Origin of the sequence: Isoptericola sp. NPDC060185 (assembly GCF_042728595.1) — a bacterium.
Lineage (GTDB): Bacteria > Actinomycetota > Actinomycetes > Actinomycetales > Cellulomonadaceae > Isoptericola.
Genome location: NZ_JBHWYY010000002.1, coordinates 110,347 through 165,106, shown reverse-complemented (window position 1 = coordinate 165,106; position 54,760 = coordinate 110,347). Strand labels below are relative to the sequence as shown.

Below are 54,760 nucleotides of genomic sequence, written 5' to 3'. Positions count from 1 at the left end.
GCTCACCGAGCGCCTCGCCTCGGCCGGCCGGGGCGAGGCGTTCCTGCTGCAGGGCGGCGACTGCGCAGAGACGTTCGCCGACGCGAACGCGACCCGGATCCGCAACAAGATCCGCACCATCCTGCAGATGGCGGTGGTGCTCACGCACGGCGCGAGCACCCCGGTGGTGAAGATGGGCCGCCTGGCGGGTCAGTACGCCAAGCCGCGCTCGTCGGACCTCGAGACCCGCGACGGCGTCACGCTGCCCGCGTACCGCGGCGACATGGTCAACGGGCACGAGTTCACCCCCGCGTCGCGCACGCCCGACCCGGTGCGCCTGGAGCAGGCGTACCGGATCTCGTCGGCGACGGCGAACGTCGTGCGCGCGTTCACGCAGGGCGGCCATGCCGACCTGCGGCGCGTGCACGAGTGGAACCGCGGGTTCATGCGCAACCCGGCGTACTCGCGCTACGAGCGCACGGCCGCCGAGATCGACCGGGCGATCCGCTTCATGGAGGCCTGCGGCGCCGACTTCGACGCCCTGCGCTCGGTGGAGTTCTACCTCAGCCACGAGGCGCTCATCCTCGACTACGAGCGGGCGCTCACCCGCGTCGACTCCCGCACTGGCGAGGCCTACGCGACGTCGGCCCACTTCCTGTGGATCGGCGAGCGCACGCGCCAGCTGGACGGGGCGCACGTCGAGTTCCTCTCGCGGGTCGCCAACCCCGTCGGGGTCAAGCTCGGCCCGACGACGACGGCCGACGACGCGCTCGCCCTCGCGGCCCGGCTCAACCCGGACAACACCGCGGGGCGCCTGACGTTCGTCACCCGCATGGGCGCCGGCAAGGTCCGTGACGTGCTGCCCGAGGTGGTCGAGAAGGTGACCGCCGCGGGCGTGGCCGTCACCTGGGTGACCGACCCGATGCACGGCAACACGATCACGTCGGAGAGCGGATACAAGACGCGCCGGTTCTCGGACGTCCTCGACGAGGTGACCGGCTTCTTCGAGGTGCACCGCGCCCTCGGCACCGTGCCCGGCGGCCTGCACATGGAGCTCACCGGCGACGACGTCACCGAGGTGCTGGGCGGCAGCGAGGAGATCGACGACGCCGGGCTCGCGCTGCGGTACGAGACGCTCGTCGACCCGCGTCTGAACCACCAGCAGTCGCTCGAGATGGCGTTCCGCGTCGCGGAGATGCTCACCAGCTGGTGACCCATCGCCCGACGAGCTGCCGCCTGCTGGCCCGTCGCGTCGGGCCGCCTACCAGACCGTCAGCGTGACGGTGCTGCCCTTCGGGGCCGTGCCGGTGGTGTCCTGGAAGCGGACGGTGTCGAGCAGGCCGCCCAGGTAGGCGTTCTCCTTGACCTTGAAGCCGGCCTTCTCCAGCGCCTTGCGGGCCGGGTCGGTGTGCTTGCCGACGACGTTCGGCACCTCGACCAGCGGCGGCCCCTGGGAGATCGTGAGGGTGACCGTGTCCGTGCGGTGCGCCGCGGCGCCCTGCTCCGGGTCCTGGGCCAGGACGTGGCCCTTCGGGACGTCCTCGGAGTACGTCGGGTCGGCGAGCTTCACCACGAGCCCGAGGCTCTCGAGGTCGGCGACCGCGGCGTCCTTCTCCTTGCCCACCTCCTGCGGCACCTGCACGGGGGCGGGGCCGTCGGAGACGGTGAGCGTCATGACGGTGTCGTGCCGCTGGCGGGTGCCCTCGCCCGCCGAGAGGTCGAGGACGGTGCCGCGGTCCGCCTCGTCGTCGTAGGCCCGGGTCGGCGACCCGACGGTGAAGCCGGCGCGCTCCAGCGCCGCCGTCGCCTTCTCGCGGTCCGCGCCGACGAGGTCGTGGGGCACCGTGAGCATGCGCACGCCCCGCGAGAGGACCAGCTCCACGGAGCCGTCGAGGCGAACCCGCTCGCCCGGCGCCGGGACGGTGGTCACGACCGCGCCGACGGGGATCTCGTCGTCGAACGCGCGGCTGGTGGTGACGTCGAGCCCGGCCCGTTCGAGGGCGGCGTGCGCGTCGTCCGCCGACGCCCCGGCCATGCCGGAGGGGACCGAGGTCCACGCGCCGGGGCCGTCGGCGAACCACCACCAGGTGCCGAGCCCGCCCCCGCCGAGCAGGAGCACGACGGCGAGCGACCACGCGATCGCGCGCCGGCGCCTCGAAGGCCGTCCGTAGGCCTCGGTGGGCTGCTCGACCGGCCGGTCGTCGGTTCGCGACGGCGCGGTCGCGGACACCTCCTGGAAGAACGCGGTGGGGATCTCGTCGACGGCGTCGGTGGCCCCGGGGCCCGCCGCGTCCGCGTCCTCGGCGCCGTCCGTGGCGTCGTCGGGGGCGGCCGGTGCGTCGTCGGCGGGTGCGTCGGCGCGACGGTCGAGCAGCTCGGGGTCGAGCGACGCCCGCAGCGCCTCGACCGCCTCGAGCGCGGCCCCGGCGTCGGCTGGCCGGCGCTGCGGGTCGCGGGAGGTGAACGACGCGACGAGGGCGTCGAGGCCCTCAGGGAGCCAGTCGACGCGCTCCGACGGCGCCGGGTGGTCCTCGTGCACGTGGTGGAAGGCGACCTGGATCGGCGTCTCGCCGGGGTAGGGGAGCGTGCCGGTCGCGAGCTCGTAGGCGAGCACCCCCACGGCGTAGACGTCGGTGCGGGCGTCGCAGCGCCCGCTGGTGATGACCTCCGGCGCGAGGTACGCCACGGTGCCGAGGACGGTGCCTGTGGTGGTGGTCGTGACCTCGGTGACGGCGCGCGCCAGGCCGAAGTCCGCGACCTTGACCCGCCCTGCGGCGGAGGTGCCGGCCCGGCCGTCGGTCACGCCGTCGGCGTCGCCCACGACGAGGACGTTCTCGGGCTTCACGTCGCGGTGGACGACGCCCCTGCGGTGGGCCGCGGCCAGGGCCGCCAGCACCTGCGCGACGACGTCGAGGGTGCGGCCCAGGGTGAGCGCGCCGGCGTCGTGCAGCTCGCGCCGCAGGTTCGTGCCCGGCACGTACTCCATGGCCAGGTAGCTCGTGTCCCCGTCGACGCCCTGGTCGTAGACGGCCACGACGCCCGGGTGGGTGAGGCGGGCGGCCGCGCGGGCCTCGCGGCGAAAGCGGGACACGAACGCGGCGCCGTCCACGCCGTCGGCCAGGTGTGGGTGCATCACCTTGATCGCGACCTCGCGGTCGAGGCGGCGGTCGGTGGCGCGGTAGACCGTGGCCATGCCCCCGCGCGCGACGCGCGCGACGATCTCGTACCGCCCGTCGACCAGGCGGCCGAGCATCGGGTCGGTCGTCGCGATGGCCACGCCACGAGTGTAGGGGCGGCCCGATCGGCGGGCCCGTAGGCTGGCCGGGTGAACGACACCGCATCCCCCGCGCCCGGCCCCGCAGGCGCCACCGACGACCGCACCGCCCTCGAGCCGCTCGTGGACGAGTGGCTGACCCTCCCCGACGTCGCCGAGGTGCTCGGCATCCCGGTGAGCAAGGTGCGGGGGCTGGTCGCCGAGCGGACGCTGGTCGGGATCAAGCGTGGCGAGCGGAACACCTTCCAGGTGCCCGCCGTCTTCCTCGTCACGGACGGCGAGAAGCCGCACGTGCTGCCGACGCTGCGCGGCACCGTCCTGGTGCTCTCGGACGTGGGGCTCGACGACGCGGCCATCCTGCGCTGGCTGTTCGAGACCGAGCCGTCGATCGGGAACGCGCCGATCGCGGAGCTCCTGGCCGGGCGCCGGGCCGAGGTGCGCCGGGTCGCGCAGGCGCTGCTGTGACGCGTCGCTGACCCGCCGGACCGCGCGGCCGGCTCAGGCCGCGCGGTCGACCGCGGCGCGCGCCAGGTCCAGCAGGACCGTGCGCCCCGGCTCCGCGAGGTCCGCCGCGGCGAGGCCCGCGAGCGCGCCGTCCGCGAGCGCGCCGATGAGCGTCTCGACCCCGTCGAGCGCGCCGGAGCCCGCGATCACCCCGCGCAGCCGCTCGACCGTCGCGCCGTCGAGGTCGGGGTCACCCAGCCGGGCGACGACGAGGTCGCGGTCGGCGGGGCTCGCGGCGGTCATGGTGCGGGCCACGAGGACGGTGCGCTTGCCCTCGCGCAGGTCGTCGCCCGCGGGCTTGCCCGTGACCGACGGGTCGCCGAAGACGCCGAGCACGTCGTCGCGCAGCTGGAACGCCTCCCCGAGAGGCAGGCCGGCCGCGGAGACCGCGTCGAGGCGGGCAGGGGCGGCGCCCGCCAGCACGGCGCCCAGCACGAGCGGGCGCTCCACCGAGTAGCGCGCCGACTTGGCGCGCAGGACGGTGCGCGCGCGCTCCTCGTCCGCCGCCGGGTCGAGCCCCCACGGCTCGGCCTGCACCAGCACGTCGAGGTACTGGCCGACGACCACCTCGGTCTGCATGGCGTCGAACAGGGCCCGCGCGTCGCCCGCCCGGTCAGGGAGGGTCTCGACCGCCGCGGCCATCTCGCGCTGGCACGCCACCAGGCACAGGTCGCCCAGCAGGATGGCGGCGGACGTGCCGAAGCGCTCGGCCGACCCGGCCCAGCCCGCCCCGGAATGGCGAGCCTCGAAGGCGCGGTGGGCGGTGGGCTCGCCGCGGCGCGTGTCGGACGCGTCCATCACGTCGTCGTGCAGCAGGGCCGCGGCCTGGAACAGCTCGAGGGCCGCGCCGGCGCGGACCACGGCATCGCGCCCGGGGCCCTCGGACGGCCCGCCGTGGGCCCGGAACGACCAGTAGCAGAACGCCGCCCGCAGCCGCTTGCCCCCGCGCAGGAGGACCGCCGCCTGATCCGTGAGCGCGGTCGCCGCGGCCCCGATCGAGGCGGCCTCCCGCTCCAGGTCGGCGAGGTGCCGCTCGACCTCGGCGTCGACGTCGGGGCGGAGGTTCTCGAGGTCGACCAGGGACGGTGCGGTGGGCATGCGGCCAGCCTATGTGTCCGGACGAGGGCCCGGGCCCGGGTCAGCCGGTGAGGACCGAGCCGCTCACGGTGACCAGGCGGCGCTCGCCGTCGTCGAGCACGCCGAGCGTGACGGACTCCACGACCGGGCCCGCGTCCTTGGCGCCCTTCTTCGACTTCGGCGTGGTCTCGCGGCCGAACGTCGTCTGGGCCGTGAGCCCGGTGAGCGTCCCCGTCTCGGACTGGGTGAAGCCGGCCTTGTGCAGCCGCTTCGCGAGCTGGTCGATGACCTCCTGCGTGCTGCGGGTCGTGCTCAGGTTGAGGGTCACGTCCGTGAGCCTCCCCGCCCCGGGCGTGGCCGAGCTGGCGAGGACGGTGGCGTCCTGGGGCGCGCCGAGCAGCTTCTCGGGGAAGCCGGGCGCGTAGCCGCCGACGGCGGTGTCCGGGTCGAACGTGGGCAGCGCAGCGGGGGCGTCCGGGTCGGCGCTCGCGGTCGCGTCGCCGTCGCCGCGCAGCCCGACGCCGGAGCCGTGCTCACCGGTCGCCGAGACCTCGTCGTCGGGGGCGCCGCCACCGAGCAGCCCGCACCCGGACAACGTCAGCAGCGCGGCGACGGCCATGGCGGCGCCGCCGGCACGGGCACCTCGGACGGTGCGAGAGGGGCGCGGCGGACGGGGGAGCGTGGGCACGGCGCCCACCGTAGCGGCCCGGGGAGAGCATCGGGCGAGCCCGTCGGCCCGGTGGTCGGCAGGACGCCGCCCCACGGGCGACGGGTCCGAGCCTGCCCCCAGGAGCGGTGCGTCCACAGCCGGCGGCGGGCGGCCCTCACGTGCCCGCCGCTTCCGATGGGATCGGGCCATGGAAGCCGCCTACGCCACGCCCCGCTCCGGGGAGCCCGACTCGCCGTTCGACCTGCCCGTCGTGCTCCGTTCGTCCCGCGACATGCTCGCCGCCGTGCCGTACCTGCTGGGGTTCCGGCCCCGGGAGTGCTGCGTCGTCGTCTGCGTCACCGGGGAGGGGAGGATCGGCCTCGTCGCCCGGACGTCGCTCGCCGAAGCCGACGGCGGTGGTGCGGGAGGCCTCGACGGACCGGAGCCCGACGCCCGCACGGTGGCACGGGCGGCGGCGCGGGTCGGGGCCGTCCTCGTCCTCGTCGTCCTGTGCACCGCGCGGCCGGAGTCCGCCGTCCTGCCCCGCGCGGCGGAGGTGCTCGCCGCCCTCGACGAGGTGCTGGACCCGGCGGCCGACATCGAGACCTGGCTGGTCGGTGCCGACGGGTACCGCGGCCTCGGCTGCGCGGACCCGGCGTGCTGCCCGCCCGACGGGCGTCCGCTGGGTGAGCTCGAGCACGGCGAGGTCGGGGCCGCGTTCGTCGTCGCGGGGCGCGCGATCGCCGCCTCGGAGCAGGAGGCGCACCGCATCGCCCGGGCGTCCGTCGCCGTGCGGGACCGGGTCGCGAAGGCGGCCGCCCGTACCGAGCGTGGACGCCCCGCGCTGCAGGGTGGCGAGCCCCCGGGCGCCGCGACGGCGCGGTGGCGCGCGGAGGCCCTCGGCGTGTGGCGCGACCTCGTGCGCCAGGCCGCCGCGGACCAGCAGGTCGCGACCCCGGGCGGCGAGATCGCCCTGCCGCCCGCACGCCTCGGCCGCCTGGCAGCGGCGCTCGCGGACGTCCCGGTGCGCGACGCCGTGCTGCTGTCCCTCGTGCCGGGGGCCTCCGACGCGGCAGAGCTGACCGCCGCGCGCGGTGCCCCCGGCCCAGGGGCGGGCGCCGAGAGCGAGACCGCGGTCGAGGTGGCCACGGCTCGGGCGATCGCCCGCGTGGTGGACCCGCGGGTCGGGGTCCCGCCCGACGCAGCGGTGGCGGACGCCGCGCGGCTCGTCCTCGAGCAGGTGGTCGGCGCGGCGCCGCGCCGCTGGCACGCCGCCCCGCTCGCCCTGCTGGCGTTCCTCGCGTGGTGGCGCGGCGACGGATGGCTGGCCGCGAGGCGGGTCCGCGAGGCGCTGCGTCAGGATCCGTCGCACCGCCTGGCCGCGCTCCTGGCCGGGGTGCTGCGTGCGGCGGTGCCTCCGGGGTGGGTCACGGCCTCGGGCCCGGCGGCACCGGCGGTCCCCGCGGGCGCCCCCGGGCGTGCGACAGGACGACCGGGCGGCTCCCGGGCCGGCTCGTGACCGGCTCCGGGCCGGCTCCTGGTTGCCCACGGGCAGGGTCCCGGTCGGTGTCCCTGGCAGGCCGGTGACCGGGCGCGGCGTCGGGTAGCGTGCCCCCATGGCGATCGTCGTCGGACTCCTGAGCACGGCCGAAGGGCAGGCGGCACTCGCCGCAGCGCAGCGCGAGGCGCGGGAGCGGTCCGCCCCCCTCACGGTCGTCGTGGCCCAGGGCGACGCGAGCCCCGAGAGGCAGGCGGTCGAGGACGACCTGACCGCGTCCGGGGTGCCCTACTCGATGGTCGCCGGCACCGGGGACCTCGCGGAGGACCTCGTGCGCACGGCGCACGAGGCGGGGGCGGAGCTGATCGTCGTGGGGCTGCGGCGCCGCAGCCCCGTCGGCAAGCTCATCCTCGGCTCGGGGGCGCAGCGGATCCTGCTCGAGGCCCCCTGTCCGGTGCTCGCGGTGAAGCCGTGACCATGGGTCGCCGCGCCACGCCGAACGGTGTGACGCTCGTGACCGTCGGCCGGTGTCGTCCGTGCCCGCCGCGCGCGGCGACCGCGGGCCGTTCCCGGTGGTACCGCGGGAATCTTCGAGCGCTCCCGTGCGTTGAGCCAGCACCGGAGACCGCACGACGCGGGTACTGGAGCGGGCGCAGGAGCCCGCGGTGCCCCACCGTCGCGGATGTCGCCGGTACAATAGGGGTGTCCGCCTGAGCCACGACAGTCCGAGTCGGAGGCCTTGACGGCGGTGCACCGTCCCCTCGAATGCCGAAAGGTCGGTTTGTGGCGTCCACTGCGCAGAACCCTGCACTTCCCCGCGAGTTCGAGCACCCTGCCCTGCAGGGACTGCTCGCTCGAGGCACCGCCGACGGCCGGGTCGACGCCGAGAGCTTCCGTGCCGCCTGCGAGAACGCGGCGGTGGCGGACCCGAAGCGGCTGAAGGCGGTCCTGCGCGCCTTCGCGACGGCGGGCGTCGAGATCGGCGTGCCCACGGCCACCAAGGTCGCCGCCGCCAGCACCAGCCGGAGCACCGCCACGCGCGCCAAGGCGCCGGCGGCGCGGTCCGGCGCCGTGAAGACCTCCACGGTGAAGTCGACCTCCGCCACGACCGGGGCCGACGAGGAGCCCGGTGAGTCGACCCCGGCGGCCAAGAAGCCTGCCTCGCGTTCCGCCGCGTCCAAGTCGGCGACGACCAAGGGCACGAAGACGACGCGCGGTCGCAAGGCCGCCTCGAAGGACGAGCCGGGCTCGGACGATATCGAGGACGTCGAGCTCGACGAGGACGCGACCGACGTCGCGGACGACGAGCAGGAGGGCGCCGAGCACGGCGCCAAGGGCACGAAGGCCGCCGCGGGCAAGGACACCAAGGGCGACGACGAGGAGCGGGGATTCGTCGTCTCGGACACCGACGACGACGACCAGCCCGCGCAGCAGGTCGTCACCGCCGGCGCCACGGCCGACCCGGTCAAGGACTACCTGAAGCAGATCGGCAAGGTCGCGCTGCTGAACGCGGAGCAGGAGGTCGAGCTCGCGAAGCGCATCGAGGCCGGCCTGTTCGCGGAGGAGCGACTGTCCAAGGACTACGCCGACTTCGACAAGACGAAGGCGAACGCCGACGAGCGCCGGATGTACCGCGACCTGCGGTGGATCGCGCACGACGGCAAGCGCGCCAAGAACCACCTGCTCGAGGCGAACCTGCGCCTCGTCGTCTCCCTCGCCAAGCGTTACACCGGCCGCGGCATGCTGTTCCTGGACCTCATCCAGGAGGGCAACCTCGGTCTGATCCGCGCCGTCGAGAAGTTCGACTACACCAAGGGCTACAAGTTCTCGACGTACGCCACCTGGTGGATCCGGCAGGCGATCACCCGCGCCATGGCCGACCAGGCCCGCACCATCCGCATCCCGGTGCACATGGTCGAGGTCATCAACAAGCTGGCCCGCGTGCAGCGCCAGATGCTCCAGGACCTGGGCCGCGAGCCCACCCCGGAGGAGCTGGCCAAGGAGCTGGACATGACCCCCGAGAAGGTGGTCGAGGTCCAGAAGTACGGCCGCGAGCCCATCTCGCTGCACACGCCGCTGGGCGAGGACGGCGACAGCGAGTTCGGTGACCTCATCGAGGACTCCGAGGCCGTCGTGCCGGCCGACGCGGTGAGCTTCACGCTGCTGCAGGAGCAGCTGCACCAGGTGCTCGACACCCTGTCGGAGCGCGAGGCGGGCGTCGTCTCGATGCGCTTCGGTCTGCAGGACGGGCAGCCGAAGACGCTCGACGAGATCGGCAAGGTCTACGGCGTGACGCGCGAGCGGATCCGTCAGATCGAGTCCAAGACGATGTCGAAGCTGCGCCACCCGAGCCGGTCCCAGGTGCTTCGCGACTACCTGGACTGATACCCGCAGCGCAGGAAGGGCCCCGTGCCGGTCGGATCATCGACCGGCACGGGGCTTTCGGCATGTCCGGGCCGTGCGTCGACGCGGTGGGTCGACGCCGTGGGTCGACGTCGGTCGCCGAGGTCGGTCGTGCGGTCAGGCGACCGGGTCGGCCCTGACCGCGGGGACGCCGTGAACGGGCGCCCACCGTGAGGACGGCGCGAGGACGCCCAGCGGGTCGAGCCGTCGGCGCATCGCGACCAGGCGCTCGTACGTGCCCGGGCCGAACGACGTCCGCATCAGCTGCGCCGAGACGGCGTCGCGCGGCCCCGCGAAGTTGAGCAGCGACCCGCCCGTGGCCCACGGGCGCAGGGCGTCGTGCACGGCCTGCACGTGCGCGGCCGCGTCGGGCGGCCCCAGGGGCGCGCCGAGCGAACCCACGAACAGCGTGCAGGCGGCGTCCCGGCCGGCGACGGCGTTCGGGACGGCCGCGGGCCGCCCCACGGCCCCGCCGAGGAGGCGGATCTCCGCCATCGCCACGGGCGACCCCGCGGGCACGGCCGCGAGGAACGCGTCGACGGCGTCGGCGGTGAGCTCGCGCAGCTGCCCGCCGCGCTCCACGAACGGCATCGGGTCCTCGGGGTCGGCGTGGATCTCGCCGATCCGCGCGTAGGGCAGGTCGCCGACGGTGTCGAGGAGCGGGGGTGCGACCGCCCGCAGCGCGTCGACCAGCCCGTCCGCGGCCCCGCCGACCATGCCCCCGCCGTCCAGGGTCTCGCCGGCGTCGCCGTCGCGGCCATCGTCGCCGAGGTGGCGTACGTACCGCACCACGAGGACGGCCCGGCCGCGCAGCGGCTCGGGCAGATCGGGCAGCGGCGGCAGGTTCATGCGCGCGACGGAGGTGGTCACGGACTCCGGCAGGTCACGCACCAGCTCGCGCCAGCGATGCACGACGGGTGCCGCGTCGGCGGCGTCGAACCACACGGTGCCGGCGTGCACGGTGCGCAGCGGGAACAGGTCGAACGTCAGCGACGTGACCACACCGAACGCACCGCCGCCGCCCCGCAGCGCCCAGAACAGGTCCGCGTGCCGGTCCGGCGACGCGGTGACGAGCGACCCGTCGGGGGTCACGACGTCGAGGGAGCGGACGTGGTCGGCGGCGAAGCCGAACGTGCGCGCGAGCGGACCGAGGCCGCCGCCGAGGGTGTAGCCCACCACCCCGACGTGCGGGGACGAGCCGCAGAGGCCGCCGAGCCCGTGCGGGGCGCCGGCGTCCAGGACGGCGCGCCACGACGTGCCCGGCCCGACGGTGGCCGTGCGCGCCACGGGGTCGACCTCCAGGCCGTCCAGTGCCGACACGTCGAGCAGGACGTCGGCCGGTCCGGTCGGGGCGGCGCTGTGCCCGGTGGAGCGCACCCCGACGCCGAGCCCGTGACCGGCGGCGGCCCGGACGGTCCGCGCGACGTCCTCGGGCGAGGCCGCGCGCACGACGAGCGCCGGGCGGTGGACGAGCGCGAGGTTGAAGCCGCCGAGCGCCGCGTCGTAGGCGGGCTCTCCCGGGAGGTGGACGGTGCCGGCGAGGCCGGTCCGCAGCTCGTCGGCGGCGGCTGCGGCGGTCGTGGTGAGGTGGTGGGCCGCGGGATCGTCGAGCGTCGGGGCGGCGGGGGTGGTGCTGGACATCGGGTGACTCTCCTTCGGTGGAACGGTGCCGGGGGAGAGGGAGCCACGCGCCGCCCGGCGGTGACGGGTCGGCGGCCCGGATCGCGGGTGAAGTGTCCGGGGCGTTCCCCCGGACAGGGCCGATGTGGCAGGGTGTCGCCGTGCCCCAGACCACGGCCTTCCCCGGGCGGTCCCGGTTCGTCGTCCTGCTCGCCCTCGCCGTCGTGCTGGCACTGTCGCTCGCGTCGGTCCTGGTGGCCCCGCCGGCGCGCGCCGCGACCTGGTCCCTGGCGGGCTCCGGAGGCGGGACGACGACGGCGACGGTCGGCAAGATCCTCAGCGTCCGCTACCTCAGGTCCGGCAAGCCCGTGAAGGGTGCCGCGGTGACGCTGCAGCGCAAGAAGGGCGGCTCGTGGGTGAAGGTCCGCACCGTGCGGACCGGCCCCAAGGGACGTGCCTCGACGACGGTGAAGCCCACCGCGACCGCGAGCTACCGATTCCGGACCAGCCACGCCAGGAGCGGCACGATCACGGTGCGCGTCGTGCCGGTCCGGTTCGCGATCTCCGGCTCCGGGTCGGGGCACGGCGTGGGGCTGGCCCAGTGGGGCGCGTACCAGCAGTCGCGCACCGGCCGCACCGCGGCGCAGATCCTCGGCTACTACTACCCGGGCACCACGGTCTCGACGGCGAACGACCCGCGCACCACCCTCGACGTCCAGGTGCTCGGCCCGCCGTCCGACACCCGGACCACGACCGTGCTGGGGGTCGGCTCCGGCACCTGGCGGCTGACGGACCCGGCGGGCAAGGTCCTGGCGAGCGGCGACGCCTCCCGCACGGTCAAGGTCGGCGTCGCGACCGGCGGGGTCACGGCCACGGTCATGAAGGGGAGCGCGACGGTCTCGAAGGTGTCCGCGCGCTCCAGCCTCACCTACGAGTGGTCCGGCACCCGCTACTACCAGCCCACCGGGACGAAGGCGGTCGCGACGGTCACGGGCGCCCAGGGGACGTACCGCAACGGGCGCCTCGTCGTGACCAAGCGGTCGAACCGGCCCAACGTGGTCAACGAGGTGGTCATCAACACCGAGTACCTGTACGGGCTGGACGAGATGCCGTCGGGCTGGGGGTCGAGCACCAACCGTGGCGCGGCGGCCCTGCAGGCGCAGGCGGTCGTGGCCCGCAACTACGCGATCGTCGAGAAGGTGAAGGGCCTCAAGTCCGTCTGCGGCTGCCACGTCTACGACGACACCCGCTCCCAGCACTACACCGGGTGGAAGAAGCAGGGCGGGGGCTGGGGCGGGACGTGGGTCACCGCCGTGAACGCCACGGTGCAGGCCGACGACCACACGGTGACCGTGCTGCGCGACGCCGACGGCCTGTTCGCCGAGACGCCCTACTTCGCGTCGACGGGCGGTGCGGGCGGTCGTCGCGGCACGGCGACGAACACGGAGGTGTTCGGGACGGCGGCTCTGCCCTACCTCAAGCACGTGACCGACACGTACTCGGCCAAGGCGCCGAAGAACCCCTACCTGAGCTGGAGTGACTCGATCACGCAGGCGAAGGCGCGGTCGATCTTCGGCCTGTCGTCGGTGCGCTCGATCGCGGTCACCTCGCGGTGGTCGAGCGGGCAGGTCAAGACGCTGACGGCCACGTCGGCGACCGGGAAGAAGGTGTCGCGGACCAAGACGGCGGACGGGTGGCGCACGACGCTCGGGGTGCGCGCGTCGTGGGTGGGCTCGCTGTCGGGCCGCAACAGCTGAGCAGGCCGCGACGCCCGACCCGAGGCGCGTACAGCGCACGAGAGCCCCGCACCGTACGGTGCGGGGCTCTCGTGTGTCGTGGGTCGTGCCGCGCGGTCGCGGGTCAGCGTGCCCCGTGCTCGGCGAGGAGCCGGTCCGTCTCGTCCTGGACGTGGACGGCGACGCCCTCGTAGGCGCCGGCGTGCGCGCGCGCGTGGTGCCCGCAGAAGAGGAGCTCTCCGACGGGCAGGACCACTCGCACGTACGCCTGGGCGCCGCAGCGGTCGCAGCGGTCGGCGGCGGTCAGCGGCTGGGTCGGTTCGGTCGTCGTGGTGCTCACGTCTCCATCCAACCAGACCGGTGGCCCGGAGCATCCCGTTCCCGGCCGGGTTCGCTCCCGGCATAGCGGCGTGGAGCACACGGAACACCTGTTCGGGTCGTCTACCCTCGTTCCCGTGACAGCCACCTCCGAGTCCGGGTACACCGCGCGCCACCTGACGGTCCTCGAGGGCCTCGAGGCGGTGCGCAAGCGCCCCGGCATGTACATCGGGTCCACGGACTCGCGCGGCCTCATGCACTGCCTGTGGGAGATCATCGACAACTCCGTCGACGAGGCCCTCGGCGGGCACGCGTCGGACATCCGCGTCGTGCTGCACGCCGACTCGTCTGTCACGGTCGAGGACGACGGCCGCGGCATCCCGGTCGACATCGAGCCGAAGACGGGCCTCACGGGTGTCGAGGTGGTCTTCACGAAGCTGCACGCGGGCGGCAAGTTCGGCGGGGGCTCCTACACCGCGTCGGGTGGCCTGCACGGCGTGGGCGCCTCGGTGGTCAACGCGCTGTCCGCACGCCTCGACGTCGAGGTGGACCTCAGCGGCAAGACCCACCGGATGACCTTCCACCGCGGCGAGCCGGGCGTCTTCGCCGACCCGGCGTCGGGCGCCTCGCCCGAGTCGCCGTTCACGCCCTTCACCGACCACAGCGAGCTCGCCGTCGTCGGCAAGGTCAAGCGCGGCGTCTCCGGCACGCGGGTGCGGTACTGGGCGGACCGGCAGGTGTTCCCGAAGTCGGCCGTGTTCAGCTACGACGAGCTCGTCACCCGGGCGCGCCAGACCACGTTCCTCGTGCCCGGCCTGAAGATCACGCTGCGCGACGAGCGCGGGCTGCCCGGCACCCCGGGCGAGACGGGGCCGTTCGAGGAGGTCTTCCAGCACGACGGCGGCGCGGTCGACTTCGTCGAGTTCCTCGCGCCGGACGCGCCGGTGACGTCGACGTGGCAGCTGCGGGGCAGCGGGCACTTCACCGAGACGGTGCCGGTGCTCGACTCGCGCGGGCACATGACCCCGCAGGACGTGCAGCGCGAATGCGAGGTGGACGTCGCGCTGCGCTGGGGCGGCGGTTACGACACGGAGGTGCGCACCTTCGTCAACATCATCGCCACGCCCAAGGGCGGCTCCCACCTGTCGGGCTTCGAGCAGGGGCTGCTCAAGACGGTGCGCAAGCAGATCGAGGCGAACGCGCGCCGGCTGAAGGTCTCCACCAAGGACGCCGCGGAGCGGATCGAGAAGGACGACGTCCTGGCCGGGCTGACGGCGGTGGTCACCGTCCGGCTCGCGGAGCCGCAGTTCGAGGGCCAGACCAAGGAGGTCCTCGGCACGGCGCCCGTGCGCGCGATCGTCTCCCGCGTCGTGGAGAAGGAGCTGGGCGCGCTGCTCACCTCCACCAAGCGCGACGAGAAGGCGCAGTCGGCGCTGCTGCTGGACAAGGTGGTCGCCGAGATGCGCGCCCGTGTCACGGCGCGCAAGCAGAAGGAGATCTCCCGGCGCAAGAACGCCCTCGAGGCGTCGTCGCTGCCGGCGAAGCTCGCGGACTGCCGCAGCGACGACGTCACCCGCAGCGAGCTGTTCATCGTCGAGGGGGACTCGGCGCTCGGGACGGCGAAGCTGGCGCGCTCGAGCGACTTCCAGGCGCTGCTGCCGATCCGCGGCAAGATCCTCAACGTCCAGAAGGCGTCGATCAGCGACATGCTGCGCAACGCGGAGTGCGCCGCCATCATCCAGGTGCTCGGCGCGGGGTCGGGGCGGTCCTTCGACCTCGACGCGGCGCGCTACGGCAAGATCGTCCTGATGACGGACGCCGACGTCGACGGCGCGCACATCCGCACCCTGCTGCTGACGCTCTTCTACCGGTACATGCGCCCGATGCTCGAGGCCGGCCGGGTCTTCGCCGCCGTCCCGCCGCTGCACCGCGTCGAGGTGCTGGGCAGCGGGCGGCGAAAGAACGAGTACGTCTACACGTACTCGGAGGCCGAGCTGGCCGCCACGCTCAAGAAGCTGGACCGCGCCGGCCGCCGGTACAAGGAGGACATCCAGCGCTACAAGGGCCTGGGGGAGATGGACGCCGACCAGCTCGCCGAGACCACGATGGACCCGCGCCACCGGACGCTGCGGCGCGTGACCGTGGAGGGCGCCGAGGCCGCCGAGCGGGTGTTCGAGCTGCTCATGGGCAGCGACGTGGCCCCGCGCAAGGAGTTCATCGTCGCGGGAGCGGGCACCCTGGACCAGTCGCGGATCGACGCCTGACCCGACGCGCCCGGGGCGTCCGGATGGCGACCCGGGCGGCGGGTGACCACGGCTGATGGGTACCCTTCGGCCGTGAAGATCCCTCGCTCGACCACCTCCCGTCTGCTCGCCCTCCTGCCGGCGACCGCCCTGGCCGCCGGCCTGCTCGCCGGCTGTGCCGACGGCGGCTCCTCCGACGCGGGCTCCTCGTCCTCGGCGTCCGCGGACGCGACGGAGCAGGTGGCGGAGAACCTCAGCGAGTTCTCCTACGCCGGCGAGGACGGCAAGACGGCGCTCGAGCTGCTGGAGAAGCACGACCCGGAGGCCCAGGTGCAGGGCAAGGGCGAGAACGCGTACGTCACGGCCGTGCGTGGTCGCGAGGCCGACCCCAGCACCGAGTTCTGGGGCCTGTACGTGGACGACGAGATGGCGCAGGTCGGCGCCGGCTCGCTCCAGACCAAGGACGGGCAGACCATCACCTGGAAGCTCGAGGAGATCGAGAAGTGACCGTCACCGCCCCCTCCCGCCTCGAGGCCCCGCTGTCCGCGCGCGAGCTCGCCCAACGCTGGTGGCGCCCCGCCGTCGCGGTCCTGCTCGTCGCGGCCGCCGTCGTCTGGCGGCTGGTGAAGGACGACCTCGGCGCCCCGCCCAACCTCGAGCTCTCGACGGCCGCGGCGTTCGCGGCGGCGGGCCTGCTGCGTCACCGCGTCGCGGTGCTCGCTCCGCTGGCCGTGGTCGCGCTGAGCGACGTCCTGCTCGGCAACTCGTCGGTGCTGGTGTTCACGTGGAGCGCGTGGGCCGTCATCGGCGTCGGCGCCTGGTGGGCGGGCCGCACGCGCGGCACGACCGGCCGCCTGGTCGCCGCGCTCGGCCTCGGCGTCGGCGGCTCGCTGTTCTTCTACCTGTGGACCAACGCCGGCGTCTGGTGGCTCGGCCGCGGCACGTTCTACCCCGCGGGCCTCGACGGACTGCTGGCCAGCTACGTCGCCGGGCTGCCGTTCCTGCGCCCGATGCTGCTCGGCAACCTCGTGCTGGTGCCGCTCGCGGCCGGGCTCGTGGCCCTGGTGGCGCGGCTCGAGCGGGCCTCGGCGCCCGCCACCGAGGCCCTCCCGGCGCGATAGCCTCGACGGACCGAGAGAGAGGCGAGGGACCGTGCCCGCAGACCGGATCCGGCGGATGACGTTCGCCAGCATCTACCCGCTCTACGTGCAGAAGGTGGAGCGCAAGGACCGCGACGCGGCCGACGTCGACCGCGTCGTCACCTGGCTCACCGGCTACGACGCCGCCGGCCTCGAGCAGGTGATCGCGGACGAGGTCGACCTGGAGACGTTCTTCGCCTCCGCACCCGCGATGAACGAGAACGCGTCGCTCATCACGGGCGTGATCTGCGGCGTCCGCGTCGAGGAGATCGACGACCCGCTGATGCAGCAGATCCGCTGGATGGACAAGCTGGTCGACGAGGTCGCGAAGGGCAAGAAGATGTCGTCGATCCTGCGCGGCGACGCCGGCGCGGCGGCCTAGTCGACGGGACGACGTCGATCGCAGGACCGACCACACGACGGGCCCCCGGCGGGCGGGGACGGCAGGTGCCGTCCCCGCCCACCGGGGGCCCGTGTGTCGTGCGCCGTATCTCGCGGGCTACGACGTCGCGAGCGTGAACGTCACCGTGGTGGCGTTCCCGGCGACATCACGCACGACGAGGGTGTTGGCGCCCCCGACCGCGCCGAACGCCCCCGGCTTCACGTAGTTCAGGTCCGACCACGTGTTGTCGGTGAGGTCCTTGGCCGTGCCGTTGAGGGTGAGGCCGTCGACCTTGCCGGCGTCGTGCAGCTTGAACGACACGAGGCTGTACGTGCCGTCCGAGCCCACCGTGAGCTGCGCACCGTCCTTGACGGTGACGGTCGGGCCCGTGACGTCGAGCGTGAAGGTCACGGTGGTGGCGTTCCCGGCGAGGTCCTTGACGACGAGGGTGTTGGTGCCCTCGACCGCGCCGAACGATCCCGGCTTCACGTAGTTCAGGTCCGACCACTCGTCGTCGACGAGGTCCTTCTCCACCCCGTTGAGGGTGAGGCGGTCGACCTTGCCGGCGTCGTGCAGCTTGAACGAGACCGTGCTGTACGTGCCGTCGCGGCCGGTGGTGAACTCGTCGCCCTCCTTGACGGTGACGGTCGGCCCGTCGACGTCGGCCGGCGTCGACGTGACCGTGAGGTCGCGCAGGCGCCCGTAGTTGTCGAACGACCCGAACCCGACCCTGCCGGTCTCGAAGGTGGTGTCGTTCGCGGTGAGCAGCGGGGTGTCGAGGCCGTCGAGGTAGACGGCGATGTCGCCGCTGTCCGTGCACCGCACGACGCGCACGTCGTGCCACTCCTCGTCGGTGATGGCCGGGGGAGCGCCGACGGTGCCGTCCCACTGGTCGTCGATCCGCTCCCGGTCCTTGCCGTCGACCTTGAAGATCCCGTTGTGGGGGTAGATCGTGTTGTCCTTCGACAGGTGGGCGTAGTAGTACTCCGTGTCCGACTGCCAGCCGAACACCACGATGACGTCGCGGTTGTTCACGCTGGCCGGCTCGTCGATCCGGACCTGCGCGCCGAGGTCGAACGACCCGAGCTCCGGCCCCTGGGTGAGGACGGCGTACTCGAACGGCCGCCGGATGCCGTCGTCGGGGTTGGTCCCCGCCTCGGTCTGGATGATCTGGTCCCCGGGGAACTGCCACTTCGCGGGAGTCTTCGGGGCCCAGTTCTCCGCCGCCATGACGTCGGTGGTCGTGGAGCCGGCGGGCGTGCACGACGGCGGCTCCGTGGGCTCGGTCGGCGTCGCGCCGAACAGCGCGTACTGCGCGGCGACCTGTTCCGGCGTCGGGACGGTGTCGAGGAACATCAGGTCGTCCATCCGGCCGTTGAACGGGTTCGCCTCCTTGGTGTCCTGCGGGAAGCTGCCGCCGATCTTGATGCCGCGCGACGTCGTCGCCGACGTGGGGCCGGATCCCCACGGGTTGGACGAGGTGTACCGGCCCGCGAGCTCCTCGCCGTTGCGGTACAGCTTCATCTCGCCCGCCGCGAAGTCGAACGTCGCGGTGAGGTGGACCCACTCGCCCTGCGCCAGGATCTCGTCCCACGGCATGTCGGCGGCGAAGGTCCACGACCCGGCGCCGTCGACGCGCCGCCCGAGGGCGACCAGCTTGAGCTCGTCGCCCACCGTGATCACCTCGAGCAGCGCCCGCACGGCATGGCCGTCGGAGTCGCCGGTCAGCACGCCGGCCAGCCCGATGGCGTTGTACCGGTCGTCCGGGTTCGTCGTGCCGGAGTTCAGGCCGGCGACGTTCGCGCCGGTCCGCTTGAACCAGCCCATGACGGCGGCCTGGTCGGTGGCCGAGAACGCGTCGAGCGAGGCGACGCCGTTCGCGTCGTACACGCCCGCCTTCCAGTCGTCGTTCGACGCGGTGGCCGGGCTCATCTGCTGGGTCTGCAGCGCGCGGCCCGCGCCCGGGTAGGCACGGTCGGTGACGCGCTGCTCGACGCCGCCGTTGACGAGCTGGATCTTCGTGCCCGACCAGCCCTGGTCGGCCTCGAAGGTCGTGGCGCCCGCGACCGGGTGGTCGAAGTCGTAGTGCGCCACCAGGTTCGGGGCGAGTTCGGGGAGCGCGACGGGGGAGGTGGCCGCGACCCGGTGCGCGCCGGTGACCTTCCAGATCTTCCCGTTCGCCTTGGAGATCAGGTAGAGCTCGCCGTCGGCGTCGGAGCCGAAGCGCAGGTCGACGCGCTTGTCGCCGACCAGCTCGGCGAACGTGGTCTCCTTGCCGCCGGCGAACACGCGCAGCTGCTCGATCGGCGCCAGGTCCTCGACGTCGCCGTCGTTACGGACCATCTTGTCCGCCTCGGTCGACAGCACCCAGCCGTGCACCAGGTCGGTGAACAGGTAGCGCCCCCGCAGGGCGGCGATGTCGCCGCGGTAGACGAAGCCGCCGTTGTTGGCGACGCCGGCGTCGCCGGTCTGGCCGGGGTCGCGGTTGTGGTCGTAGGCGGCCACGGGGTACGTGAACCCGTTCTTGGCGTCGTCGGCCGGCAGCGGGTAGATCTGTCGGTTGTCCGCCCGGAAGGGCCCCTCGCGCTCGGACCAGCCGAAGTTGTCCCCAGGCTCGACGGCGTAGATCGACTCGACCTGCCACTCGCCGATGTGCCCGAGGTACATGGTGTGGTCGCCAGCGGGGTCCCAGCTGATGCGGTGGGGGTCGCGCATGCCGATCGCGTAGATCTCGGGCAGTGCGCCCGCGGTGTCGAGGAACGGGTTGTCGTCGGGGATACCGTACTCCCCGTTGGCGCTGTCCCGGCCCAGCGGGTCGATCCGGAAGATCTTCCCCTGCGGCGTGGTGACGTCCTGCGGGTTGCCGTTGCCGACGCCCGCGCCGCCGTCGCCGACCAGGATGTAGAGGTTGCCGTAGTCGGGGTCGCCCGGCTCGGCGGTCGGGTTGAACGAGATCTGCTGCACGGTGTGCACGCGGCCGGCGAACGGCACGCGCATGATCTCGCGGCTGGTGCCCTCGAAGGTCGCCGCCGACGGGTCCGTGGCCTTCCACTCGGTGACGACGCTGTGGAACTGCGTGGTGCCGTAGCCGGGGAAGTCGGGGGTGTCCTCCGTCAGGGCGGTTCCGCCCTCCGTGTGCACCGTGTAGAAGAGGCCGTTCTCGGCGAAGTCCGGGTGGAACTCGGCCGCGCCGAGGCCGGTGCCCAGGCCGGCGGAGTTGTGGAAGTTGTCGATGAACGCCTGGCGCACGTCGAGGTACGGCGTGTACGCGCCGGTCTCCTTGTCGACCGTGTACAGCGTGCCGTTGTTGTCCGGGACCATGAGTCGGCCGGAGCCGTCCGGGATCTCGTCGAGATGCGTGATCCGGTTGTACCGGTCAAGGCGCGGGTCCTGCGTCGCGGGCGTGGTGTGGGACTCGGGCAGCTGGGCGAGCTCCTCCACCTCGACGCCGAGCGTCGACATCTTCGGGTCGGGCAGCGGGTTGATCAGCGGGGCCTCGGACTCGCCGCCGGCCGCGCAGTCGCCCGGGTTGCCGGTCGCGATTGAGAGGTTCTCGCCGGCCGTGTCGACGGCGACGTCGTCGAGCATGAGGTTGCCGGCGCTGCTGGCGCCGTTGATCCACCAGAAGCGGTCGAGCGCCGTCGTGACGCCCTGCCGGAAGCCGAACTGCTGCTCGGTGCCCTCCGGGAGCCGCGTCAGCTCCTCGTAGGGGCCGCCCTGGCTGTACACCGAGACCTTGTCGGCGGCGTTGTCGGCGACGACCCACACGCACTGCCAGGCGTCGCGGCCCCAGATGCCGGCGGGCTTGAAGCCGCCGCCGTCGCGGACCAGCATCTGGTCGCTGTTCTGGTTGTTGACGTACGCGCGGCTGTCCCCGGTCCCCGACGGCTGGTCGACGTCGGTGAGCCCGAACGACGTGTCGACGCTCCCCGTGCGCAGGAACCGGAAGAACAGGGTGCCGGTGGAGCCGTCCGCGATCCCCGGGACGGCGCGGTAGGCCTTCTGGTTGCCGCCCGTCATCTCGAGGACCTGGTTGTTCCCGTTGAGCGGGTCCGCGATCACCTTCGCGGCGCCGGACGCCGACCAGCCGTCCTGGCCGTCGAGCGCCGTGCGCGCGTACTGCTCGAAGCCGAGCAGCTCGGTGAACTCCTGGTCCGCGGCGTCCGCGGTGGCGTCCGCGGCGGACTGCTCCGCGGCGAGCGCGGGGGCCCCGACCAGGAAGGTCGTGCCGGCGACGGCCGCGGCGGCGACCGCGGCCGCGAGGCGCGCGGGACCCGATCGCGGGGTGGTGGGTACGGGCGGGCGGGCCGGGTCCGTTGGCCGCCGGGGGATGAGCTCGCGCATCTGTGACCTCTCAACGTCGTTGTCGAACAGGGCCCTGCCAGGGTGCTGAAAGCGCTTGCCAGGCAAGCGCTTTCAGGATGGTAGGCCGACGCACAGGATGCGGCAAGGGATGGCCCAGGGAACTCGGACCGGCGACGCAACCGGGACGCGGGCAGCGGCCTGCCGCCGGGTGATCCCCCTCTGCGCACCCGGCCCGGCGCTTCCGGACCGGCGTCGCCGTCAGCGGTGTGAGACCAGCGGACTGCCGGCCCGGCACCTCCCGACCCGGGCCGCCGTCAGCGGCCGGCCAGCGACATGCCCATCGTCCGGCCCCAGGGCTGCTCCTCGAGCGTGCGGAACCCGAGGTGCTCGTAGAAGCCGATCGCGCGCACGTTGCGGCCGCCGACGCCCAGGTGGATGCCGGGGGCGCCCGCTGCGGCGACGGCGTCGAGCACCGCCTCCAGCACGCGCCGTCCCGCGCCGCCGCCCTGCGCCTCCGGCAGCAGGTCGACGTGCAGGTGCGCCGGGTACTGCTCCAGCCACGGCGCCGCCGACCGCGACGGCGCGTGGATCGCATGCAGGAGGCGCGCGTCCGGCGACTCGTCGTCGGGCGCGGGGACCGCGAGCCGCGCGCGCAGCGGCGGCCACCAGGACTCCTCGCAGCGGCGTTCGAAGTCGACGGTGCTCGCCGTGGCCACGCAGTAGCCCACCGCCGTGCCGTCCGCGCGGCGCAGCACGCGGGCGAGCCCCGGCTCCAGCTCGAGGTAGGCCCCGAGGTAGACGTGGCCGAGCAGCTCGCCGTCCTCGTACATGTCCGTGGCGTCCTCGCCGGAGTCGCCGGTGCGCAGGCAGACGTCGTAGAGGGCGGCGCGGTCGGCCGGGTCGTACCGGTCCACCGCGAGGGCCGGGCGGGCGTGCGGCTCGGGCGTCGTGACGTCGGGTCCGTGGTGCGGGCTCATGGACGTATCGTCCCCGGTCGTGGGCGCGGAGTCACGCTTCCGGGCGGTCGGGGAGCGTGGAACGGCGCGTCCGGGGCCGGGCGGCGGCCCCGGACGCGTCGGGCACGGGCGCGGGCCGGGTCAGGCCCGCGGGACGGACAGCTTCCGCAGGTTCGCGTACGAGACGTTGGCGGTGCGGACGGGGTCGGGCTGCTGGTCGCGCTCGACGACGAACTCGTGGCGCCCCATCGCGTGGACGTGCGAGAGGATCCCCCGGAAGTCCACGGTCCCCTCGCCGAGGTCGGTCTCGATGCCCTGCGTGGGGGTGCCGTCCTTGAGGTGGAACAGCGGGAACCGGTCCTGGTGCGCGTCGAGGTAGGGCACCGGGTCGGCCCCTGCCCGCAGGATCCAGTACAGGTCCAGCTCGAACGACACCAGGTCGGGGTCGGTCTCCGCCAGCCAGACGTCGAAGAGGACCTCGCCGGTGGTGGGGTCGGTGTGGAACTCGTTGTCGTGCAGGTGGGCGTACCACCGCAGGCCATAACCGCGGGCGACCTCGCCCCACCGGTTCATCTCCTCGGCCATGCGCCGGTAGCCGTCCGCCGTCTGGGCGCCGTCCATGTACGAGACGCCGACGTACTTCTGGCCGAGGGTCACGGCACGCTCCAGGGTGACCGCCGCGAGGTCGCCCCGGAAGTCGTACGGGTTGTGGTGGCTGCCCACGACCCGCAGGCCGTTCGCGTCGACGATGGCGCGGAACTGCTCCGGGGTGCGGTTGCCGTAGTCGTAGGCCGGCTCGACCGACGCGTACCCGGCCGCCGCGACCATCGCGAGGGTGCCCTCGGGGTCGGCGCGGAGCATGTCCCGCACCGAGTAGAGCTGGAAGCCGATCTTGCCGGGCGGGACCGCCCGGCCCCCGTCGTCCGTCGCCGCCGAGGCCGTACCGGGCAGCGAGACCGCGCCGAGGCCGACCGCTGCGGCGGCGCCGGCACCCTGCAGGAAGGTGCGACGGGAGTACTTCTGAGCGTGACCAGTCAACTTTTCCACCTCATCGTCAAAAGTCGGGTGAAATCGACTGTAGGCCTGCGCCCAGCTCTTGACAACACCCGACCTGCCCTCGGCCTGCGCGGACGTTGCGGGCCGCCAGGTTGGCCGCACCCGCTCTGGGGCCGATGATCGAGTTCAACTTTCAACAAAAGCGATGCCTGTCATGCAATTCCTATGCGGATACCGGACAACTTCTGATTGACAGTCGACAGAAGTCTCCCTAATGTCGGCACCGCACCTGTGATGTGCGTGCGCACCCCTCCGAGTCGTCGTCAGACGGATTCCCTCGGGGAGGTACGCGAGCCGTGTCCTGGAGGGAACGACGATGAGGTCTGCCTTCGCACCACCAGCACGTGTCGTCCGCGGTGTCGCCGCCGACGGTCCCGCGCGCACCAGGCCCGTCGCCTCCCGCACTTCTGTCCGCCGGACGAGCTGACGCCCCCGGCGACGTCGAACGGAGTCTCATGCCTGAGAACAGCACGGAGTACAGCACCGCGACGGAGGGACCACGGCACGACCGTGTCTCGCGTCGGTCGATGCTGACCGGCACCCTCGCCGGACTGGTGGTGCCGGCCACGGCCGGCGCCCTCGGCGTCGGGGCGGCCGCGGCCGCACCGAAGCCCACCCCGACCCCCACCCCGACCCCCACCCCGACCGCGACGCCGACGGTGGCGCCGAACGCCACGACCCGGAACATCACGGTGTTCGCCGAGTCGCTCGGCAACGGTCAGGTCGGCTACGGCCTCGCGCCGGGGGAGGCCACGATCCCCGGCCCGCTGCTCGAGATGTGGGAGGGGGACACCCTCCAGATCGAGCTGGTGAACAACACCGAGAAGCGGCTCTCGATCCACCCGCACGGCGTGGACTACGAGACCGACTCCGACGGCAGCCCGTTCAACGACTCGTTCAACGAGCCCGGCGAGACGCGCACGTACGTGTGGCGCTCGCACACCACGCACCAGGCCGAGGACGGCCGCTGGGTGACCGGGTCCGCGGGCTACTGGCACTACCACGACCACGCGATGGACGGCGAGCACGGCACGGCCGGCCTGCGTGCCGGGCTCTACGGCGCGCTCGTCGTGCGGCGCCGCGGCGACCGCGTCCCCGACCGCCAGTACACGGTCGTGTTCAACGACATGACGGTCAACAACAAGATGGCCCCGAACACGCCGATGTTCGAGGCGAACCTCGGCGAGACCGTCGAGTGGATCGCCATCGGGCACGGCGACCAGCTGCACACGTTCCACCTGCACGCGCACCGCTGGGCGGACAACCGGACCGGCTACCTCGCCGGGCCGGACGACCCCAGCCGGGTCATCGACACGCGCGACCTCAACCCGGGCACGTCCTTCGGGTTCCAGGTGGTCGCGGGCGAGGCGGTCGGGGCCGGGGCGTGGATGTACCACTGTCACGTCCAGTTCCACTCCGACGGCGGCATGGCCGGCGTCTTCCTCGTCCGGAACGCCGACGGCTCGATGCCCGACGGCGCCCAGGCGGCGATCGACCGCTTCAAGAACCACGGCGGCCACTCGATGTGATCCCGGGCGAGAGGGCGACCGCGCCCTCGCCCGACGTGCTTCGGTCCCACGCAAAGGAGCAGTGATGGAACGGACAGCAAGAGGCAGCGCCCGTATCACACCACGGGCTGCTCGCGGCATCCTCGCCGCGGCCACCGGCGCCGCGCTCGCCTTCGGGCTGGCGGCCATGCCCGCGGCCGCGCAGCGCACGCCGCAGGACGAACCGACGCAGGCGCCGTCGGCGGACGTGGCGAAGGAGCCGACCGCCAGCGTCGTCCCCTCCGCGGCGATCCTCCCGACCGCCGCGGAGAACCCCCGGGTGCTCGTGTTCCACGGTGACCCGGCGGACCAGGTGGACCCGGTCACCATCGCGACCACCACGATCAAGCAGCTCGGCAAGGAGAACGGCATCGCCGTCGACACGGCGACCGAGCCTACCGTCTTCACGGCCAAGAACCTCGCGGACTACCGCGGCGTCGTCTTCCTCTCCTCGGAGGGCGTGGAGATGTCCACGGCGCAGGAGGACGCGCTGCAGGCCTACATCCAGTCGGGCGGCGGGTTCCTCGGGGTCCGCGACGCCGCGCGGGCGCAGGCGCGCTCGCAGTGGTTCACGGGCCTCATCGGCACGCGTCCGGCCGGCAACCTGCCGGACTCCGTGCCCGTCAAGACCGTGACGGCGAGCGCCGAGAACCCGCCGAACGAGATCGCCACGAAGCTCATCGACCGCGACTCGGGCACCAAGTGGCTCGCGTTCGAGCCCACGGCGTGGCTCCGCTTCGACCTGAACGAGCCCGTCGCCGTCGCGCGCTACGCACTGACGTCGGCGAACGACTCGGACGGCCGCGACCCCAAGGACTGGACGCTCCAGGGGTCGAACGACGGCGGCGCGACGTGGAAGGATCTCGACCGGCGCACCGGCGAGGACTTCCCCGACCGGTTCCAGACCAAGGACTACGCCGTCGCGAACACCGAGGCGTACTCGTCCTACCGCCTCGACATCACGGCCAACTCCGGCGACGGCCTGACGCAGCTCGCCGACCTCGACCTCTTCGACGCCGCCTCCGCCGAGGAGCCGGAGCCCGAGGTCCCGGTGCAGGAGGCGACGGTCAACGTCACCGACCGCAAGCACCCCGCGACCAAGGAGCTCCCGGTCAAGTGGACGCGGTCCGACCGCTGGCTGAACTGGTCGCCGAACCCCGTGGGCGACGTCCACACCGTGGCCCAGGTGCAGGAGTGGGACTACGACCCGGGCGAGGGCGCGAACGGCCCGTTCCACCCGGTGTCCTGGTGCCGTGACTACGACGGCGGCCGCTCGTTCTACACCGGCATGGGCGGCACGGCCGACAGCTACTCCGAGGAGGGCTTCCGCAACCACCTGCTGGGCGGCCTGCTCTGGTCCGCGGGCATGGTGCGCGGCGACTGCCAGGCGACCATCGCGGCGAACTACAAGACCGAGCGGCTGACGCAGCAGAACGCGGCGGGCACCCTCGACCAGATCGGCGAGCCCCACGGCCTGACGGCGGCGCCCGACGGCGGGATCTTCTACGTCGGCAAGGCGGCGTGCCCGAGCGGCCCGATCGTCTCGTGGGACGACCCGGACGTCGGCCTCGGGTGCGGCACGATCCACCGCTGGGACCCGGAGACCAAGACGACCAAGCTCCTGACCACGCTGCCCGTGATGGGCAACCGCGGGTCGGGTGACGAGCTCGTCAAGAACGAGGAGGGCCTGCTGGGCATCACCCTCGACCCGAAGTTCGAGGAGAACGGCTGGTTCTACGTCTTCTGGATGCCGCACGAGTCGGTCGACCGGGAGCGTCAGGTCGGCGAGCGCACCATCTCGCGCTTCACGTACGACGCCGAGGCGAACACGATCGACCAGGCGACGCGCAAGGACCTCCTGGCGTGGGAGACGCAGATCCACTCCTGCTGCCACGCGGGTGGCGGGATGGACTTCGACGACGAGGGCAACCTGTACGTCGGGTCCGGCGACAACAACTCGTCGGGCGGCTCGGACGGCTACTCCGGCAACAACTGGACCGAGGAGTTCGCCGGGCTGTCCTTCCAGGACGCGCGCCGCACCGCCGGCAACACCAACAACCTCAACGGGAAGATCCTGCGGATCCACCCGGAGCCGGACGGCACGTACACCGTGCCCGACGGGAATCTCTTCCCCGAGGAGGACGACCCGGGCGACAAGACCCGGCCGGAGATCTACGTGATGGGCGTGCGCAACATCTCGCGCCTGGCCTGGGACTCCGAGAAGGACTGGCTGACGGCCGCCTGGGTGGGGCCGGACGCGTACTCCCCGGACCCGGAGCTGGGCCCGGCGAAGTACGAGACCGCCACGATCATCACCGAGGCGGGCAACCAGGGCTGGCCCTACTGCATGGGCAACAAGCAGCCCTACCGTGACCGGAGCAACGAGGACGCGAGCGTCCTCACGGGCTGGTACGACTGCGACCACCCGAAGAACACCTCGCCGCGCAACACCGGCCTGGTGGACCTCCCGCCGGTCAAGAAGAACATGATCTGGTACTCGCCCAGCGGCGGTGGCCCCGTGTTCCCGATCGGCGAGGACGGCATCCCGTCCTACGTCGACGACGAGGCGACCTACACCGAGCCGTACCTGCGCGGCGGCGGCCAGGCCGTGATGAACGGCCCGACCTACCACCGGTCCGAGGTGGACACCGACAGCGGTGCCGCCTGGCCGGACTACTGGGAGGGCAAGTGGTTCCTCGGCGACCAGTCGAACGCCGGCAACCGCATCGCCGTCACGGTGGACCCGGACACCGTCGACGAGGCCGGTGCCCCGCTCTACGCGGAGGACCTGCGTCGCATCATCCGCGGCGGCAACGCCGGGAACCAGGTGCAGAGCTGGATGGACGCCAAGTTCGGTCCGGACGGCGCGCTCTACCTGCTCGACTACGGCGGCGGGTTCTTCACCCTGCACAACAACCAGAAGCTCGTCCGGATCTCCTACACGGGCGGCCCGGCGACGCCGGCCCCGGCCGCGTCGGCGGCGAGCGTGCAGAGCGACCCGCTGACCGTCGCGTTCGTCGGCAGCAAGTCGGGCGGCGCCTCGTACGCCTGGGACTTCGGTGACGGTGCCACCTCCACCGAGGCCAACCCGCAGCACACCTACAAGCGGGTCGGGAAGTACGACGCGACGCTCACGGTGACGTACGCGGACGGTGAGAAGGAGACGGTCGACGTGTCGGCCGCCACCACCTGCACCATCCCGGACTCCCGCGCCACCGTCGTCATCGGCGAGGTCGACTCGACGGTGAAGAACAAGGACCTGGGCGGCTGCACCATCGCCGACCTCATCCGCGACGAGGCCCAGTGGGACTCCAACGGGCGGTTCGTCAACCACGTCACCGCGGTGGCCGACCAGCTCCTCGCCGACGGCGAGATCAAGGGGGGCGAGCGCACCAAGCTGATCAAGGCGGCGCAGACGTCCCGCATCGGGTCCGCCGGGACCACCGGGTACACGTGGCTCTTCGACGGCACCGCCTCCTCGCTCGCGGGGTGGCGGCAGGCGCCGGGCGGGGGCTTCGACCTGGAGGACGACGGGTCCATCCGGTCGCACGGCGGCCTGGGCATGCTCTGGTACGCCCAGAAGGAGTTCGGCGACTTCTCCGTGAAGCTCGAGTTCAAGGACGTCGCACCCGGCGACGGCCACGCCAACAGCGGCGTCTTCACCCGGTTCCCCGACCCGCGCGTGCCGCGGGACGAGCGACCGGCGTGCGGGCAGCTCACGTCCGACGAGGCCTGGGTGGCGATCTACTGCGGCCACGAGATCCAGATCTACGACGGCCCCACGGGCGAGGTCCAGAAGACGGGGTCGGTGTACAACTTCGACCCCAACACCATGGAGAACGCCGGCGTCACCCCGAAGGGGGAGTGGAACGCGTACGAGATCCGCGTCGTCGGGCAGCACTACACGATCATCCGCAACGGCGTCGTGATCAACGAGTTCGACAACACGCCCGGGAAGCAGTCGTCGCGCGCGGGTGACCCGCCGACCGACCTGCGGCAGTTCCTGAGCGGGTACATCGGGCTGCAGAACCACAGCGACGCCGACGCCACGGAGTTCCGCAACATCCGGGTGAGGGACCTGTGACCGCGCCCGCGACGACGAGAGGAACGTCGATGTCCCGAAGGAGAGTGCCCCGCCCGTGGGTGGGGGCCTCAGTGGTAGCACTGAGCATCCTGTCGTTCGGCCTCGCCGGCGCCGCGTCAGCGGCGCCGGCCGGGCCGGCCGCCCAGGCGGTCCAGGCCGGGTCGCTCGCGACCGCCGGCGACGCCGGCACCGCCACCACGGACCAGGTGCTCACCTGGACCGGCAGCAACAGCGTCACGCAGTACGCGTCCGCGCCGGCCACGGCGAAGGCGGGGCCGGCGACGATCGTGTTCGAGAACAGCGTCGCCACCGGCAACACCGTCGGCATGAGCCACACGCTCACGTTCGACACCAGCACGCCGGGGTACAACCACGACGTCACGCTCGACATCCTGGCCAACCCGCTGGACGAGAACGGCGGGCGCTGGGAGCAGGACGTCGTGCTGACGCCCGGCACGTACCGGTACTACTGCGTGATCCCCGGGCACAGCACCATGGTCGGTGAGCTGGTCGTCACCGAGGACGGCGGCGAGGTGGACACCACCGCGCCGACGGTCACCCCGGAGGTCACGGGGGAGCAGGACGCGGACGGGGCCTACGTCGGCTCCGCCACCGTGAGCCTCGCCGCCGAGGACGCGGGCTCCGGCGTCAAGAGCGTCGAGTACGCCCTCGACGGCGGGGACCTCCAGCCGTACACGGCGCCGCTCGTCCTGAACGACCCGGGGGCGCACTCCGTCGCCTACCGGGCCACGGACAACGCCGGCAACGTGTCGGAGACCGGCACCGTGGACGTCGTGGTCGTGGCCGCGGGGGAGGACACGACGGCTCCCGTCGTGACCGCCGAGGTCACCGGCCAGCTCGACGGCGACGGCGCCTACATCGGCACCGCGACGGTCGCGCTGTCCGCCACGGACACCGGCTCGGGCGTCGCGAGCGTCGAGTACGCGCTCGACGGCGGGGAGTACACCGCCTACTCGGCGCCGGTCGCGGTGGACGGGCCGGGCGAGCACACGGTGACCTACCGGGCCACCGACAAGGCCGGCAACGTCTCCGAGCCCGGCTCGTCCACGTTCACCGTGGTGGAGCCGCCCGAGGACACCACCGCCCCGGTGGTGACCGCTGAGGTCACGGGCAAGCAGGACGCCGACGGCGCCTACGAGGGCTCGGCCACGGTGCAGCTGCACGCCGAGGACGCCGGGTCGGGCGTGGCGAGCGTGGAGTACGCGCTCGACGGCGGCGACTTCCAGGAGTACACGGCACCCGTGGTGCTGGACCAGGTCGGCATGCACATGCTCGACTACCGGGCCACGGACAAGGCCGGGAACGTGTCCGAGGCCGGCATGGTGCACGTCGTCGTGGTCGAGGCGGGCCCCCCGCCGGACACCACGCCGCCGATCGCGTCGGCGCAGGTCGACGGCGTCCAGGACGCCAACGGCGTGTACGTCGACCAGGCCACCGTGACGATCACGGCCCGCGACTCCGGCTCCGGGGTGGCGTTCATCGAGTACTCGCTCGACGACAGCGCATTCCGCGAGTACGAGGGCCCGATGGTGATCGAGGAGTCGGGGGCGCACGCCGTGCGGTACCGCGCCACCGACAACGTCGGGAACGTCACCCGGACGGGGACCCTGACGTTCGCGCTCACCGTCAAGACCGTCGACGCGTGCCCGGCCTCCGACGAGCGGGACACCGTCTTCTTCGGCGACCTCGACACGGGCGTCGCCAACGTGGACACCGGTGACGGCTGTACCGTCGCCGACCTGCTCGACGCGGACGGACCGTGGGTGAACCACAAGGCGTTCGTCTCGCACGTCACGGACGTCGCGGGCGGCCTCGCGGCGAAGGGCACCATCACGAGCGCGGAGCTCAAGTCGCTCGTGCAGGCGGCGAAGCGTTCCAGCATCGGGAACTGACCCGCACACGCGGTCGGCGCAGTCCCGGATCTCCGGGGCTGCGCCGACTCGTGTTCCGACGACGGCCTGCGGACCTGCCGCTCGGACGGATCAGACGGAGAAGTACTTCGCCTCGGGGTGGTGGAAGACGAACGCGTCGGTGGACTGCTCCGGGTGCAGCTGGAGCTCGTCGGACAGGGTCACGCCCACGCGGTCGGGGCGCAGCAGCTCCACCACCTTGCGGCGGTCCTCCATGTCCGGGCACGCGGGGTAGCCGAGGGAGAAGCGGGCGCCGCGGTACTGCAGCTTGAACAGCCCCTCGACGTCGGTGGGCTCCTCGCCCGCGAAGCCCAGCTCGTCGCGCACCCTCGAGTGCCAGAACTCGGCCAGCGCCTCGGTGAGCTGCACGGACAGCCCGTGCAGCTCCATGTACTCGCGGTAGGCGTTCGCCTCGAACAGCTTCGCGGTGTGGCCGGACACGGCGTCACCGACGGTGACGAGCTGCACCGGTAGCACGTCGAACCGTCCCGACTCCTCGGCGAACGACCGCGGGCGCACGAAGTCGGCCAGGCACAGGTGCCGGTCGCGCCGCTGCCGCGGGAAGTGGAAGCGCAAGCGCTCGGTGCCCGGCTCGCCGCCGGAGCCGCCGTCGGGCCCCTCGTGGTGCGCGACCACCAGGTCGTCGCCCTCGGACCACACGGGGAAGTACCCGTACACGACCGTGGGGTCCATGATCTGGTCGGTGCGGACGCGCTCGAGCCAGGCGGCCAGCCGTGGCCGGCCCTCGGTCTCGACGAGCTCCTCGTAGCTGGCGCCGTCGTCGCCGCGGCCGGGCTTGAGGCCCCACTGGCCCATGAAGGTCGCGCGCTCGTCGAGGAACGCGGCGTAGTCGGCGAGCTGGATGCCCTTGACGATGCGCGTGCCCCAGAACGGGGGCTCCGGCACCGGGTTGTCGGCCGCGACGTCGGACCGCGCGGGCAGGTCCTCGGGCGCGGTCTCGGTCACCGTGACGACGCCGTGCCGGCGCTTGCGCAGCGCGGGCAGCCCCACGGAGTCCGGGTCGGCGCCGCGCGCGATGGCGACGAGCGGCTCCATGAGCCGCAGGCCCTCGAACGCGTCCTTCGCGTACCGGACGGTGCCGGGGAACGCGGAGGCCAGGTCGTCCTCGACGTAGGTGCGGGTCAGGGCGGCGCCGCCGAGCAGCACGGGCCAGCGCTGGTCGAGACCGCGCGAGGCGAGCTCCTCGAGGTTCTCCTTCATCACCACGGTCGACTTCACGAGCAGGCCGGACATGCCGATGACGTCGGCGTCGTGCTCCTCGGCGGCCTCGATCATGGCGGAGACGGGCTGCTTGATGCCGATGTTCACCACCGTGTAGCCGTTGTTGGTGAGGATGATGTCGACGAGGTTCTTGCCGATGTCGTGCACGTCGCCGCGGACCGTGGCCAGCACGACGGTCCCCTTGGAGCGGCCCTCGCCGCCCTCGACCTTCTCCATGTGCGGCTCCAGCAGGGCGACCGCGGTCTTCATCACCTCGGCGGACTGCAGCACGAACGGCAGCTGCATCTGGCCGGAGCCGAACAGCTCTCCGACCACCTTCATCCCGCCCAGCAGGTGCGTGTTGACGATGTCGAGCGCCTTCATGCCGCCCGCCAGCGCCTCCTCGATGTCCTCCTCGAGGCCCTTGCGGGCGCCGTCGACGATGCGGCGCTCCAGGCGCTCGCCGACGGGCAGCGCGGCGAGCTCGGCGGCGCGCTGGTCGCGCAGGGCGGTGGCGTCCACGCCGGAGAACAGCTCCAGCAGGTGCGACAGCGGGTCGTGGGTGAGGTTGCCGTCGGCGTTGTACGCGCGACGGTCCCACACCAGGTCCTCCGCGGCCTGCCACTGCTCGTCGGGGATGGCGTTGCGCGGCAGGATCTTCGCGGCGTGCACGATGGCGGAGTCCAGGCCGGCCTGCGTGGCCTCGTGCAGGAACACCGAGTTGAGCACCGTGCGGGCGGCAGGGTTGAGGCCGAACGACACGTTGGAGACGCCGAGCGTCGTGTGCACGCCCGGGTAGCGGGTGGTGATCTCGCGGATCGCCTCGATGGTCTCGATGGCGTCGCGCCGCGTCTCCTCCTGCCCGGTGGCGATGGGGAACGTCAGGGCGTCGACGATGATGTCGTCGACCCGCATGCCCCAGTCGTTCGTGAGCTGCTCGATGAGCCGGGTGGCGATCGCGACCTTGGTCTCCTGGGTGCGCGCCTGGCCCTCCTCGTCGATCGTCAGGGCGACGACGGCGGCGCCGTGCTCCTTCACGAGCGGCATGATCTTCGCGTAGCGGGAGCCCGGGCCGTCGCCGTCCTCGAAGTTCACCGAGTTCACGACGGCGCGGCCGCCGAGCAGCTCGAGGCCCGCCTGCAGCACGGCGGGCTCCGTCGAGTCGATCACCAGCGGCAGGGTGGACGCCGACGCGAGCCGGGAGACGACCTCGCGCACGTCCGCGACGCCGTCGCGCCCCACGTAGTCGACGCAGACGTCGAGCAGGTGGGCGCCGTCGCGCGTCTGGGCGCGGGCGATGTCGACGACGTCGTCCCAGCGGCCCTCGAGCATCGCCTCGCGGAACGCCTTGGAGCCGTTGGCGTTGGTGCGCTCGCCGATCGCGAGGTAGGAGGTGTCCTGGCGCAGGTCGGTGTGGGAGTACAGCGACGCGACGCCGTTCTCCCGCTGCGGGTGCCGGTCGGGGAGCTCCGTGCCGCGCACGGCCTCGACCACCTGGCGCAGGTGCTCCGGCGTCGTGCCGCAGCAGCCGCCCACGAGCCCGAGGCCGAACTCCCGCACGAACTGCGTGTGCGCGGCGGCCAGCTCCTCCGGCGACAGCGGGTACACCGCGCCGTGCGGCCCGAGCTCCGGCAGGCCGGCGTTCGGCATGCAGGTGACCGGCACCTCGCTGTGCCGCGCGAGGTGGCGCAGGTGCTCGCTCATCTGGTCCGGGCCGGTGGCGCAGTTCAGGCCGATCGCGTCGACGCCGATCGCCTGGAGCGTGGTCAGGGCCGCGCCGATCTCCGAGCCCATGAGCATCGTGCCGGTGGTCTCCACGGTCACCGACACGATGACCGGGACGCTGCGACCCACCTCGGCGATGGCGTCGTGGCAGCCCGTGACCGCGGCCTTGGCCTGCAGCAGGTCCTGGCTGGTCTCCACGAGCAGGGCGTCCGCGCCGCCCTCGAGCAGCCCCGCGGCCTGCTCGGCGAACGTGGTGCGCAGGTGCGCGTACGTCGTGTGCCCCAGGCTGGGCAGCTTGGTTCCCGGGCCCATCGAGCCGAGCACCCAGCGCGGGCGGTCCGGCGTGGCGAACGCGTCGGCGCGGCCGCGGGCGAGGGCGGCTCCCGCGCGGGCGAGCTCGCGGATGCGGTCGTCGATCCCGTAGTCGGACAGGTTGGACCAGTTGGCGCCGAACGTGTTGGTCTCGATGGCGTCGACGCCCACCTCGAGGTACTCGTCGTGCACGGCCCGGATGATGTCCGGCCGCGACACGTTGAGGATCTCGTTGCAGCCCTCGTGCCCCTCGTAGTCCTCGAGGGTCGGGTCCGCGGCCTGGATCATCGTGCCCATGGCGCCGTCGGCCACGACCACGCGGGTGCGGAGGGCCTCGCGGAGGGCGGTGGACCGGGCGTCGGCGGCGGCGGGATCGAGCGTGGTCGTCACCCGTGCAGCGTAACGGCGCCTGGCACCGTCCGGACGGGGCGTCCATGCCTGCGGGCGGCGCGCCCGGTGACCCGCAGGCCGGGCGCCTCAGAGCAGCGGAGCGCCGTTCACGGTGAGCAGGATCGAGTACACCGACGTGGACGCCGTGACGAACAGGCGGTTGCGCTTGCGGCCGCCGAACGCGAGGTTCGAGACCTCCTCCGGCACGTGCAGCCGCCCGAGGAGCGTGCCGTCGGGGTCGAGCACGTGCAGCGCCTCCCCGGCGGCCACCCAGACGCGGCCCGCCGTGTCGACGCGCAGGCCGTCCGGGCCCCCGTCGAGGTCGGCGAAGACGTCCCCGCCCGTGATCCGCGGTCCGTCGAGGTCGAAGACCCGCAGGTGCCGGTGGCGCGTGTCCGCGACGTACAGGCGGGTGCCGTCGACGGACAGCGCGAGGCCGTTGGGCCGCTCGAAGTCCGTGGCGACGGCGTCCACCTCGCCCGTGCCCGGGTCGACCCGGTAGACGTGGCAGCCGTCGATCTCCGGCTCCGCGCGCTCGCCCTCGTAGTCGGTCGTGATGCCGTACGGCGGGTCGGTGAACCAGACCGCGCCGTCGGCCGACACCACCACGTCGTTCGGGCTGTTCAGGCGCCGGCCCTGCCAGCGGTCGGCGAGCACGGTGGTGGAGCCGTCGTGCTCGGTGCGCTCCACGCGGCGCGCGCCCTGCCGGCAGGTCACGACCCGTCCCTGGCGGTCGATCGTGCGCCCGTTCGGGTAGCGGGCCGGCGACTCGAGGACGCTCACCGACCCGTCCGCCTCGTCCCAGCGCAGCACGCGGTCGTTGGGGATGTCGCTGAAGAGCAGGTAGCGGCCGGCGGGCACGTACAGCGGTCCCTCCGTCCAGCGGCCGCCGGTCCACAGCCGCTCCAGGCGGCCGTCGCCCCTGACGGCGGCGAAGCGCTCGTCGAGGGGCTCGTAGACGGCGGGGACGGAATCGGTCATCGCGCGCTCCGGGGGTCGTCGTGCTCGGGTCCGTGCAGGTCAGCAGGCTGCACCGTGCCACACGCGACCGCCGGCGGCAACAGGCCCGCCGCGCCGAAATACCGATGCGCCCGGCCCCGCGCGAGTCCTACCGTGGGCACATGTCCCAGCCCGACCTGCTCGCGCCGATCGCCGAGCGCGCCGCCGCCCCGGCGGTGCTGCCCGTGCCGACCGCCGGCGGCCTGACGTGGCGGCCCGCGACGACCGCCGACGCGCCCGCGCTCCTGGAGCTGCGGAACACGATCGCGGCTGCCGACCACGAGCCCTACCGGGAGACCCTGGCGGAGGTCGTCGAGACCCTCGAGGCGCCCTGGCGCGACCTCGCGGCGGACACGGTGCTCGGGCTGGACGCCGCGGGTGCCCTGCGCGCCTACGGCTCCGTCGAGTCGATGCCCGGTGACACGCTGCTCGTGCGGGCGTTCCTGTGGGGCGGCGTGCACCCGGAGCGCCGTGGCGAGGGGATCGGCCGCGAGGTGCTCGCCTGGCAGGTGGCGCGTGCCCGTCAGGTGCTGGCCGCGTCCGGCAAGGAGGCCCCGGCGCGGATCGCGAGCTTCCTCGAGGACGACGCCCCGGCCGCCAAGGTGCGGCTCCACGAGCGCGCGGGGTTCACGCCCCGGCGCTACTACTCCGACCTGGAGCGCGACCTGCGGGACCTCGACGCCCGCCCGGTCCCGTCCGTCGAGCTCGACGGCGGCCTGCGTCTCGTGCCGCTCGGCGACGAGCACGACGAGGCCACCCGGCTCGCGCACAACGACGCGTTCCGCGACCACTGGGGCAGCCAGCCGATGACGCACGAGCAGTGGCGCAGCGGGCGCAGCACCTACGCGCCCGAGTGGTCGTTCGTCGTCGTGGACCCTGCTCCCGACCTCGACGCCCTGCTCGCCGCCCCGGCCACGGACCCCGACACCGCGGCGGCGCTGCGGGCCGGCGAGCCGCTCGTCGTCGGCTACCACATCGCCGCGAGGTACACGGAGGACTTCGCCGTGCGCGGCTACCCGTTCGGCTACACGGAGATCCTCGGCGTGCGCCGCGCGTACCGCGGCCGCAAGGTCGCCGTCGCGCTCCTCGCGGAGGGGATGCGGGCCTTCGCCGCCGACGGGATGGCGGCCGCGGCGCTCGACGTCGACACCCAGAACCCGAGCGGCGCGCACGGCCTCTACGCGAGCCTGGGGTACGCCAAGCGGCACGGGTCGCGGCTGGTGTCGATCGAGCTCTGACCGGCGGCGCGCACAGGACGGCGCGGAGCGGGTTTCGACGGAGGCCCCGGGGGGCCTAGGCTGCCCGCCGTGACCGACGTCGCTCATGCCGGGCTCCTGCCCGCGCCGCCGCAGCGCCTGCTGCCCACCCCGAGCTCGCGCGCCGCCGCCGTGGCGCTGGCCATGCTCACCGTGCTGCACCTCGTGTCCCAGGTGGCCGAGGCGAGCGCTTGGGCCCGTGTCACGCAGGGCGCGCTCATGCCGCTGCTCGCGGTCACGCTGTGGTGCGCCGCGCCCGCGCCACGGTCGCGGCTCGTGCGCTGGGTGGCCGTGGCGCTCGGGCTCTCGTGGCTCGGCGACACGGCGCCCGCCGCGTTCTCCGGCCACGCCGCCTTCCTCGTGATGGTCGGCTTCTTCCTGCTGGCGCAGGTGGCGTACGTCGTGGCGTTCTGGCCCACCCGCGCGCAGAGCGTCGTGCGCCGGCCGCTGCTCCTGCTGCCCTACGCCGCGGCGGCCGTCGCCCTCGTCGCGGCCTGCGCGGCGGCCGCCGGGCCCCTGCTCGCCGCCGTCGTCGTGTACGGGGTGTGCCTGGTGACGATGGCGGTGCTCGCCACGGGCGTGCACCCGCTCGCCGGCGTCGGCGGCGTGGTCTTCCTGGCTTCCGACGCGATGATCGCGCTGGGGGCCTTCACCGACTGGTTCGCGCCGCCCGCGTCGGGCTTCTGGGTGATGCTGACCTACGTCGCCGGTCAGGCGCTCGTGGTCGCCGGGGTGCTCGCGCGCACCAGCCAGGTTCCGGGCTCGGGGACAGGGGTGAACCCGAGGCGGTCGTAGACCGGTCGTCCGTCCTCCGACGCCCGCAGCAGCACCCGCGCGAGCCCGAGGGCGGCGACGTCCTCCATGGCCGCGGCGACGACGGCGGTGCCCAGTCCCCGCCCGCGGTGATCGGGGTCCACGATGACGTCGGCGAGCCAGCCGAAGGTGGCGCCGTCCGTCACGAGCCGCGCGTACGCGACCGTCGCGCCGTCCGGCGCGAGCACCGCGTAGTTCCGGGACCCTGCCAGCGCCCGGTCCTGGAGCTCGCGGGGCCGTCCTGCCGCCCAGTACGCGTGCTCGACGAGCAGTGCGTGCACGCGCCCGGCGTCGATGCGGGCGGGGTCGGCGGTGAGCTCGAAGCCGTCGGGCAGCGCGGGGACGGGCGTGGTGGGCGACGTGGCCATGGCGGCAGTGAAGCAGGTGCCGTGTCGGAGGTCACTCCTAATCTCGTGGCATGGACATCATCCTGGTACCCGGGTTCTGGCTGAACGGCTCCGCCTGGGACGCCGTGGTCCCCGTGCTGGAGCGCGCGGGCCACACCGCGCACCCCCTGACGCTGCCGGGGCTCGGGTCGAAGGACGCGGACCGGTCCGGCATCCACCTCGCCGACCACGTCGCCGCCGTCGTGGCGGCAGTCGACGCCCTGCCGTCCGACGCCCCGGTGGCGCTCGTGGGCCACTCCGCCTCCGGCGGGCTCGTCTACGCGGCGTCCGACGCGCGCCCGGGCCGCGTCTCGCACGTGGTGTACGTCGACTCGGGCCCGGTGGGCGACGGCTACGCGATGAACGCGGACCTGCCGGCCGACGTGGTCGAGGTGCCCCTGGTCTGGTCCGACTTCGAGGAGGACTCGCTGCGGGACATGACCGACGAGATCCGCGCCGCCGTCGACGCCGAGTCGGCGCCGCAGCCCGGGGGGACGGTGCGCGAGCCGCACCGTCTCGGCGACGACCTGCGCCGGCTCGACGTGCCCTCGACCGTCGTGGCGTCGGAGATGCCGGCCGAGGTGCTGCGCGGTCTGATGGCCGAGGGACACCCGTTCGTCGACGAGCTCGCGAAGCTGCACGACTACGAGATCGTGGACCTGCCCACCGGGCACTGGCCGATGTTCACGCGGCCGGAGGACCTGGGTGACGCGATCGTCGCGGCCGTCGGGCGCTGACCGGCGGGATCACCCGATCGCCGCGACGGGGGTGGCCAGCGGCTGGCCCGAACCGTCCCGGCGGTCGGTGCTCTCCGGCAGCTCGGCCGGCTGCCCGGCGCCCCCCACGGCGCGGGCCGGGCCCTCGCCCACCCAGGCGAGGACGAGGCCGTCCTCGCCCTTGAGGAAGCGGTGCGCCCGGACGCCGCCGGTCCCACGGCCCTTGCCCGGGTACAGCTCGTAGGGCGTGACCTTGGCGGAGCCGCCGCCCGTGCCCGGCAGCGCGCCGGACGTCCCGGCGACGGTGACGACGGTGTGCAGGTCGCGGGTCGCGGCGCGCGCGACGCCGAAGAAGACGACCCGCTGGCCGGCGCCCAGGCGGATGCCCGCCATGCCGGCCGCGGCGCGCCCCTGCGGGCGGACGGCCGAGGCGTCGAAGTGCAGCAGGCTCGCGTCGGAGGCCACGAAGACCAGCTCGTCGTCGTCGCCCACGGGCGCGGCGCCCACGACCCGGTCGCCGTCCTTGAGCGCGATGACCTCCCACTCGTCGCGGTTGGCGGGCACGTCTCCCGCGGCGACGCGCTTGACGACGCCGTTCGCGGTGCCGAGCGCCAGGGTGGGCGCGTCCTCGTCCAGGGAGACCACGGCCAGCGCGGTCTCGCCGGGCGCGAGCGCGACGAGCTCGCTGACCGGGATGCCGCCCGAGAGCGACGGCGGCCCGTCGACCGGCGGCAGCGCCGGCAGGTCGAGCACGGACACGCGCAGCAGGCGGCCCGCGGTGGTGACGAGGCCGACGTCGCCGCGGGTGGACGTCGCGACGTCCCCGCGCATCGCGTCGTGGGCGTGCCGGCGGCCCGCCCGCTCGAGGGGGGCGTCCGCGGCCTCGCCCGACGTGCGGGCCAGGAGCCCCGTCGCGGAGAGCAGCGCGCGGGTGGGGGCGTCGGCGATCTCCAGGCTGATGGCGGGCGCCTTGCTGCGCCCGTTCGTCGCGGCGGGGGCCGTGGCGCCGCCGGCCGAGTCGAGCAGCACGGTGCGGCGGGGGGTGCCGTAGGTGGCGGCCACCTCGCCCATCTCGGCGCTGACGACGGCCCGCAGGCGGGCGTCGTCGGCGAGGATCTCCTGGAGCTCGGCGATCTCGCGCTCCAGCTCCGACTGCTCCTTCTCCAGCTCGATGCGGGAGAACTTGGTCAGCCGGCGCAGCTGCAGGTCGAGGATGTAGGTGGCCTGCGGCTCTGACAGGTCGAAGACGCTCATGAGGCGCTCGCGCGCGGCGGCCGCGTCGTCGGAGGTGCGGATGACCTGGATGACCTCGTCGATGTCGACGATGGCCAGCAGCAGGCCCTCCACCAGGTGCAGGCGCTCCTGCCGCTTCGCGAGCCGGAACGTCGAGCGGCGGCGCACGACGTCGATCCGGTGCGCCACCCACACGCGCAGCAGCTCGAGCAGGCCGAGCGTGCGCGGCTGCCCGTCGACGAGGGCGACGTTGTTGATGCCGAAGGAGTCCTCCAGCGGGGTGGTGCGGTAGAGCTGCTCGAGGACGGCGTCCGGGTCGAAGCCGGTCTTCACCTCGACGACGAGCCGCAGCCCGTGGGTGCGGTCCGTGAGGTCCTGGACGTTGCTGACGCCCTGGATCTTCTTCGACTTCACGCCGTCGGCGATCTTCTCGATCACCTTCTCGGGGCCCACGCCGTACGGGAGCTCCGTCACGACGATCCCCTTGCGCCGCGCCGTCACGTTCTCGATCCGGGCGGTGGCGCGGGTGCGGAACGTGCCACGGCCGGTGCGGTACGCGTCGCGCACGCCCTCGAGGCCGACGATCTTGCCGCCGGACGGCAGGTCGGGGCCGGGCACGAAGCGCATGACGTCGTCGAGGGTGGCCTCGGGGTTCGTGATGAGGTGCTGGGCCGCGGCGACGACCTCGACGAGGTTGTGCGGCGCCATGTTCGTGGCCATGCCCACCGCGATGCCGGACGCGCCGTTGACCAGCAGGTTCGGGACGGCCGACGGCAGCACGGACGGCTGGGTGAGCTTGTTGTCGTAGTTCGGGACGAAGTCGACGACGTCCTCGTCGAGCCCGGCGGTCATCGCCATGGACGGCGGGGCGAGGCGCGCCTCCGTGTACCGGGGGGCGGCCGGGCCGTCGTCGAGCGAGCCGAAGTTCCCGTGGCCGTCGACCAGCGGCAGCCGCATGGAGAAGTCCTGCGCGAGGCGCACCAGCGCGTCGTAGATGGCGGTGTCGCCATGGGGGTGGAGCTTGCCCATGACCTCGCCGACCACGCGCGAGGACTTCACGTGCGCGCGGTCGGGCCGCAGGCCCATGTCCGACATCATGTACAGGATCCGGCGGTGCACCGGCTTGAGGCCGTCGCGGGCGTCCGGCAGGGCGCGGGAGTAGATGACGGAGTACGCGTACTCGAGGAACGACGCCTCCATCTCCGCCGCGACGTCGATGTCGACGATCTTCTCGTCGAACGGCTCGTCGGTGGCGGGTGCGCTGCTGCTCTTGCGCGCCATGCGGTGCGGCTCCTGGTTCTCGGTGTGCTCGGTGACGGGAGCGGGGGCTCTCGAGGACGGCACCAGACTCTAGTCGTCGGGACCCACACGGCCGTGCAGGCGCGGCGACGAGCCGCCGTCGGGGGCCCCGGATAGCCTGCACGGGTGGACGAACCCGACCAGCCGGACGCCCGGCCAGGCGCGCAGCAGGACCCGCAGCCGGGGCCCGAGTACCCGGTCGCGTGGGAGGCCGACGTCGTGCTGCGCGACGGCTCGACGATGCACCTGCGCCCGCTGCGCCCCTCCGACGCCGACGCCATCCAGCGCTTCCAGGAGGCGCAGTCGGAGCGCTCGGCGTACTTTCGGTTCTTCGCCCCCGTGAAGCGGCTCACCGAGCGCGAGCTGGACCGCCTCACCCACCTCGACCAGCACGACCGCGTCGCGCTGATCGGGGTGCGCCCCGGCGTCGACGAGGCGGGCGACCCGCGCGAGGACGTCCTCGGCGTCGCGCGGTACGACAAGGTCACCGACACCGAGGCGGAGGTCGCGTTCAACATCGCCGACGCGATGCAGGGCAAGGGCTTGGGGTCCGTGCTGCTCGAGCACGTCGCGGCCGCGGCGCGCGAGCGCGGGGTGCGGCGATTCACCGCCGACGTGCTGCCGCAGAACGCGTCGATGCTCGCCGTCTTCCGCGACGCCGGGTACGCGATCAGCCAGCACCTGGACGACGGCGTCGTGACGGTGGCCTTCGACCTCGATCCCACGGAGCGCTCCCGCGAGGTGATGGCCGACCGCGAGCACCGCGCCGAGGCGCGGTCCATGCAGGCGCTGCTGTCCGCGCGGCGGGTGCTGCTGGTGGGCCCCGGACCCGCCGGGCCGGGACCCGCGACGCCGGAGCACCACCTCGCCCGCCGCGTGGTGGACTCCGCGCTGGCCGACCCGGGGGACACGGAGCTCACGGTGCTCGGCGCTCCCGGGCCGCTCCCCGACGGGCTGCCCGCGCCGTCGGACCTGGCGGGCCCGGGCGTCGCGGTGGCCGCGTCGTGGGACGACGTGGCGGACGTCGACCTCGTGCTGCTCGCCGTGCCGCCCGGCCGGGCCGTGGCCGCGGTGCGGCGCCTGGCCGGCCGCGGCGTGCGCGGCGTGGTCGTCCTCGCCGCGGGCTACGCCGAGACGGGGCCCGCCGGGCTGGCGCGGCAGCGCGAGTTGGTGCGCGCCGCGCACGCGGGCGGGATGCGCGTGGTCGGCCCGGCGTCCTTCGGGCTGCTCACCACGACCCCGGGCGCGAGCCTGCACGCCAGCCTCGCCGAGCGGGCGCCGCGCGCCGGTGTCGTCGGGATGTTCTGCCAGTCGGCGCCCGCGGCCGTCACGCTCACGCGCACCCTCGAGCGGCGCGGGCTGGGCGTCTCGGCCCTGCTGTCGGCCGGGCACCGCGCCGACGTCTCGGGCAACGACCTCATGCAGTACTGGCAGGACGACGTCCGCACGGCGGTCGTCTGCCTCTACCTCGAGTCCATCGGCAACCCGCGCAAGTTCTCCCGGATCGCGCGCCGGCTCGCCGGGGTGAAGCCCGTGGTGGTCGTGGTGGCGGGGCAGTCCGGGCAGGTCGTGCCCCCCGGCCACGCGGTGCGCGCGACCCGCGCACCGCGCCGCCTGCTCGACGAGATGCTGCGGCAGTCGGGCGTGATCCGGGCCGAGAACACCCACCAGCTCATGGACGTGGCGCAGGTGCTGGCCCACCAGCCGCTGCCGGCGGGGGAACGGGTCGGCATCCTCGCGTCGTCGGCCGCGCTCGCGGCCCTGGTGGCGGAGGCCGCGGCCGCCGCGGGCCTCGTCGTCGCCGCGTCGTCGGACTTCCTGCCGCCTGACGCGACGGACGCGCAGATCGCCCAGGTGACCGACGCGCTGTACGCGCCGGGGGCGTGCGACGTCGTCGTCGCCGTCGACGTGCCCGTGGTGGTGCCCCGCACCGGTGCGGTGGCCCGCGCCGTCGCGGGGGCCGCGGCCCGGACCGGACGCGCCACCGTGGCCTCGATGCTCGGCCTCAGCGGGCTGCCCGACGAGCTCGCCGCGACCGGCCCCGACGGCACCCCCGTGCGGATCCCCGCCTTCTCGACGCCCGAGGACGCGGTGACCGCGCTGGGCAAGGTCGTCACCTACGCCCGCTGGCGCACGGAGGACCGGGGCACGCACGTGCGGCCCGACGGCATGGACGCCCGCCACGCCCGTCGGCTCGTCGAGGGCTGGCTCGCGGGGGCCGCGGACGGCGACGGCCGCGGCCTCACCCAGGACGAGACGGCGGAGCTGCTCGACTGCTACGGGCTGCGGCTGTGGCGCTCGCGGACGGTGCGGACGGCGGACGAGGCCGTGGCCGCGGCGGGGGAGCTCGGCTGGCCGGTCGCGCTCAAGACGGCCTCGACCGCGCTGCGCCACCGCACCGACCTCGGCGGGGTGCGCCTCGACATCGCCGACGAGGGCGAGCTGCGCGCCGACGTCGAGCGCATGCGCCAGGTCGCCCGGGAGGTGCTGGGGGAGGCCGAGCCGGAGATGGAGGTGCAGTCGATGGCGCCGGTGGGGGTGCCCTGCGTGATCCGCTCCGGCGAGGACCCGCTGTTCGGGCCCAAGGTGTCGTTCGGGCTCGCGGGCGACGCGACCGACCTCCTGGACGACGTCGCCTACGGCATCCCGCCCCTGACCGACGTCGACGTGGCCGCCATGGTCCGCACGGTGCGGGCCGCGCCACGGCTGTTCGGCTACGGCGGCGCCCCGGAGGCGGACATCGACGCTCTCGAGGACGTGCTCGCGCGCGTGTCCGTCCTCGCGGACGACCTGCCCGAGGTCGCCTCCCTGGAGCTGTACCCGGTGGTGGTCGGCTCCGCCGGGGTGAGCGTGCTGCACGCGGGCGTCCGGCTGCGGGCCGCCCAGCGTGCCGACGCGCCCCGCCGGGCCCTGCCCGGCTGAGGCCTCGGGCCGATCCGGGCGGATCTCGCCGAGGCTGTCGGTCGGACCGCTCCTCGTTCGTCGACAGGGTGGAGCGCGTCGACGACTCTCGGCGCGCTCGCCAGTCCGCCGCGATGCCGGCGGTCCGACGACGTCGAGGAGAGTGCCATGAGCATCACCGAGAGCCACGCCCGCCGCGGCGGGGAGAGCCACGCAGCGCCGGCCGTCCCGCCCGTCGTCGACCGGGCGGCCTGGCAGGCCGCCCGCGACGAGCTGCTCGTGCGGGAGAAGGCGCACACACGGGAGGGCGACGCCATCGCGGCGGCCCGCCGGCGGCTGCCCATGACGGAGGTCGACGCGGGCGCCACGGTGGTCGGGGCCGGCGGGCCGACCACCCTGCTCGACCTGTTCGACGGGCGCGAGGAGCTCGTCGTCTACAAGCACATGTGGCACGCGGGCGAACCGTTCGAGAACCAGTGCGAGGGCTGCACGCTGACGTACTTCCCCGCGCAGGACCCCGCCTACCTGAACGCCCGCGGCGTGTCGCTCGCCGTGTTCGCCCAGGCGCCGTACGACGAGCTGGCGCCGTTCGTCGCGTTCATGGGGTACCCGCAGCACTGGTACTCCGTGGTCGACGTGGCGGACCCGGACGTGAACGGGGAGGACTTCGGGACCTGGATGTGCTTCCTGCGCGTCGGCGAGCGGGTGTTCCTCACCGGCACGCTGACCGGGCGCGGCGGCGAGGCCACGATGCCGGCGCTCGCCCTGCTGGACATGACGCCGCGCGGGCGCATGGAGGCATGGCAGGACTACCCGGACGGCTGGCCGCAGGGCAAGGCGCCCTGCTGGTTCTGGCGTGCGGACGCCGACGGCGTCGGGAACGAGGGCGCCGGCGGGCGCCCGACGATCCAGTGGACCCGTCCCGGAGCCACGCCGGTGGCCTCGGTGGGCCACGAGCACCACCACTGAGACCGGAGCGCGCACCGTGCATGTCGTCCTCGCCGCGGGCTCGCTCGCCGCAGCCGGGGTCGGGACCGGGTGCTGCCTCGCGGGGCGGCACCCGGTCGGGGCCACGGCCGTGGCGGGCATGGCCGCGATGCTGCTCGGCATGGCCGACACGATGCTGACGGGCGGCACCCTGCTGCGCCCGTGGGCGTGGGCGGCCGTGCTCGTCGGGCTCGGCCTCGTCGCGCTCGCCGCGCGGCGCCGCTCCGCGTGGGACGGCCCGCCGGCCGGGCCGGGCACGCTCCGCGCGCTGCACCCGGTGGCGATGGGCGTGCTCGTGCTGGCGGCGGCCGTCGGGCCGGGCGGGCCGGCCGCGGGGCACGCGCCGGGCCACCACGGCGCTGCGGCGCTCGGGACCGCGCCCGTGCTGGTGGTCGCGGCCGCGGTGGCGGTGGGCTACGCCGTCGCCTGCGCGGTCGAGGCCCGTCGGCAGGGCGACGTCCTGCTCCGCGCCGAGCTCGCGGCGGCGGCCGCCTCGACCCTCGCCATGGCGGCGATGCCCTGGCTGGCGCCCTAGCCGCCCGAGCGCACGCGGGCCCCCGGGAGTGGGACAATGCCCGGGTGCCGCATGCCACCGCTCGAGACAACCTCCGTGCCGACCTGTCCGCCCACGTGCGACGGGCCGGGTACTACCCGGACCTCGTGGAGGACGTCCTGGACGTCGCGCTCGCCGACGAGGACGTGCTCGCCCACCTCGTGCAGGCGGAGACGACCTTCGACGACGCGGTGCGCCGCCACCTCACGGTGCTCGCGCTGACGCCCACGCGGCTCGTCACCGCCCACGTCGACGACCACGAGGGCGACGCCGCCCACCCGTCGTCCGCGGCGGCCACCACCGAGGCCGTGCCGCTCGGCGAGATCCGGTCGGTCGCGCTCACCCATGTGGTCGACGAGCCGGCCGAGCACCGCCCCGGCGACAGCGCGTCCGAGCTGACCCTCGCCATCGGCTGGGGCGCCGTCTCCCGGATCGACCTGGAGCCCGCGCAGTGCCCCGACCCGGCGTGCGAGGCCGACCACGGCCTCACGGGCCAGCTCACCCCGGACGACGTCGTCGTGCGGGTCAGCGGCGCCGCCGAGGGCCGCGACGCGCTGCGTCGGGCGACGGCGTTCGCGCGCTCCCTGTCGGCCGCCACGGGGGCGGGCGGGCGCGCCGCCCGATGACGACCACGGTCGCGCTTCCCGACGGCCTGATCGCGCCGTCGTACGGGACGGGTTCCCTCGCCGCCGTCCTGCCCGCAGTGGCGGGGTCCCTCGGCAAGGACGTCACCACCGCCACCGGGCTGCGCTCGGCCGACTGCCGCGACGCGCTCGGCCTGCCCGCGGGCGTGCAGCGCGCGGTCGTCGTGCTGGTCGACGGGCTGGGGCTCGCCAACCTGGCGGAGCGCGGCGGGCACGCGCCGTTCCTGCGCTCCCTCGCGGCGGACGGCCGCTCCGTGCTGTCCAGCTTCCCGTCGACGACGGCGGCCGCGCTGGCGACCTTCGGCACGGGTACCGCGCCCGGCCGCACGGGGCTGCTGGGCTACACGCAGCGCAACCCCGCCACGGGCGGCCTGGCCACCACCGTCTCGTGGACCGAGCAGTCGGACCCGTACCGGCGCACGAAGCTCTCCGGACCGATGCGGACGGAGCCCGAGGACCTGCAGCGCGAGCGCACGGTGCTTCAGACGCTCGCCGCCGACGGCGTGCGCGTCGTCGCGCCCGGCCCGGCGCGGTTCGCCGGCTCCGGGATGACCCGGGCGGCCCTGCGCGGGCCGCGGTACGTGACCGCGGAGGGCCTGGACGCCCAGGTCGGCGCGACGGTGCGGGAGCTGCGCGAGCCCGGCCTCGTGTACCTGTACCACGGAGCCGTGGACAAGGCGGGCCACCAGCACGGCCCGCAGTCGTGGCAGTGGGGCGACGCCCTCGAGGAGACGGACTCCGAGCTGCGCCGCCTGGTGCGGTCCGTCCCGCGCGGCACGCTCGTCGTCGTCACCGCCGACCACGGACAGGTCACCGCGGACCAGGCGCGCCAGCACGACGTCGCGGCGCACCCCGAGCTGGCGCGCGACGTCGCCCTGCTCGGCGGCGAGCCGCGCGCCACCCACGTCTACGTGGAGCCCGCCGCGGACCCCCGCGACGTCGCGGAGCGGTGGGCCGGCGTGCTCGGCGACGACGCGCTCGTCATGCTGCGGGACGACGCCGTCGCCGCGGGCTGGCTCGGGCCCGTCGCCCCGCACGTGCTGCCCGCCGTCGGCGACGTGCTGGTCGCGGCCCGCGGCGCGGCGACCGTCGTCGACTCGCGGCTGCACCCGTCCGGGGCGCGCGAGATGCCCGGCGTGCACGGGTCGCTCACGCCGGCGGAGATGGTCGTGCCGCTGCTCGTCGCGCAGGCGTAGCCGCGCTCGAGGGCCGCGTCGCGGCGCCGCGAAAGTCGTGGCGAGCCCGTCGCCCGGGTGTCACGATGCCGGGATGGAACCCCGTGAGCAGGAGCCCCGTCCCGCGTCCCGGTGGACCCGGGCGACCGTCTACCCCGACATGTGGGTGGACCCGGACGACGACCCGCGCGAGGCCCTCGAGCGCGAGCCCGGGGCGGACGACGAACGGGCGTTCCTGCTCGACGCGCTGCGCTCCTACCGGCTGACCCTCGAGATGAAGTGCGCGGACCTGGACGCCGAGCAGCTCGCCCGCCGCTCGGTGCCGCCGTCGACCATGTCCCTGCTGGGGCTGGTGCGGCACGTCACCGAGGACGAGCGGCACGTGCGCCGCATCATGACCGGCGAGGACGTGCCGTGGCTGTACCGCAGCGACGGCCACCGCGACGGCGACTGGGACGGCGCGGTCGCCGACCCGGCGGTGGTGGACGAGGCGTTCCGGAGCTGGCGTACGGAGGCTGCCGCGACGGACCGCATGGTGGCGTCGATCGCCGACCTCTCCACGACGAACGCCGGGCTGTCCGACCTCGGCCCCGAGCCCGGCGGCGAGATCCAGCTGCGCGAGCTGCTGCTCAGCCACGTCGAGGAGTACGCGCGCCACTGCGGCCACGCCGACCTGCTGCGCGAGTGCGTCGACGGGCGCGTCGGGCAGTAGGGCCGGGAAGGCCCGCGGGCCTGACAGGATCTGACAGGATCTGCCCCATGGCCGAGCTCGTCTTCTTCTCCGGGACCATGGACAGCGGCAAGTCGACGCTGGCCCTGCAGACCGACCACAACCACCGCGCGCGCGGGCGGACCGGGCTGATCTTCACGCGCGACGACCGTGCGGGGAACTCCCGACTCTCCTCGCGCCTCGGCCTCGAGGTCGACGCCCGCGAGGTCACCGACGGCACCGACTTCTGGGACGTGGTCGCCGGGGAGCGGCAGTCCGGCCGGACGGTGGACTACCTGGTGTGCGACGAGGCGCAGTTCTACTCCACGGCCCAGGTGGAGCAGCTCGCCCGCCTCGTGGACGAGGTGGAGCTGGACGTCTTCGCGTTCGGCATCACGACCGACTTCCGCACCCGCCTGTTCCCCGGCGCGGCGCGGCTCATCGAGCTCGCGGACCGCATCGAGGTGCTGCAGGTGCGGTCGCTGTGCTGGTGCGGTGCGCGGGCCACGCACAACGCGCGCACGGTGGGCGGCGTCATGGTGGTCGAGGGCGACCAGGTGGTGATCGGCGACGTGGCGGGCGCGCCGGACGCCGCGCCGGTGTCCTACGAGGTGCTGTGCCGGCGCCACCACATGCGCCGGATGACGGACGCCGACGCCCGCCTCCGGTCCGCGGTCACCGACCGGCTGGACCTGGGCGACGGCGCGTAGGCCGGTCGGAACGGTCAGGAGGACGACGGGCGGCCGCCGCCGAAGACGATCTCGTCCCAGCTCGGCACCTGCGCGCGGCCCTTGCGCCCCGAGCGGCGCGCCGACGCGGGCTTGTCGTTGCGGGGGGCGGGCGCGGCCGGCTGGGGGCCGGCGCCCTGGGCGGGCGGTCCGCTTGGCGCCGGAGCGTCGTCCACGACGTCGTCGCGGGCCGCGGCGGGCCGGTCCTCGCCGCCGTCTGCCGGCTCGTCCGCGGCGGAGCCGGGCGCGCCGGGCACCCCGGGCATCGGCCGGCGGGCGCTGCCGGACGGGTGCGTCGACCTTTCCGGCGCCGGGACTCGCATCCCGGCGCGGCGCGAGCCGAGGTCGACGACGCTGGCGCCGGCGGCCTGGTCGGCACCGTCGGGATCGGGGTCCGCGGGCGCGAGCTCGACCCCGGGCGCCGACACGCGGCCCACCGGGACCTCCGAGGCGGTCGGGGCTTCCTCGTCCTGGCGCCGGGGCGCGGGGGAGCGCAGCCGCTCTCCCGCGCGCTGCCCGCGCCGTCCGGCGAGGTCGTCCAGCAGGAGGGCCGTGGTGTCGTCCTCGACGTGGCGGCGCGGCGGGACGGTGCGGCTGCCCGCCGAGGGCACGCCCAGCACGTCCGGGGAGAGCGGGTCGTCGGGCTGGCCGAGCCAGCGCGCCTCGTCGTCGAGCGGCGTCACGACGCGGCCCTTGGGGTCGTAGGTCCAGCGCGCGGAGCGGTCGCGGTCGCCGGCGGAGAACCGCACCTCGACCACCCACGGCGCGGCGCCGTCGCGCCGCGCGGACCAGCGCGCCTCGGCGGTCGTGACCCCGCGCGCGGCCAGCCGCGTGTCCGCGACCTCGCCGAGCGTCGTCGACTCCTCGTCGCCGGGCAGCCGGTGGGCGCGCACCTGGCCGATCGCGTGGTCGCGCTCGGCGACCACCGGCCACTCGTACCGCTGCACGTGCTCGACGGGCAGGCCGGACTCCTCGGCCAGCTCCTCCGCCGTCGCCCCGGCGCGCAGGCGCGCCTGCAGGTCGCGCGGGCGCAGCGTCGTCGCGGCCTGGGCGCGCAGCGCCTCCGTGCGCGGCCGGTCCCGCCGCACCGCGGCGCGCAGCGCCTCCGTGATGGGCAGCGTGCTCTCGGTGCCGTCCGGGCCGCGCAGGACCAGGCGCTCACCGTCCTCGTGCAGCCTCACGAGCTCGAGCTCGGCCATGCTTCCTCCCTCACAGGTCGCCCACGGTGACGTTCAGTCGGGGCGGGTCCGCCGGTTCGAGGGTGCCACCGGCGCGGGGCGCCGCGGCGCAGGCGCGTCGGTGTGCCGTCGATTGACGCGCCGGTGCCGGCGGCGCCTGGGAGGATGACGTCCCGTGGATGTGTTCACCTCGGGCCCGGTCTCCGTCGTCGAGCTCGTCGCGGTCTTCGTCGCGGCCGTCTCGGGCGGCCTCGCTGCCGTGCGCAAGAGGTTCGACGCCTTCGGCGTGCTCGTGCTGGCGTGGGTGACGGGGCTCGGGGGCGGCATCCTGCGCGACCTCCTCATCGGCGACACCCCGCCTGTCGGGATCTCGAGCTGGCGGCTGGTGGCGGCGGCCCTGGCCGCGGGCGTCATCATCTTCTTCTTCCACCCGGGCCTGGAGCGCATGCGCCGCTCCATCCTGGTGCTCGACGCCGCGGCCCTGGCGCTCTTCGTGCTCCAGGGCACGACGAAGTCTCTGGGCCTCGGCGCCGGCGTGCTCGCCTCCGTGGTGGTCGGCATGCTCACGGCCGTGGGCGGCGGGATCCTGCGCGACGTCCTCGTGGGCGAGGTGCCGCTCGTGTTCGCCGACCGCCAGCTCTACGCCGTGCCCGCCCTGGTGGGCGCCGGCATCACCGCGGCGCTGTGGCAGGCGGGCGAGCTCGGGGTCTGGACCGGGCTCGGGGTCGTGGTGCTCGTCCTCGGGTTCCGCCTCCTGTCCCTCGCGCGCGGGTGGACCGTGCCGCACCCCGGTCCCGGCTGGACCGCGCGCTGGGGCCGGCGGTCCGGGAAGATGTAGCGCGTGGACGACGACGCGGCAGGGAACCCGGGACACGACGGCGGCGAGGGGTACGACACCGAGCGGCACGACGTCGAGGCGCTGCGCGACCTGGCCCGCAGCCTCGCGCGCGAGGCCGGCGCGCTGGTCCGCGACGGGAGGCCTGCGCAGGTCGAGGTCGCGGCGACCAAGTCGAGCGCCGTCGACCCGGTGACCGAGATGGACCGCGCCTCGGAGGCGCTGCTGCGTGCGCGGCTCGCCGCCGAGCGGCCGCACGACGCGATCCTGGGGGAGGAGGGCGACGACGTCCCCGGCACCTCCGGGCTCACCTGGGTGCTCGACCCGATCGACGGCACGGTCAACTACCTCTACGGCGTCGCGTCCTACGCGGTGTCCGTGGCGGTCGTCGCCGGGCCCGTGGACCCCGAGCGCTGGACGGCCCTGGCCGGGTGCGTGCACTCGGTGGTGGACGGCCGCACGTGGACGGCCGCCCGCGGCGGAGGCGCCGAGCGGGACGGCGCGCCGCTGCGCGTGCGCCGGCCGGCCTCGCTGGCCGAGTCGCTGGTCGCCACGGGCTTCGGCTACGCCGCCGCGCGGCGCGCGGAGCAGGCTCGCGTCCTGGCGGACGTGCTGCCACGGGTCCGGGACATCCGGCGGCTGGGGTCGGCGGCGATCGACCTGTGCCTCCTGGCCGAGGGCGCGGTCGACCTCTACTACGAGCGCGGGCTCAACCCGTGGGACATGGCGGCGGGCGGGCTCGTCGCCGCGGAGGCCGGCGCGTGGGTCGGCGGGCTGCGCGGACGCGGTGCGGGCAGCACGATGACCGTCGCCGGCGCGCCGCCCGTCGTCGACGAGCTGGTCCGGCTGCTCGAGGACGCGGGTGCCGACACCGGGGCCTGACGGCGACCGGGTTCGGCCCCGCTCCGCGCCGCCGGAGCAGGTGAAAAAGTTCGTCACCGCCCGGCTGTCCGCTGGCGGTGAACGCCACGACCGACCGATGTCGTCGCAGGTCAGAGCCCGATGACGGCGCTGTGACACGGGGAACAGCGTGCGGTGTCGCGCGCCCGCCCGAAATGGTGCACAATCCGTGGGCCGACCGGGAACAAAACCCGGTCACCGAGCATTATCAGCGCGTACCGATACCGACACCACGGAGCGTGACCACACAGATGGCAACCGACTACGACGCCCCCCGCAAGAACGACGAGGACGCGGAGCAGGACTCGATCCAGGAGCTCCAGGCGCGTCGTTCCGACAAGTCGTCGGGTGTTGTCGACGAGGACGAGACGGAGGCCGCGGAAGGCTTCGAGCTTCCCGGCGCCGACCTGTCCGGCGAGGAGCTCGCGGTCCGCGTCCTGCCCCGCCAGGCCGACGAGTTCACCTGCACGAGCTGTTTCCTCGTCCACCACCGCAGCCAGCTGGCCTACGAGAAGAACGGCCAGATGGTCTGCACGGAGTGCGCTGCCTGAGCCGCAGTCCCTGCACCACCGCCGGGGGCGCGCAGCACCACGGACGACACGGGCCGTCACGTCGAGGACGTGACGGCCTTCGTCGTCCCCAGTCAGCCGCGGAGCGCGGCCGCGAGCTCCTGCGGACGCCGGGTGGACAGGAGCCAGTAGGGGGTCGGGTCCAGCGGGTCCTCGAGGTCCACGCGCACCCCGGTGCGGGCCCACGCGCGCAGGCACACGAAGGCGCGCGCATCGAGGGCGGTGCCGAGCGCGGTGCGCATCTCCTCGGGGCTGTCCATCGTCGTGATCTCGCCCAGCACGTCGACGCCGATCTGGGCCCGGCCGGCGCGCAGCCGGCCGTCCGTGACCTCGATGACCGGGGCGGTCGCCAGGAGCGCGGCGAGCGTGCCCGCCGCGACGAGGACCCCGACCACGACACCGACCGCGTGCATGAGGGGCCACAGCGTCACCCCGACGATCAGGCCCAGCCCGACCGCGCCGCACCAGGCGCCCGGGCCGGGCGAGAGGCGCTCGCGGAAGGCCGGGCCGGTGGTGGAGGAGTCCTCGGGCTGCTGCTCGCTCATGGCCCCATCATCCCAGCCGCTCGCGGGCCGGGTGACCGCCGGTCGGTCGGCTACGCTTCGCGGGTGTCCGACACCGCCAGCCAGCCCGTGACCCCGCCCGTGAGCCACGATGCGAGCCACGACATGAGCCACGACGCGAGCACCGTGGACGTCCTCGTCACCCTGCTCGACGACGTGCCGACCCCCGCGTACGCGCACCCGGGCGACGCGGGGGCCGACCTCGTGACGACGGTGGACGTGGAGATCCCGCCGCAGGGCCGCGTCACGGTGCCCACCGGCGTCGCGATCGCGCTGCCGGAGGGGTTCGCGGCGTTCGTGCACCCGCGCTCGGGCCTCGCCGCGAAGCACGGCGTCACCGTGGTGAACGCGCCCGGGACGATCGACGCGGGCTACCGCGGGGAGATCAAGGTGATCCTTCTCAACACCGACGTCGCCGAGCCGGTGCACCTGCGCCGGGGCGACCGGGTGGCCCAGCTCGTGGTCCAGCGGGTGGAGCACGCCCGCTTCCTCGTGGCGACGAGCCTGCCGGGCTCGCACCGCGGCGACGGCGGCCTGGGCTCCAGCGGGGGCTTCGCCGGGGCCTGACCGGCGGCCCCGCGGGGCACCCCTGAGGGAGGCCGAACCGGTCTACTGTGGGAGATGGGTAGGACCCGCTCGGGCCGATCACCGGACGAGCAGGACGACGAGAAGGAGATCCTCCGTGGGGCTGTTCCGGCGCAACGCGTCGAAGAAGGAGACCGGCGAGGCGGCGCCCGAGAGCGCCGCGACGCCCGCCGCCGACGGCGAGGACGCCGGCGCGGCGGACCGCCCCGAGCGCGGGCCGTTCGACTCCACCCAGGTGACGGGCATGGGCCCGCGCGTGGACCTGGGCGCCATCTGGCTGCCCGTCCTGCCGGGCCTCGAGCTGCGCATGGAGGTCGACAAGAAGACCCAGAAGGTCACCGGCGTCTCGGCGACCCTCGGCGGCTCCGGCCTGCAGGTGCAGGCGTTCGCCGCTCCCCGCACGGACGGGATCTGGGACGAGGTGCGCGCCGAGATCGGCACGTCCATCACGCGCCAGGGCGGCACCGTCGACGACGTGCCCGGCACGTTCGGGCGTGAGCTCATCGCGCGGATCCCGGCCACCGGTCCCGACGGGCAGCCGGCCGTGCGCCCCGCCCGCTTCGTGGGCGTCGACGGCCCGCGCTGGTTCCTGCGCGGCGTGCTGTCCGGGCGCGCCGCGATCGACCCCGAGGCGGCCCGCCCGCTGGAGTCCGTCTTCGCGAACGTCGTCGTCGTGCGGGACGGCAACCCCCGCCCGCCGCGCGACCTGCTGACCCTCACGCTGCCGAAGAACGCCCGCCAGGGCGGCACCCCGGACGGCGAGCCCGCGGCCGGCCCCGAGAGCGCCGCGCCGCAGACGCCGTCGTTCGACCCGCTGACCCGCGGCCCGGAGATCACCGAGATCCGCTGACCGGCCCACGGCCATGACCACCCGCCTGGAGCACTGATGTCCCTGCGCACCGCCGTCCAGCACGCGCTGGCCTCGGCCGACGAGGTCGCCGCCGACGAGGAGCGGCACGAGGCCGCCACCTACCGCGGATGCACGCCCGTGTCCCAGCTGAGCGACCGCAAGCGCGCCAGCGCGGCGGGCTCGCTGCGCTCGGTCGTGCTCCGGCCCCGCGAAGGGGTTCCCACCGTGGAGGCGGAGCTGTACGACGGGTCGGGATCGCTCGACCTCGTGTGGCTCGGGCGCCGGTCCATCGCGGGTATCGACCCGGGCCGACGGATCCGCGTGGAGGGCCTGGTCTGCGACGTCGACGGGCGCCGCACGATGTTCAACCCCCGCTACGAGCTGCGCGCGCGGGCCGACGAGTGAGCCAGGCGACGAGGTCGGGCAGGTTGGACGGCCAGGCGAACTCGTAGACGTGCGAAGAGCCGGGCCGCGCGTCGGCGACGCGGTGCATCGGGATGCGCAGCAGGTGGTCGGTGACCAGTTGGCCGAC

Annotated in this window: 43 protein-coding genes; 29 read left to right on the top strand and 14 right to left on the bottom strand. The window is 74.1% G+C overall.

The annotated features are described in order from the left end of the window. Positions 1–1,192, top strand: a 1,192-nt coding sequence (locus tag ACFWDO_RS01575; RefSeq protein ID WP_380325313.1) for a class II 3-deoxy-7-phosphoheptulonate synthase, incomplete at its 5' end; no start/stop codon positions are given. Between the two features lie 48 nt (positions 1,193–1,240). Here ACFWDO_RS01575 and pknB read toward each other — a convergent pair. Further along, entirely contained in the window at positions 1,241–3,256 is a 2,016-nt protein-coding gene (pknB, locus tag ACFWDO_RS01570) for a Stk1 family PASTA domain-containing Ser/Thr kinase (RefSeq protein ID WP_380325316.1), read from the bottom strand. Positions 3,257–3,304: 48 nt separating this feature from the next. Between pknB and ACFWDO_RS01565 the strand changes: the two genes are divergently transcribed. Beyond that, complete coding sequence (locus ACFWDO_RS01565) at positions 3,305–3,718, top strand: Rv2175c family DNA-binding protein (protein WP_380325319.1); 414 nt, start codon at positions 3,305–3,307, stop codon at positions 3,716–3,718. Between the two features lie 33 nt (positions 3,719–3,751). Here ACFWDO_RS01565 and ACFWDO_RS01560 read toward each other — a convergent pair whose 3' ends face one another. Together ACFWDO_RS01560 and ACFWDO_RS01555 are read right to left on the bottom strand one after the other, a co-directional pair. After that, a complete protein-coding gene (locus tag ACFWDO_RS01560; RefSeq protein ID WP_380325321.1) occupies positions 3,752–4,855 on the bottom strand; it encodes a polyprenyl synthetase family protein in 1,104 nt (367 codons plus the stop codon). 40 nt (positions 4,856–4,895) lie between these two features. Beyond that, positions 4,896–5,522, bottom strand: coding sequence for a hypothetical protein (locus tag ACFWDO_RS01555; protein WP_380325324.1), 627 nt, complete (start codon positions 5,520–5,522; stop codon positions 4,896–4,898). A 169-nt stretch (positions 5,523–5,691) separates the two neighbouring features. Between ACFWDO_RS01555 and ACFWDO_RS01550 the strand changes: the two genes are divergently transcribed. The 3 genes from ACFWDO_RS01550 (at position 5,692) to ACFWDO_RS01540 (ending at position 9,366) form a co-directional block, all read left to right on the top strand. Further along, on the top strand, positions 5,692–7,002 hold the full coding sequence (locus ACFWDO_RS01550; protein ID WP_380325327.1) for a DUF4192 family protein: 1,311 nt from the start codon (positions 5,692–5,694) through the stop codon (positions 7,000–7,002). 97 nt (positions 7,003–7,099) lie between these two features. After that, positions 7,100–7,456, top strand: a complete 357-nt coding sequence (locus ACFWDO_RS01545) for a universal stress protein (protein WP_380325330.1) — start codon at positions 7,100–7,102, stop codon at positions 7,454–7,456. A gap of 308 nt (positions 7,457–7,764) precedes the next feature. Further along, entirely contained in the window at positions 7,765–9,366 is a 1,602-nt protein-coding gene (locus tag ACFWDO_RS01540) for an RNA polymerase sigma factor (RefSeq protein ID WP_380325333.1), read from the top strand. 135 nt (positions 9,367–9,501) lie between these two features. Here the strand turns inward: ACFWDO_RS01540 and ACFWDO_RS01535 are convergent, their stop codons facing one another. Next, positions 9,502–11,025, bottom strand: a complete 1,524-nt coding sequence (locus ACFWDO_RS01535) for an FAD-binding oxidoreductase (RefSeq protein ID WP_380326946.1) — start codon at positions 11,023–11,025, stop codon at positions 9,502–9,504. Positions 11,026–11,165: 140 nt separating this feature from the next. On the opposite strand from ACFWDO_RS01535, the gene ACFWDO_RS01530 reads away from it, so the two are divergent. Then, positions 11,166–12,761 carry a SpoIID/LytB domain-containing protein gene (locus ACFWDO_RS01530; protein WP_380326949.1) on the top strand — a complete coding sequence of 532 codons (1,596 nt, stop codon included), beginning with the start codon at positions 11,166–11,168 and terminating at the stop codon, positions 12,759–12,761. A 103-nt stretch (positions 12,762–12,864) separates the two neighbouring features. On the opposite strand, the gene ACFWDO_RS01525 is transcribed toward ACFWDO_RS01530, so the two are convergent. Beyond that, positions 12,865–13,080, bottom strand: coding sequence for a hypothetical protein (locus ACFWDO_RS01525; protein WP_380326818.1), 216 nt, complete (start codon positions 13,078–13,080; stop codon positions 12,865–12,867). Between the two features lie 115 nt (positions 13,081–13,195). On the opposite strand from ACFWDO_RS01525, the gene ACFWDO_RS01520 reads away from it, so the two are divergent. From ACFWDO_RS01520 to ACFWDO_RS01505, 4 genes are all read left to right on the top strand, one after another. Continuing rightward, positions 13,196–15,322, top strand: coding sequence for a type IIA DNA topoisomerase subunit B (locus ACFWDO_RS01520; protein ID WP_380326815.1), 2,127 nt, complete (start codon positions 13,196–13,198; stop codon positions 15,320–15,322). Between the two features lie 72 nt (positions 15,323–15,394). Beyond that, positions 15,395–15,808 (top strand): DUF4430 domain-containing protein, encoded by a 414-nt coding sequence (locus tag ACFWDO_RS01515; RefSeq protein WP_380326812.1) that lies wholly within the window; start codon positions 15,395–15,397, stop codon positions 15,806–15,808. Continuing rightward, positions 15,805–16,422 (top strand): DUF6580 family putative transport protein, encoded by a 618-nt coding sequence (locus ACFWDO_RS01510; RefSeq protein ID WP_380326809.1) that lies wholly within the window; start codon positions 15,805–15,807, stop codon positions 16,420–16,422. Before ACFWDO_RS01515 ends, ACFWDO_RS01510 begins: the two co-directional genes overlap by 4 nt. A gap of 55 nt (positions 16,423–16,477) precedes the next feature. Next, entirely contained in the window at positions 16,478–16,822 is a 345-nt protein-coding gene (locus ACFWDO_RS01505; RefSeq protein WP_380326807.1) for a DUF2200 domain-containing protein, read from the top strand. A gap of 117 nt (positions 16,823–16,939) precedes the next feature. On the opposite strand, the gene ACFWDO_RS01500 is transcribed toward ACFWDO_RS01505, so the two are convergent. The 3 genes from ACFWDO_RS01500 to ACFWDO_RS01490 all read right to left on the bottom strand — a co-directional run bounded on the left by ACFWDO_RS01500 (position 16,940) and on the right by ACFWDO_RS01490 (position 23,121). Next, the gene (locus tag ACFWDO_RS01500) at positions 16,940–21,166 is read right to left on the bottom strand and encodes a PQQ-dependent sugar dehydrogenase (RefSeq protein WP_380324371.1); all 4,227 of its coding nucleotides are present in this window, start codon (positions 21,164–21,166) and stop codon (positions 16,940–16,942) included. A gap of 275 nt (positions 21,167–21,441) precedes the next feature. Further along, positions 21,442–22,104 (bottom strand): GNAT family N-acetyltransferase, encoded by a 663-nt coding sequence (locus tag ACFWDO_RS01495; RefSeq protein WP_380324368.1) that lies wholly within the window; start codon positions 22,102–22,104, stop codon positions 21,442–21,444. A 120-nt stretch (positions 22,105–22,224) separates the two neighbouring features. Then, positions 22,225–23,121, bottom strand: a complete 897-nt coding sequence (locus tag ACFWDO_RS01490; RefSeq protein WP_380324365.1) for a sugar phosphate isomerase/epimerase family protein — start codon at positions 23,119–23,121, stop codon at positions 22,225–22,227. 545 nt (positions 23,122–23,666) lie between these two features. Here ACFWDO_RS01490 and ACFWDO_RS01485 point away from each other — a divergent pair. The 3 genes from ACFWDO_RS01485 to ACFWDO_RS01475 all read left to right on the top strand — a co-directional run bounded on the left by ACFWDO_RS01485 (position 23,667) and on the right by ACFWDO_RS01475 (position 30,683). After that, entirely contained in the window at positions 23,667–24,668 is a 1,002-nt protein-coding gene (locus ACFWDO_RS01485) for a multicopper oxidase domain-containing protein (RefSeq protein ID WP_380324362.1), read from the top strand. Positions 24,669–24,732: 64 nt separating this feature from the next. After that, positions 24,733–28,770: a ThuA domain-containing protein gene (locus tag ACFWDO_RS01480; protein WP_380324359.1), complete on the top strand. Its 4,038-nt coding sequence runs from the start codon at positions 24,733–24,735 to the stop codon at positions 28,768–28,770. Positions 28,771–28,841: 71 nt separating this feature from the next. Beyond that, positions 28,842–30,683 (top strand): OmpL47-type beta-barrel domain-containing protein, encoded by a 1,842-nt coding sequence (locus ACFWDO_RS01475; protein ID WP_380346762.1) that lies wholly within the window; start codon positions 28,842–28,844, stop codon positions 30,681–30,683. A gap of 90 nt (positions 30,684–30,773) precedes the next feature. On the opposite strand, the gene metH is transcribed toward ACFWDO_RS01475, so the two are convergent. Then, positions 30,774–34,349, bottom strand: a complete 3,576-nt coding sequence (gene metH / locus ACFWDO_RS01470; RefSeq protein WP_380319771.1) for a methionine synthase — start codon at positions 34,347–34,349, stop codon at positions 30,774–30,776. 87 nt (positions 34,350–34,436) lie between these two features. Beyond that, positions 34,437–35,330 (bottom strand): SMP-30/gluconolactonase/LRE family protein, encoded by an 894-nt coding sequence (locus tag ACFWDO_RS01465; protein WP_380319774.1) that lies wholly within the window; start codon positions 35,328–35,330, stop codon positions 34,437–34,439. Positions 35,331–35,470: 140 nt separating this feature from the next. On the opposite strand from ACFWDO_RS01465, the gene ACFWDO_RS01460 reads away from it, so the two are divergent. Further along, positions 35,471–36,586 carry a GNAT family N-acetyltransferase gene (locus ACFWDO_RS01460; protein WP_380319777.1) on the top strand — a complete coding sequence of 372 codons (1,116 nt, stop codon included), beginning with the start codon at positions 35,471–35,473 and terminating at the stop codon, positions 36,584–36,586. A gap of 69 nt (positions 36,587–36,655) precedes the next feature. Beyond that, a complete protein-coding gene (locus ACFWDO_RS01455; protein ID WP_380319780.1) occupies positions 36,656–37,399 on the top strand; it encodes a lysoplasmalogenase family protein in 744 nt (247 codons plus the stop codon). Here ACFWDO_RS01455 and ACFWDO_RS01450 read toward each other — a convergent pair. Next, the gene (locus tag ACFWDO_RS01450; protein ID WP_380319783.1) at positions 37,315–37,785 is read right to left on the bottom strand and encodes a GNAT family N-acetyltransferase; all 471 of its coding nucleotides are present in this window, start codon (positions 37,783–37,785) and stop codon (positions 37,315–37,317) included. The genes ACFWDO_RS01455 and ACFWDO_RS01450 overlap by 85 nt on opposite strands. Before the next feature lie 50 nt (positions 37,786–37,835). Between ACFWDO_RS01450 and ACFWDO_RS01445 the strand changes: the two genes are divergently transcribed. Further along, positions 37,836–38,540, top strand: coding sequence for an alpha/beta fold hydrolase (locus ACFWDO_RS01445; protein ID WP_380319786.1), 705 nt, complete (start codon positions 37,836–37,838; stop codon positions 38,538–38,540). A gap of 9 nt (positions 38,541–38,549) precedes the next feature. Here ACFWDO_RS01445 and ACFWDO_RS01440 read toward each other — a convergent pair whose 3' ends face one another. Next, on the bottom strand, positions 38,550–41,033 hold the full coding sequence (locus ACFWDO_RS01440) for a DNA topoisomerase (ATP-hydrolyzing) subunit A (protein ID WP_380319828.1): 2,484 nt from the start codon (positions 41,031–41,033) through the stop codon (positions 38,550–38,552). A gap of 144 nt (positions 41,034–41,177) precedes the next feature. Here ACFWDO_RS01440 and ACFWDO_RS01435 point away from each other — a divergent pair, with 144 nt between their 5' ends. From ACFWDO_RS01435 to ACFWDO_RS01405, 7 genes are all read left to right on the top strand, one after another. After that, entirely contained in the window at positions 41,178–43,973 is a 2,796-nt protein-coding gene (locus ACFWDO_RS01435; RefSeq protein ID WP_380319789.1) for a GNAT family N-acetyltransferase, read from the top strand. Between the two features lie 147 nt (positions 43,974–44,120). After that, on the top strand, positions 44,121–44,921 hold the full coding sequence (locus ACFWDO_RS01430; RefSeq protein ID WP_380319792.1) for a DUF899 family protein: 801 nt from the start codon (positions 44,121–44,123) through the stop codon (positions 44,919–44,921). Positions 44,922–44,937: 16 nt separating this feature from the next. After that, a complete protein-coding gene (locus ACFWDO_RS01425; RefSeq protein ID WP_380319795.1) occupies positions 44,938–45,474 on the top strand; it encodes a hypothetical protein in 537 nt (178 codons plus the stop codon). A gap of 44 nt (positions 45,475–45,518) precedes the next feature. Then, positions 45,519–46,118: a DUF5998 family protein gene (locus ACFWDO_RS01420; RefSeq protein WP_380319798.1), complete on the top strand. Its 600-nt coding sequence runs from the start codon at positions 45,519–45,521 to the stop codon at positions 46,116–46,118. Next, entirely contained in the window at positions 46,115–47,332 is a 1,218-nt protein-coding gene (locus ACFWDO_RS01415; RefSeq protein ID WP_380319801.1) for an alkaline phosphatase family protein, read from the top strand. Before ACFWDO_RS01420 ends, ACFWDO_RS01415 begins: the two co-directional genes overlap by 4 nt. A gap of 73 nt (positions 47,333–47,405) precedes the next feature. Then, a complete protein-coding gene (locus tag ACFWDO_RS01410) occupies positions 47,406–48,023 on the top strand; it encodes a DinB family protein (protein ID WP_380319804.1) in 618 nt (205 codons plus the stop codon). Positions 48,024–48,070: 47 nt separating this feature from the next. Then, the gene (locus ACFWDO_RS01405) at positions 48,071–48,730 is read left to right on the top strand and encodes a thymidine kinase (protein WP_380319807.1); all 660 of its coding nucleotides are present in this window, start codon (positions 48,071–48,073) and stop codon (positions 48,728–48,730) included. Between the two features lie 14 nt (positions 48,731–48,744). Here ACFWDO_RS01405 and sepH read toward each other — a convergent pair whose 3' ends face one another. After that, positions 48,745–49,947 (bottom strand): septation protein SepH, encoded by a 1,203-nt coding sequence (gene sepH / locus ACFWDO_RS01400; RefSeq protein ID WP_380319810.1) that lies wholly within the window; start codon positions 49,945–49,947, stop codon positions 48,745–48,747. 154 nt (positions 49,948–50,101) lie between these two features. On the opposite strand from sepH, the gene ACFWDO_RS01395 reads away from it, so the two are divergent. The 3 genes from ACFWDO_RS01395 (at position 50,102) to ACFWDO_RS01385 (ending at position 52,212) form a co-directional block, all read left to right on the top strand. Then, on the top strand, positions 50,102–50,764 hold the full coding sequence (locus ACFWDO_RS01395) for a trimeric intracellular cation channel family protein (RefSeq protein WP_380319813.1): 663 nt from the start codon (positions 50,102–50,104) through the stop codon (positions 50,762–50,764). 81 nt (positions 50,765–50,845) lie between these two features. Continuing rightward, on the top strand, positions 50,846–51,643 hold the full coding sequence (locus ACFWDO_RS01390; protein WP_380319831.1) for an inositol monophosphatase family protein: 798 nt from the start codon (positions 50,846–50,848) through the stop codon (positions 51,641–51,643). A gap of 269 nt (positions 51,644–51,912) precedes the next feature. Further along, positions 51,913–52,212, top strand: coding sequence for a DUF4193 domain-containing protein (locus ACFWDO_RS01385; RefSeq protein WP_380319816.1), 300 nt, complete (start codon positions 51,913–51,915; stop codon positions 52,210–52,212). Between the two features lie 92 nt (positions 52,213–52,304). On the opposite strand, the gene ACFWDO_RS01380 is transcribed toward ACFWDO_RS01385, so the two are convergent. Then, positions 52,305–52,775 carry a DUF3093 domain-containing protein gene (locus ACFWDO_RS01380; protein WP_380319819.1) on the bottom strand — a complete coding sequence of 157 codons (471 nt, stop codon included), beginning with the start codon at positions 52,773–52,775 and terminating at the stop codon, positions 52,305–52,307. Positions 52,776–52,898: 123 nt separating this feature from the next. Here ACFWDO_RS01380 and dut point away from each other — a divergent pair, with 123 nt between their 5' ends. From dut to ACFWDO_RS01365, 3 genes are all read left to right on the top strand, one after another. Next, the gene (gene dut / locus ACFWDO_RS01375) at positions 52,899–53,360 is read left to right on the top strand and encodes a dUTP diphosphatase (protein WP_380319834.1); all 462 of its coding nucleotides are present in this window, start codon (positions 52,899–52,901) and stop codon (positions 53,358–53,360) included. Positions 53,361–53,475: 115 nt separating this feature from the next. After that, the gene (locus ACFWDO_RS01370; protein ID WP_380319822.1) at positions 53,476–54,228 is read left to right on the top strand and encodes a DUF3710 domain-containing protein; all 753 of its coding nucleotides are present in this window, start codon (positions 53,476–53,478) and stop codon (positions 54,226–54,228) included. A gap of 36 nt (positions 54,229–54,264) precedes the next feature. Next, positions 54,265–54,633: an OB-fold nucleic acid binding domain-containing protein gene (locus tag ACFWDO_RS01365; RefSeq protein WP_380319825.1), complete on the top strand. Its 369-nt coding sequence runs from the start codon at positions 54,265–54,267 to the stop codon at positions 54,631–54,633. The last annotated feature ends 127 nt before the right edge of the window (positions 54,634–54,760 follow it).

Coding starts and splice junctions, on each gene's coding strand:
- ACFWDO_RS01560 (WP_380325321.1), bottom strand. CDS start 4,855: ATGCCCACCGCACCGTCCCTGGTCGACCTCGAGAACCTCCGCCCCGAC.
- ACFWDO_RS01550 (WP_380325327.1), top strand. CDS start 5,692: ATGGAAGCCGCCTACGCCACGCCCCGCTCCGGGGAGCCCGACTCGCCG.
- ACFWDO_RS01545 (WP_380325330.1), top strand. CDS start 7,100: ATGGCGATCGTCGTCGGACTCCTGAGCACGGCCGAAGGGCAGGCGGCA.
- ACFWDO_RS01535 (WP_380326946.1), bottom strand. CDS start 11,025: ATGTCCAGCACCACCCCCGCCGCCCCGACGCTCGACGATCCCGCGGCC.
- ACFWDO_RS01505 (WP_380326807.1), top strand. CDS start 16,478: ATGACGTTCGCCAGCATCTACCCGCTCTACGTGCAGAAGGTGGAGCGC.
- ACFWDO_RS01500 (WP_380324371.1), bottom strand. CDS start 21,166: ATGCGCGAGCTCATCCCCCGGCGGCCAACGGACCCGGCCCGCCCGCCC.
- ACFWDO_RS01495 (WP_380324368.1), bottom strand. CDS start 22,104: ATGAGCCCGCACCACGGACCCGACGTCACGACGCCCGAGCCGCACGCC.
- ACFWDO_RS01485 (WP_380324362.1), top strand. CDS start 23,667: ATGCTGACCGGCACCCTCGCCGGACTGGTGGTGCCGGCCACGGCCGGC.
- ACFWDO_RS01480 (WP_380324359.1), top strand. CDS start 24,733: ATGGAACGGACAGCAAGAGGCAGCGCCCGTATCACACCACGGGCTGCT.
- ACFWDO_RS01465 (WP_380319774.1), bottom strand. CDS start 35,330: ATGACCGATTCCGTCCCCGCCGTCTACGAGCCCCTCGACGAGCGCTTC.
- ACFWDO_RS01460 (WP_380319777.1), top strand. CDS start 35,471: ATGTCCCAGCCCGACCTGCTCGCGCCGATCGCCGAGCGCGCCGCCGCC.
- ACFWDO_RS01450 (WP_380319783.1), bottom strand. CDS start 37,785: ATGGCCACGTCGCCCACCACGCCCGTCCCCGCGCTGCCCGACGGCTTC.
- ACFWDO_RS01445 (WP_380319786.1), top strand. CDS start 37,836: ATGGACATCATCCTGGTACCCGGGTTCTGGCTGAACGGCTCCGCCTGG.
- ACFWDO_RS01440 (WP_380319828.1), bottom strand. CDS start 41,033: ATGGCGCGCAAGAGCAGCAGCGCACCCGCCACCGACGAGCCGTTCGAC.
- ACFWDO_RS01430 (WP_380319792.1), top strand. CDS start 44,121: ATGAGCATCACCGAGAGCCACGCCCGCCGCGGCGGGGAGAGCCACGCA.
- ACFWDO_RS01415 (WP_380319801.1), top strand. CDS start 46,115: ATGACGACCACGGTCGCGCTTCCCGACGGCCTGATCGCGCCGTCGTAC.
- ACFWDO_RS01410 (WP_380319804.1), top strand. CDS start 47,406: ATGGAACCCCGTGAGCAGGAGCCCCGTCCCGCGTCCCGGTGGACCCGG.
- ACFWDO_RS01405 (WP_380319807.1), top strand. CDS start 48,071: ATGGCCGAGCTCGTCTTCTTCTCCGGGACCATGGACAGCGGCAAGTCG.
- sepH (WP_380319810.1), bottom strand. CDS start 49,947: ATGGCCGAGCTCGAGCTCGTGAGGCTGCACGAGGACGGTGAGCGCCTG.
- ACFWDO_RS01385 (WP_380319816.1), top strand. CDS start 51,913: ATGGCAACCGACTACGACGCCCCCCGCAAGAACGACGAGGACGCGGAG.
- ACFWDO_RS01380 (WP_380319819.1), bottom strand. CDS start 52,775: ATGAGCGAGCAGCAGCCCGAGGACTCCTCCACCACCGGCCCGGCCTTC.
- dut (WP_380319834.1), top strand. CDS start 52,899: ATGAGCCACGACGCGAGCACCGTGGACGTCCTCGTCACCCTGCTCGAC.
- ACFWDO_RS01365 (WP_380319825.1), top strand. CDS start 54,265: ATGTCCCTGCGCACCGCCGTCCAGCACGCGCTGGCCTCGGCCGACGAG.